The following is a 41,686-nucleotide window of genomic DNA, read 5'->3' as shown; positions in this document are numbered from 1 at the left end:
TCGTCCGAGAGCAGCGCGACCACCTCGGCCGCACGTCGGGCGCCGACGAGCCGCGACCCGTCCAGCAGCGCCCGCGCCAGCCGCGGGTCGGCGGGGACGGCGGACACCGCCCGACCCCGGGCGGTCGGACGGCCGTCCGGTCCGACCGCGCCGAGATCCGCGAGGATCGTGTGCGCCGCGGCCATGGCCGCCTCGGGCGGAGCGTCCAGCAGCGCCAGCCCGGCGCCGTCAGGGCTCCCCCAGCACGCCAGCTCGAGCGCGAACGCGGTGAGGTCCGCCGTGAGGATCTCCGGCTGCGGGTGCGCCGGCAGCCGGGCGTCGTCGGCCGCGGACCAGCAGCGATACACCGCCCCCGGCCCCTCCCGGCCCGCGCGCCCGGCCCGCTGCTCCGCCGCCGCCCGGCTCACGCTCACGGTCACCAGGCCGGCGAGGCCGCGACGGTGGTCGGTTCGGGGCTCGCGGGAGAAGCCGGCGTCGACCACGACCCGGACACCGGGCACCGTCAGCGACGACTCCGCGACCGCCGTCGAGACGACCACCCGGCGTCGCGCACCGGGCGTCAGCGCGAGGTCCTGCTCGCGGGCCGGCAGCCGCCCGTGCAGCGGCCGCACGTCCACGTCGAGGCCCCCGAGCCGTCGGGCGACGCCGTCGACCTCGCCGGCGCCGGGCACGAAGACGAGGACGTCGCCCGGGCGCTCCGTCAGGGCTCGGCGCACGGTGGAGGCGACGTGGTCGAGGAACCCCGGGGTCACGCCGCGCTCGTCGGTCCGGGCCACGCGGGACGGCGGCGGGCTCTGGACGACGTCGACCGGGAAGAGCGCACCGGCGACGCTCACCACCGGCGCGCCGCCGAGCAGGGCGGCCGTGCGCTCCGCCTCGACGGTCGCGGACATCGCCACCACCGCGAGGTCGTCGCGCAGGTTCGCGCGCACGTCGACGAGGAGGGCGAGCGCGAGGTCGTCGACCAGGTGCCGCTCGTGGACCTCGTCGAGGATCACCGCGCCGACGCCCGGCAGCTCCGGGTCCCGCTGCAGGCGGCGGACCAGCACGCCCGTCGTCACCACCTCGATGCGCGTCGCGGCGCTCAGGACGTGCTCGCCGCGCACCGAGAAGCCGACCGTGGCGCCCAGCGGCTCGCCCAGCAGGTGGGCCAGCCGACGCGCGGCCGCCCGCGCGGCGATGCGTCGGGGCTGCGTGAGGATCACCCGACCGGTCACCGCCGACGCGACGGCCGGGGGGACGAGCGTCGTCTTGCCGGTGCCGGGCGGCGCCTGCACGACCGCGGCACCGCCGGCCCGCAAGGCCGCGACCACGTCGGCAAGCCCGTGCCGCACCGGCAGGTCGGGCGGGTCGGCCAGCAGCCGGCCGATCGGGTCGTCGTCCACGGGGTGGAGTCTGCCGTGAGCAACCAGGATGTCCACATGACGACGCTGCCCCTCACCCCCGACGAGCTCCTGACCACGACACGGTCCGTTCGCAAGCGCCTGGACCTGACGCGCGAGGTGCCGCTCGAGCTGGTCCGCGAGTGCATCGAGATCGCGCTGCAGGCACCCTCGGGCTCCAACCGGCAGGGCTGGCACTGGGTCGTCGTCACCGACCCGGACCTGCGGGCCGCCGTCGGCGACGTGTACCGGCGGGCCGTCGACGCCTACGTCGCCGCACCGGGGTACGCCGGACGGCTGTTCCAGGACGATCCCGAGCGCGCGGGGGTGCAGCGGCGGATCGGCGACAGCGTGGAGTACCTCGGGCAGCACATGGGCGACGCGCCGGTGCTCGTCCTGCCGTGCCTGACCGCGCCGCGGCTGTCCGGCGGGAGCCAGGCCGGGCTCTGGGGCTCCCTGCTGCCCGCGGCCTGGAGCTACATGCTCGCCGCGCGCGCCCGGGGGCTCGGGACGGCGTGGACCACGCTTCACCTGGCGCACGAGCGGGAGGTCGCGGACCTCCTGGGGATCCCTGCCGACGTCCGCCAGGGCGCGCTCATCCCGACCGCGTACTACACCGGGGACACGTTCCGGCCGGCCCCGCGCCAGCCTCTCGACGAGGTCTGGCACCTCGACGGGTGGTGAGTCAGGACCGGTCCTTGGCCGACTCCACGGGGAGCAGCAGCGCGCCGAGCAGGAAGCACACGGCGCCGAGGAACGTGCCGAGGTTCACCAGCGCGAGGTTGGCCAGCTCTCCGGTGGAGCGCAGGTAGCGTGCGGCGATCGCGGACACGCCGAACGCGATGGACCCGACCATGTTCAGCGCGGAGATCCGCCAGCCGACCGACCGGTCCGAGCGCGGCAGGATCCCGCGGTTGACCTCGGAGTAGGCCAGCCAGCTGGCGACGAGGAAGCAGATCGAGCCGAAGACGTCCGGCGCCCAGACCAGCCGCTTGGCCTGCTCGGTGGTCAGGTCGCTCTGGATGGCCGCGAAGGTGCTGATGTTGAAGAACACGGTGCCGACCAGCTGCACGAGCACGGCCCAGAAGTCGATCCGCCGCGGCTTCCACCCGATCAGGGACGCCAGCGGCCGCGGGCGCGTCGACTCCACCAGGACCCCGCCGGGCGCCCGCAGCACCTCGTGGAACTGCAGGTAACCGGCGCTGGTGAAGAAGATCGAGCCGACGAAGAAGGTGCCCGCGACGATCCCCGGGTCGATGTTGTCGAAGTACGCCGGCACCGACCCGAGGGCGAAACAGACCGAACCGATCGCGAACAGCGAGCCGATCCACCAGCTCATCGCGCTGGCCCGGCCGCCCTCCGCCCGGACGCCGGCCAGCCTCAGACCGAGCCCCTTGCGGTGCCGTCGCGACGTCCACTCGACCTCGGTGCCGTCGGGGCGCGCGAGGACCGCGTGCGTGACGAAGCCGGCCGGCCCGCGGGTGCGCAGGACGCGCCAGCCCGCGGGCAGGTCCGGGACCGTCGAGGTCACTGCCCCAGGCCGGTGCGCGCCTTGCTCTTCGCGGCGGCGTGCGCGGGTGACGTCCACACGTCGGGCTTGGCGGCCGGCCGCTGCACCGGCTGCTCGGCCACCAGCGCGTCCCAGGCGGCGAACAGGTCGCGCAGGAGCAGCTCGATCATCATCCGGCTGAGGTCCAACCGGACCACGACGCGCAGGAGGTGCACCTCGTCGGCGTCCGGCGGCAGGCTGTACGCGGGCACGATCCACCCGTCCTCCCGCAGGCGGGCGGAGAGGTGGTAGACGTCGAAGCCGGGGTCGCCCTTGATGGAGAAGGTGACCACCGGCTCGGCCAGGCCCGGGTTCAGGATCGTGAACTTCCCGCTGGCCTCGAGGCTCTCGTTGAGGAACCGGGCGTTGGCCAGCATCGTCTCGACGATCGACGTGTAGCCGCTGCGCCCGAGCCGCAGGAAGTTGTACATCTGGGCCTGGATCATGGCGGAGCCGCGAGAGAAGTTGAACGTGTAGGTCGGCTGCGCGCCGCCGAGGTAGTTCACGCTGAACACCAGGTCCTCGGGCAGCCTCGAGGCGTCGCGGAAGATCAGCCAGCCGACGCCCGGGTAGACCAGCCCGTACTTGTGCCCGGAGACGTTGATCGACGCCACCTGCTCGAGCCGGAAGTCCCAGCGCAGGTCGGGCTCGGAGAACGGGGCGATGAAGGCGCCGCTCGCCCCGTCGACGTGCAGGGGGATGTCCCAGCCCTTCTCGGCCTTGACCCGCACCAGCAGGTCGTTGATCTCCTCGATCGGGTCCGCCTCGCCGATGTGGGTGGTGCCCAGCACGGCCCCCACCGCGATCGTGTTCTCGTCGATGTGCGCCTCGACGTCCCCGGCACCGAGCACGAACCGGTCCCGCTTCATCGGGATCTTGCGCATCTCCACGTCGAAGTAGTTGGCGAACTTGTCCCACACGACGTGGGTCTCCGCGCCGAAGACCACGTTCGGCCGGTCGGTGGGTAACCCCGCGGCCCGCCGGCGGTCGCGCCACGCCCGCTTGTGGGCGAGCAGGCCGAGCATGATCGCCTCCGACGAGCCGATTGTCGCGACGCCGACGACCTGGGTCGAGTCCGGCGCGTTGAACAGGTCGCCCAGCATGTGCACGCAGGCTTCCTCGATCAGCGACGCCGCCGGGTACTCCTCGTGGTCGATGTGGTTCTTGCGGAGCGTGTCGTGGATCAGCTTCTCCGCCTGCGGCTCCATCCAGGTGGTCACGAACGACGCGAGGTTCAGCGTCTCGCGCCCGTCGAGCATGAGCCCGGTGTGCAGCAGCTCGTAGGCCTCGTCGGGCTCGAGCCCGTGCTCCGGGAACGTGCCGCGATCGATGTGCTCCCGGAAGCTGGGGCGCCCGTGGATCGGGCCGTAGGGGTCGGGCGTCTCGCTCACGTGTGCTCCTCCAGTTCATCCGTCCGGAGCTCTGGCTGACTGCCGTCCCCGGTCGGCACCTGCGAGATCGAACCTATCCTCGCGCGGGCCGATCTGTCCGGTTTGTCTGCCCACCCATCCGCGGCGGCCCACGCTCCGAACCTCACCGGTCAGGCCGCCCCCGCACCGGGACGGCCACGAGACCCAGGAGGACCGCCTCATGAAGGCACGCACTCGCATCGCACTGGTCGCACCCGCAGTCGGGTTGGCGACGATGATCGCCCTGGCCGGGCCGTCCTCGGCCGCCGACGGATCGTCGCAGGGCACGCTCGCCCCGGTCGCGCTCAACGGAGTCCAGGGCGGCGGCACGGCGATGGCCACCGTCAGCGGCACGACGCTCACCGTCGACCTCGCCGCCTACGGCCTGCTCCCCGACAACCCGCACGCGGCGCACATCCACTTCGGCGCCGAGGCGCGGCACGAGTGCCCCGCCGCGACCGACGACAAGAACGGCGACGTCGGCCACCTCAACACGACCGACGGCGGCCCGGCTTACGGCGACATCGTCGTCTCGCTGACCAAGACCGGCGACACCTCCCCCGCGTCCGGCCTCGCGGTCGACCGGTTCGACACCGCGCCGGGCGGCAAGCTCAACTACGAGCGCGGCTCCATCCAGATCGCCCCGGAGGTCGCCGACGCGATCGTCTCCGGCAAGTCGGTCGTCGTGATCCACGGCGTCGACTACAACAACGACGGCACGTACGACGGCGACACGAAGTCCGACCTGGACCCGTCGCTGCCCACCGAGGCCACCGACCCCGCGCTGTGCGCGGTGCTCGCGTCCTCGCAGATGTCGACCATGCCGGCCGGCGGCGCACAGACCGGCAGCGGCTCGACGGCCGGCGTCCAGGACGCCGGGCTCCTCGCGGCAGGCGGCGTCGCGCTGCTGGCCGGGACCGGCCTGCTGGTCCGCCGTCGCACCGCGACCGCGGCGGCGACGCGCTGATGGACGACGACGCCCGGTCGCACGGCCCCGGGCCGGCGATCGGGCGTCGTCGGGCGCTCGTCGCCGGGGCGGTCCTGGTCCTCGGCGGCGGCGCGGCGCTCGCCGTGGGTCTGCACGCGCAGCAGCCGGCGCCTCCCGAGCCGGTCCCCGTCGCCGTCCCGGCTCCGGTCCCGGTCCGACCGGCGCCGAGCGAGACGACGGCGGCGCCGGCGCCTCCCGAGCAGCCGCTCCCCGTGCAGGTGAGCATCCCGTCGCTCGGGATCTCGTCCGACCTGCTCACGGTCGGCGTGCAGCCCGACGGAACGCTCGAGGTGCCACAACCCGGCCCGGACTACGACAAGGCGGCCTGGTTCGACGGCTCGCCGCGCCCGGGCGCGGTCGGGCCTGCGGTGATCGAGGGCCACGTCGACGGCGTCGACGGCCCGTCCGTCTTCCACGAGCTCGGCCGGCTCACCGCGGGAGCGCAGGTGGTGGTCGCGCGGGCCGACGGCACGACCGCGACCTTCGTCGTCGACGCCGTGCGCTCGGTCCCGAAGGACGACTTCCCCACGCTCGAGGTCTACGGCAACACGACAGGTCCCGAGCTGCGGCTCCTGACCTGCGGCGGTCGGTTCGACCGGAGCACCGGGCACTACACCGACAACACCGTGGTCTTCGCGCACCTGAGCGGCTGAGGCTCGCCCCGGTACGGTCGTCGGGTGGACTGGTACGACCAGACGTTCGTGCAGACCGGACGCTCGCCGGCACTCTGGGCATTGGTCGGGTTCCTGGTGACGTTCGCGCTGGTGCGGACGATCACCCGTCGGATCCACGCCCGGAAAGCGGCGGAGGCCGACGCGCCGGGACCGGTCCAGGACGTCTACATCGGCGGCGTGCACGTGCACCACCAGGTCTGGGGCATCCTGCTCGTCCTGGTGAGCGGCCTGCTCGTCTTCCGGTTCACGCCCGCCTCGCCGTGGATCGACCTCCTGGCCCTCGGTTTCGGCGCCGGCGCAGCCCTGACTCTGGACGAGTTCGCGCTCTGGTTCCACCTCGACGACGTGTACTGGTCGACGGAGGGCCGCAAGTCGATCGACGCGATCCTCGTCGGCGCCGCGCTGGGCGGCGCGATCCTGCTCGGGGTCTCGCCCATCGGCCAGACCCCCGTCGAGGGCACCCCGGCATGGGTCTTCACCGGCGTGGTGCTGACCCACATGGTCTGCGCGCTCGTCTGCATCCTCAAGGGCAAGCTCTCCACCGGGATCCTGGGCGTCGTCGTGCCGGTGATCGCCTGGGTCGGCGCGATCCGCCTGGCCACACCGGGGTCGTGGTGGGCGCGCCGCCGGTACCGCGGCCGGAAGCTGGAGCGCGCCGAGCGCCGGTTCGACGCCGCCTACGCCGCCCGGCACGACAGGCTGCGGGACCTGCTCGGCGGCACCCCCGTCGAAGGTCCCGCGAGGTCCCCCAGGGCGGACGGGTAGAATCGACCGATCCCCCGCGCGCCCGGCTCTCGTGCTCCCTGCCCGTCGGCCACTCTCTGACGACCAGCTAGGACACCCGCACGATGACTGCCCCCACGCTCACCAGCCCTGAGGCGCTCGACGGCGTCGACCCCGCCGAGCTCGAGGTCTTCCTCCGCGTCGCCGAGCAGATCAGCGCCCTGCCGTCGGACCACCCGCACCTCGCGCTGGCCCGCCGGGCGACGTCCGCGCTGTTCAAGGCCGCGAAGAAGCAGCGGCGCGCGGAGAAGCGGGACGCCATCAGCGCCGCGGACCGCGCCGTCATCCACGCGACCGCGACCGGCAGCCCGGGCCGCATCGACGACGAGACGCAGGGCATCCCGCTGGTGTCCAGCGTCCGGGGCGCCAGCGCCGGGACGCTGCTCAAGGCGCGGCCCTGCTACATCTGCAAGGAGTCGTACGTCGACGTCGACGCGTTCTACCACCAGCTGTGCCCGGCCTGCGCGGCCCTCAACCACGCCAAGCGGGACGCCCGCACCGACCTCACCGGCAAGCGCGCGCTGCTCACGGGCGGCCGCGCCAAGATCGGGATGTACATCGCGCTGCGCCTGCTGCGGGACGGCGCGACGACGACCATCACCACCCGGTTCCCCCGCGATGCCGCCCGCCGGTTCGCCGCGATGCCCGACAGCGCCGACTGGCTGGACCGGTTGAGCATCGTCGGCATCGACCTGCGCGACCCGGCCCAGGTGGTCGCGCTCGCCGACTCGGTCGCCGCGCAGGGACCTCTCGACATCGTCATCAACAACGCGGCGCAGACCGTCCGCCGCTCCCCCGGCGCGTACACCCACCTCGCGGACGCCGAGCTCGAGCCGCTGCCCGACCGCCCGCTGCCGCAGATCACCACGTTCGGCCGCACCAGCAGCGCGCACCCGGTCGCGCTGGCCGGGTCGGTCACCGAGCTGACGAGCATCGCGGCCGGGCCGGGCGTCGACGCGCTCGCGCTGAACGCCGAGCACGCCTCGCTCGAGCGGCTCGTCGCCGGCACCGCCATCGACGCCGGAGGGCTCGTGCCGGACACGGCCGAGACCAACAGCTGGGTGCACACGGTCGACCAGGTGGACCCGATGGAGCTGCTCGAGGTGCAGCTGTGCAACCAGACGGCGCCGTTCATCCTGGTCAGCCGCCTGCGCGGCGCGATGCGCGCGGCTGCTTCTGGCGGCGGAGCGCGTCGCGCCTACGTCGTCAACGTGTCCGCGATGGAGGGCGTCTTCTCCCGCGGCTACAAGGGCCCTGGCCACCCGCACACCAACATGGCGAAGGCCGCGCTCAACATGCTCACGCGGACCAGCGCGACCGAGCTGGCCACCGACGGCATCCTCATGACGAGCGTCGACACCGGCTGGATCACCGACGAGCGGCCGCACCCCACCAAGGTGCGGCTCGCGGAGGAGGGCTTCCACGCCCCGCTCGACCTGGTCGACGGCGCCGCGCGCGTGTACGACCCGATCGTGCGCGGCGAGGCCGGCGAGGACCTGTACGGCTGCTTCCTCAAGGACTACGTGCGCTCCGCCTGGTGACGAGAATTGTCATCCTTGTCAGGGATTGATCCCCGCGAGCATCATCAGTGACGGGGGCCGGCGTCGACACGACGCCGCCCCCCACCAAGGGCACTCGAGAGGCGCACGCGGCGCGCGTCGACCACGATGAGCGCGTGCATCGCGACCTCACCGCCCACCTGTCCCTCGACGTCACCTCCCCCGCCACGCTGGCCTTCGAGCTCGCCGTCTCGACCCAGGTCGCCGCGCGGGAGTCCCTCCGGATCACGCTCGACGGGCGACCGGTCGAGGCCAAGGAGGTCCCCGACCACCACGGGACGCGGCTCCACGTGGTCCAGGCGGAGGTCGGCCGCCTGGTTCTGGACTACTCGGCGTCCATCGACGGGCGCGCAACGCCGGTGACCTCCGACGAGGCCGACCTGCTGCGCTACCTGCGGCCCAGCCGGTACTGCGAGTCGGACACGCTGGGTCCCACCGCGTACGCGGAGTTCGCCGGGCTGCACGGCTACGATCTGCTCGCCGCCATCAGCTCCTGGGTGGGGTCTCGGCTGTCGTACGTGCCTGGATCGAGCCTGCCCACCGACGGCGCGGTGCAGACGCTCCTGGCGCGCCAGGGCGTCTGCCGGGACTACGCCCACCTGGTCATCGCCCTCCTGCGCGCGCTCGACGTGCCGGCCCGCCTGGTCTCCGTGTACGCGCCCGGCCTGTCCCCCATGGACTTCCACGCGGTCGCCGAGGCCAACATCGACGGCCAGTGGTACGTCGTCGACGCGACGACGCTGGCGCCGCGCACGAGCCTCGTCCGGATCGCGACCGGGCGCGACGCGTCCGACACCGCGTTCCTCAACGTGCACCACGGCTACGCCGACCTCGACGAGCTCGAGGTGACCGCGGTGGTCGACGTGCTGCCCAACGACGACGTGCGGGACCTGGTCACGATCGGCTGAGGACGCCGCTGCTAGCCTCCGGGGCGTGACAGAACCGCTCGACGCGACGCCGGCGAAGACGCACCGCCGGTCGTTCCTCGCCCGGCGGACAGGCACCGACGACTTCGGCATCGTGCTCAGCCTGCTGGTGACCGTGTACGTCCTGTACGCCCTGAGCTCCGCGCTGTGGGTCGAGATCCTCGTCCTCGTGCTCTACCTCTTCACGCTCGGGCTGGCCGTGCGGACGTCCCGGCCGATGCCGCACCAGAAGCGCTTCGTCCGCATCGTCCTCGTCGTCTCCGCCGTCGTCGCGCTCGTCGCGCTCGTCGCGCTGCCCCGCGACATCGCCGAGGGCGTCCTCGACGGGGTGGTCTGCGTGATCCTCATGACGGCGCTCGTCGTGATCCTCGACCGAATCCTGCGGCGGACCGCCGTCACCGTGCAGTCGCTCGCCGGCGCGCTGAGCGCGTACCTGATCATCGGGATGTTCTTCGCGAGCCTGTTCGGCCTCATGGACGCCTTCACGGCGGGGCAGTTCTTCGCCAACGGCGAGGTGGCGAACGCGCGGTCGTTCCAGTACTTCTCGTACACGACGCTGACCACCCTGGGATACGGCGACTACACGGCCGCCCTGTTCCCCGGCCGCAGCATCGCCACGTTCGAGGCACTCGTCGGTCAGGTGTTCCTCGCCGTCCTGGTGGCCCGCCTCGTCGCCGCGTTCCACGGCCGCTCGGAGGCGATCATCCCGCCGAAGGACGACGACGCACCCGAGCCGGTCCCGGACCAGGCACCGGCCCGCGACTGACGTCAGCCCGCCGACGTGCGGGCGACGGGAGGGTCGACCGCGGTCGGCGCGCGCCGGTCGTCGAGGTGGCGCACGACCCAGGCCGCATCGCGACCGACGCCGGCGATGGTCTCCGACGCGAGCGCGAACTGGAAGTGCAGACCGACGAACGCGAGCCCCGGGACCGTCGTCGACATGCCCCGGTCGTGCAGGACCCGGCCGTCGTCGTCGCACGCCGGCAGGTCGAGCCACCCGAGATCGGTGCGGAAGCCCGTGCACCACACGACGCAGCCGACCTCGGCGACGCGTCCACCGTCGAGCAGCGGGAGGCCGTCGCGCGTCCCGACCACGCGCGGCACGCGCTCGACGCCGGCGGCCGCGAGGTCGCGCGTGCGCGTCCGGATCAGGGGCACGGTGCGGTGCTGCGCGGCTGCGTGGCGCCCCATGGGGGTGCGCAGGGTCAGGACGTGCCGCTGGACCAGCAGGAGGAGCGGGAGCACCATCGCGCTCGTCGCGGTGGTCAGCGGCACGGGGATCTCGTCCGGGTCGGGCCCAGCCAGGAGCACCGGCCGCGTGCGGGCCAGCTCGAGCGCGAGCTCCGCGCCGGAGTTGCCGGTGCCCACCACGAGCACGGGCCCCACCGGGACGCCGTCGGGGTTCCGGTACCTGACCGAGTGCAGCTGGACGATCCGCGGGTCCAGCCCGTCGGCGAGCTCGGGGACCCGCGGCGCGTGGTTCGCCCCGGTCGTCACGACGACGTGGTCGGCCTCGATCTCGTCGCCGTCGAGCGTCACGACGAACGACCCCCCGCTCACGGCGCTCACGCGGGTGACCCGCGCACCCGTGCGGACGGGCAGTGCCCACCGCTCGGCATAGGCCTCGAGGTAGTCGGCGTACTCGTCCTTGGACGGGAAGGCGAGCCGCGGGCCCGGGTAGCGCATGCCGGGCAGGCCCACCGCCCACGCGTTGGTGAACAGGTGCAGGGAGTCCCAGCGCTTGCGCCAGGCGTCGCCGACCCGATCGTTCTCGTCGAGGATCAGGAACGGCCGACCGCGCCGGGCGAGGTGGTAGCCGACGGTCAGGCCGGCCTGACCGCCACCCACGACCACGGTGTCGAACCTCTGCGTGCCCATCTCGGTCTCCGTCCCTGCGTGCCGCTGTCGCGTCTCACGCTAGGAACGCGGCGCACCGCCCCGCATCGGGCGAACGGTGCAGGTGGCGCGCGTCGACATGGGGCGTTCGCCCCACGCACGGCCGTCAGCCGGCGCGGACCACGCCGTGGGTGTGCGCCCACCTTCCCGCGGCCGCGCGGGAGTGCACGTCGAGCTTGAGGAAGATGTTGCTCAGGTGGCGGCCGACCGTCTTCTCGCTGAGCACGAGCTGCTCGGCGATGGCACGGTTGCTGAGCCCCGTCGCGACGAGGGCGAGCACCTCGACCTCGCGGCCAGTCAGCCCGCCGACCGGCGCGACCGACGGGGGCGGCGCGGCGCCCAGGCGTCCGAACGTCCCGGCGGCGGCGTCCCGCTCGCGGCGCGCCGCGTCCTCGTCCCCGAGGGCCTCCAACACGCGTGCGACCTGCAGCTGCGTGCGGGCTCCCTCGTACGGCGCGCCCAGCTGCAGCCAGATCGACCGCGCGCGACGCAGGGCCGGCAGCGCCCGCCCGGGTTCGCCCTCGGCGAGCAGGACCGCGCCGGTCGCGTCCGCGCTCAGGCCGTCGAGCCACGACGTCGCGCGGGCGCCCGCGACCTCGGTCAGCTCCTCGGCAGCCCGGCGGGCCGACCCGACGTCGCCGGCCGCCAGGAGGATCTCGACTGCGGCCGCGAGCACCGACGCGCGGTCCGCCGGGTGCGTCGGGTCGGCCAGCACGCGGGATATCGCCGCCGCTGCCGCCTCCGGGCGACCCTGGGCGAGGAGCAGCAGGGACTGGCTCGGCTGGGGGTCGCGTCCGAGGTCCGCGGCCCGGCGGAACGCCTCGTCGGCGAGGTCGGTCTCCCCGCGCAGGCAGCGCAGCTCGCCGATCTCCACGAACCCCGTCGCCGCCGCGCGGGGGTCGTTCCGCGTGAGCCGCTCGCACGCGTCCGTCGCCTCGGCCAGAGCCTGCGACCAGTCGCCGTGGAGCCTGGAGATGTGCGCGCGATGGACCAGGCACGCCCCCGTGAACGGCACGAGGCCCGGCTGCGACGCCCACCACTGCTCGAGCGCCGCCGTCCACTCCTGGGCGCGGCGGACGTCGAGCGCACGCTGGCAGACGTCGATGACCGTGCAGTACACGACGCCGGTGGTGATGGGCGTCAGCTCACCCGCGGTCACGGACACCATCGCCTCGTCGAGCAGGGCCACGCCCTCGCGCGGGTGCCCGGACGCGATGAGCACGTTCCCGTGGCCGACGCGCGCCATGGCGACCAGGTCCGGCTCGCGGCACCGCTCACCCACCTCCGACGCGCGCGCGAACAGGTCCGCCGCCGCGTCGAACCGGCCCTCGGCCAGCGCCCGCCAGCCCTCGGGCACCATCAGGTAGCCGGCGACCACCCAGTCGCCGTCGCCGTCCGCCAGCAGCCGGTGGGTGCGGGCGAACCAGCCTGAGCCGGGAGCGAGCTCGCCCCGGTTCACCAGGTGCATCCCGAGCCAGAACGCGCACAGTGCCGCGTGCTCGGCGTCACCGGCTGCGAGGAACGCGCGGTGCGCGCGCGCGAAGAGATCGGGCGCGGCCGCGTCGTCGCCGAGCAGCACGGCGACCTGCCCGGCCAGCACGAGGTCCTGTGGGCCCAGCGCGTGCTCGGCGTCGGCGGATCGGAAGCAGTCGCGAGCGAGCGCCCACTCGGCCGACGCGAAGGCCTCCCGGCCCCGGTCCAGCTCCGTCATCGCGCACCTCGTCGCTGCACTCCTGCGACGCTACCCGGATCCGGTCAGGCGGTGATCCCGCTGGTCGACGTGACGACGTCGGCGATCTTGCGGGCCAGCGCCTCGTAGAACATCGAGAGCGGGAACTCGTCGTCCAGCACCGCGTCGGTGAACCCCTTGGGCGGCCCGTCGAGCGGCAGGTCGCCCCGCGCCCACACCGACGCCGGGTGCGGGGTCAGGGTGCCCGACACGAGTGCGTAGGCGGCCAACCAGTGGGCCGTCTTGGGCCGGTCGATGGACCGCCAGTAGAGCTGCTCGATCTGCTCGGCCAGCGCGATCACGGCGTCCGGCACCTGCGGCCAGTCGATGGTCAGCCGCGAGTCCGTCCAGTGCAGGACGTGGTGCTGGTGCAGCCACGCGAACAGCAGCTGGCCGCCCAGACCGTCGTAGTTGCGCACGCGCGAGCCGGTGACGGGGAAGCGGAACAGGCGGTCGAAGAGGATGGCGTACTGCACGTACCGCGCGTGCGGGACGCCCTCTCCCTCCAGCCGCACCGCCGCTCGGAAGGCCGTGAGGTCGCAGCGCAGCTCCTCGAGGGAGTAGAGGAAGTACGGCATCCGCTGCTTGATCATGAACGGGTCGAAGGGCAGGTCACCGCGCATGTGCGTCCGGTCGTGCACGAGGTCCCAGAGGACGAACGTCTCCTCGGCCAGGCGCTGGTCGGCCAGCAGACGCGCGGCGTCCGGTGGCAGCGCCAGGCGCGTGGTGTCGGCAGCGGCGCGCACGACCCGACGGAACCGCGCGGCCTCGCGGTCGGCGAAGATCGCGCCCCACGTGAAGGTGGGCACCTCGCGCACGGCGACCGTCTCGGGGAACAGCACCGCCGAGTTCGTGTCGTAGCCCGGCGTGAAGTCGAGGAACGTCACCGGGACGAACAGCGCGTTGCTGAACTGCTCGGCCTCGAGCCGGGCCACCAGGTCGGGCCACCGCACCTGGAGCAGCACGGCCTCGACCCGGCGGTCCGTGCTGCCGTTCTGCGTGTACATGGGGAACACGACGAGGTGCGGCAGCCCGTCGACCCGCTGCCGCTCCGGGTGGAACGCGACCAGCGAGTCGAGGAAGTCCGGCACCTCGAAGCCGCCGTCGGCCCAGCGGGTCAGGTCCTTGCCGACGGCCGTCAGGTAGTCCTCGTCGTGCGGCAGCGCCGGGGTCAGCTCGTCGAGGGAGAGCCCGAGGGCGTGCACGAGCTCGCGTGCCCGCTCGTGGTGGTCGGCGTCCGGCACCGAGCCGTCGCGGACCTGCAGGGCCTGCAGCTCCGTGACGTCGCGCTTCAGTCGCGTCCACGCGGGATGGGTCGCGAGGTCGGACCGGTTCGTCGCCCCCGCGTCCGCCGGCGTCGGGCGGGCGGCCCAGGTCACGGCGTTGAGCAGCAGGTCCGCCGTCGGTTCCACGCCCAGCGCGAGGACGCCGCCGGACGGCGCGCGGAGCCCCGCCGCGACGACGTGCCCGAGCGCCTGGCTGCCCGTCGCTGTCCGCAGCAGCGGCCCGGCGTCGGCGTCGAGCGTGGCGCGCACCGGAAGGGCGAGGTCCGTCGTCCAGGCGAGGAGGTCGTCGGCGGTGAGGTCGGCGGGCACGAGCGCGACCGTCCCGACCGCCGTCGGACGGGCGACGATGCCGGCCGCGGCGAGCAGCTGCGTGACGGCGGGTTGCTCGTCGCCCGAGGCGAGGACGACCACGCCGGTACCCGCGACGTTCCCAGCCGGCTCGGTGCCGGCGAGCACCAGGACCACGTCCGGATCGTCCTGCGGCCCCACGAAGGTCAGCCCGTGTCCCTCGAGGTGCGCGCGGTGCGTGGCCGGGAGGTCGCCGGTCGCGTGGACGGTCGGGAAGAGCCTCATGTGTCATCTCACCATTCGGACGGCAGCGTTACTGCACGGTACGGTCCGCACGCCGCCCGGTCAACGACTCGGGAACGCAGCGGAGGGTGAGGGAACTGGACGCCGTGGGAGCGAGCGGCTCAGCTCGGGTCGGTCAGCCGTGCGACGAGCAGGTGGTGCGGGTGCACGCGCCGCGCGTCCAGCCGCCGCTGGTCGACGACCAGACCGAGCTCCGTCAACCAGTCGGCCATCGTGCTCGGGTCGACGAAGTCGAACGACGATCCCTCGGTGATCCGGAGGACCTTGACCGAGACCGTCTCCTGCAGCGTGTTCCAGCGGAACTTCCATGCCGGCCTGATGCCCATCTCCTTGATCACGACACGGCCGCCGGGGGCCAGCACCCGCACGGCCTCGGTGAGCAACGACCGCTGGTTCTCGGCGCTCAGCAGATAGAGGACGTCGACGAACACGACGGCGTCCCAGGGGCCCGCCGGGACGGCGCCGTCGGGTGCCCGGCGGAACTCGAGGCGGTCGACGCCCCCTGCAGCGGCCACGGCGACGGCGATCTTGTCGGCGTCGATGTCGACGCCCAGTACCTGTCGGCCGGGGGCACCAAGCGCGGCGTAGGCGCTGAACAGGCCGTGCCCGCAGCCGATCTCGAGCACCCGCCCCGCGGACGGCAGGGCTTCCGCGATCTGCGGGAACGGCGCGGTGAACCACCGCACGAGCACGTGGGCTCGGTCGCCGACGGAAGCGGACCGGTACAGGCGCAGCGCGCGGCGACCGGGATCGTCCGGACGGCGACGAACGGCTCGGGTCATGCGGCACCGTCCTGGAGCAGCGCGGTGAAGCCGCCGAGCGAGTAGCCCGAGGCTCGGATCGCGTCGCGCACCCGCGGGTCCACGAGCATCGCGAGCTCGTCGGCCCACCGATAGTCCCAGGTGAAGCGGTGCAGGTCGGCGTCGCCCTCGACCGCGGGATGGCAGTTGACCTCGAGCGTCGCCGCCCCCCGGCTCTGCGCCGCGGCCAAGGTGCTCCGGAAGCGCGCGGCGTCGAGGCGGCCTGCCTCGTCGAGACCCGCGTAGTCGAGGGTGGTCGCGCGTCCGGCGGCGCGCAGCGTGGAACGTGTCCGGCGCGACAGGGTCCGCACCCCCAGCCCGAGAGGCCCGTGCGCGTGGCTGGTCGGGAGCCGTACGGCGGAGATGCCGGCCGCCCTCGCAAGGTCGGCGACCACTCTCGCCACGGTCGGCCAGAGATGGGTGTGCTGGTGGGTGTCGACGTGCGTGACGGGCACACCGACCCCGAGGACGCGCTGCAGCTGCGCGCCGAGCTCACGCCGGACGTCGTCCGGGTCGATGCGACCGGTCAGCCCGCGACCCACGAGCGTGCGGTAGCTCAGCGGGAAGGCGCCGCGGCTGTCGACCAGGCTCGGGATCTCCCGCGCGGACAGCAACGGGCGGTCCTCGCCCACCAGCGCGAGGTGCGCGCCGAGCTCCAGCGTCGGAAGGTCACGCAGCATCGCCGCGGCATCGTCGAACGCCCGCCCGACGGCGAGCAGGGAGGTCGCGGTGACGACGCCGTCCTCGTGCGCTCGCCGGACGGCGGCGTTCACGCCCCGGGTCAGACCCAGGTCGTCGGCCGTCACGATGAGCAGCTTGCTCACGATCCCAGGCCCCCAGCCGGTCCCAGGTGCTTGAGCTCCCCTCGCAGCTGCAGCATCTCGCGGACCATCGCCCGGATCACCCCGAACGAGGACAGCGTCGACACCCCGCGCGTCCGGGGGAAGTAGTCCACGCCGATCTGCAGCACCTGGAACCCCGCACGCTGTGCGCGGATGACCAGCTCGGCGTCGATGAACGAGCTCTCGCTCTTCAGCGTCACGTGGTCGAGCACCCGCCGCCGGCAGAGCTTGAAGGCGAAGTTGATGTCGCGTACGCGCGTGCCGAACAGCAGCTGGACGAGCCCGTTGTAGAGGAACGAGTAGACCGCCCGGCGAGGCCCCTCGCCCGTGCGGTCCAGGCGGTATGCGCTGACCATGTCGACCTCGTAGGTGTGCAGCACGCGCAGGGCGCGGACCAGCTCGGTCATCTCGAACGGCAGGTCGGCGTCCGTGTACAGCACGACGTCGCCGGTCGCGGCGGCGAACCCGCTCTTCAGGGAGCCGCCGAGCTTGCGGTTCTGAGGGTGGTGCACGACGAGCACGTGGCGGTCGTCGGCGGCCATCGCGTCGGCGATCTCGGGGGTCGCGTCGGTCGACGCGTCGTCGACGACGATCAGCTCGTAGTCGAGGATCTGGGCCGCCGCCACCAGCTCCCCGCACACCTCACGAGCCGCGTGGATGGCGCGGGCGATGTACCGCTCCTCGTTCCACATCGGGAAGAAGATCGAGAGCTTCTCGAACGGGTCGGGGATCTGGGGAGCGACGGTCACGAGACCTCCACCGTTCGGCCGTAGAGGTAGGTGAGGACGAGAAGAAGCGCACCACACAACCCGAGCACCGCGACGCTGATCCAGCGGTGCCGCAGTCCGGCGAGGTAGTCGCCCGCCGCCGCGATCACGGGGAACGCCACGAGCACGTAGCGGCCCGTGCCCATGAAGTCCTTGGTACCCAGCAGCGGGATGAGGAGCACGACCACGGTGAACGCGGTGTACCCCCAGCCGAAGCGGAGCCAGACTCGCCGCACGAGCAGGACCGCGGCCAGGCACGCGAGGGCTTGGAGCGCGAGCAGTGCCGCGATGTCCCAGGGGCCGCGCAGCAGCGTGCCGGCGAACGTGAGCTTGAACCAGGTACGCGGACCCACGCCCTGGTTCCACCCCGGCGACGACTCCGTCTCGATCCAGGCGAGCGGGTGGCCGAACGTCAGACCGAGGTACACGCACCAGGCGACGATCCCGAGGACCGAGACGAGGACGCCGAGCTGCCGCGCGCGGACGTCCCGCACGGCGCCGACGACCTCACGCCATCCCGCCCGAGACACCGTGGCCGGCGCGCCCCGGCGCGCCGGTCGGTCGTCCGCGAGCAGCTCGAGAGTGCGGACGACGAGACCCACCGCGACCGCGACCCCCACCGGCCGGCCGGCCGTCGCGAGCGCACCGACGAGGCCGGCGGCGAGGTACCAGCGCCGCTCGAGCAGGAGGAATGCCCCGATCGCGCACAGGAGGAACAGCGAGTCCGCGTACATCGCCCCGTAGAGGAAGAACGAGTACGGGTAGAGCATGAGGACCGCGATCGCCAGCGCCGCAGACCTGCGCGGCAGTCGCGCCCATACCCAGCCGGAGAAGAGCAGTACTGCGGCGAGGCCTGCCAGAAGGCCGAGCAGAGACCCTGCCAGCTGCACGTCGCCGAGCAGGTCGCCCAGCCCGCGCACGCCGAGGGGATATACCGGGAAGAACGCGATCGAGGACTGGCTGCCGGGTGTGAAGAAGTAGCCGTTGGTGACGATCTGGTAGTACCAGCCGGAGTCGCCTTGGAACCAGCCGTCGAGCCACGCCGGGCCCTGGAGCAGGGGCTGCGAGCGGGGCGTGGAGGTCAGCCCGAGCAGGGTCGAGAGGAGGACCGCGATAGCGACGAAAGCTCCGGCGACGACGCCCCAGCGCCATCGTCCGGGATCGATGGCGGGCGCGACGACCTCGCGGCCGGACACCTCCCCGTGTGCGCCCTGCACCCTTGCCCCCTGCGCGGCTCTCCCCTGGCGGTTCGCGTGGAGCATAGGGTGCCTCCGGCGCGCGCGACGCCACTGACACGCGTCACGAGATGACAGGGGGCTGCCGGTGGGGCTCGCACTGCTCTGTGTCGCCGCAGCCGCCGTGTGCTCGGGTACCGCCGTGGTTCTCCAGGCGGCCGCCGCGCGGCACCTGCCTGCCAACGTGCGCCTCGGCGCCTCGCTGGTCGGCGGACTTGCCCGCAGCCCCCTTTACCTCGTCGCGCTGGTGCTCGTGGCGCTCGGCGCGGGGTTCGCGTTCGTGGCGCTGCGGACACTCCCGCTGTTCGCAGTCCAGGCCGGCCGCGCGTCGAGCCTCGCCGTCTCGGCCGTGCTTGCGGTTGCATTCCTCGGCGCCCGGCTGCGATGGAGCGACTGGCTCGGGCTGGCCGGGCTCGGCGTGGGTCTGGTCGTCCTCGCGCTCGCCGTGGCGCCGGAGTCGGCCCACCCGGCGGCCGCGGGCACGACGTGGTTGGTCGTCGGTGCGACGGTCGTCATCGGCGCCCTGGCCGCCGTCACCGCGGCGGGCCGACCGACACCCTGGCGAGGGCTCGTGCTGGCCGGGCTGTCCGGGCTCGCCTTCGGGATCACCGCGCTCGGGGCGCACGTCGTCGACATCACGAGCGTCGCCGACGTGCTCACCGACCCGATCGCCTGGAGCGCCGGGTTGTGCAGCCTCCTCGGGCTGGCGATCGCCGCGCTGGCGCTGCGGCGTGCCGCGGTCGTCCCCGTGACCGCGCTCATGGTGAGCATCGAGACCGTGGCCGGCGCCGCGCTGGGCATCGCCCTCGCGGGCGACCGACCCGCCGAAGGCGCGGGCACGGCGTCCGCGGTCGCGTTCGTGCTCGTGCTCGTCGGCGCAGTCGTCGTCGCGCGCTTCGGTTCTCCGGAGTCCGCTGACGCCGAGGTCGCGGCGGCGGCGGCGATTCGCGGCGACTAGCGGGCCCGCCAGGCCTCCCACGCGCTGGAGACGACCGCGTCGGTCCCCAGCTCCGCCACCCACCCGAGGTCGTCCCTGATGTTGTGCACGGCCGCGACCACGCTCGAGGCGTCACCGGCCCTCCTTGGCGAGGAGAGCGGCCTGGCGTCCAGGCCCGTCACCTCACCCAGCCGCGCCAGGATCTCGAGCACGGTCGACCCCCGGCCGGTCCCCACGTTGTACTCGTTCCGCGGCAGCACTCCGGCCTCCAGGGCGTCGAGGGCGCGGGTGTGCGCTCGCGCCAGGTCGAGCACGTGCAGGTAGTCGCGGACGCAGCTGCCGTCACGGGTCGGCCAGTCGGTGCCGAAGACCTCGGGGCGCTCGCCCCGGGTCAGTCGTGCGAGCGCGTGCGTGACGAGGTTCAGCTCGCCCGTGTCACCCAGCTCGGGCCAGCCAGCGCCCGCGACGTTGAAGTAGCGCAGGGAGACGGCGCGCAGCGAGCTCGACCGGGCGACGGCGCGCACCAGGTGCTCGCCGGCCAGCTTGGTCCGGCCGTACGGGCTCAGTGGCCTCGGCTCCTCGTCCTCGTCCACCAGCGGCCCCGCGGGGCAGCCGTAGACCGCTGCCGACGACGAGAAGATGAAGCGGTCGACGCCCGCCGAGCGGGTGCCCCGGAGCACGTGCACGAGCCCGTCGACGTTCTGCGCCGAGTACCACAGTGGTCGGGCGACCGACTCGTCCACGCGCTTGCGGCCGGCAAGGTGGATCACGGAGGTGACACCGTGCTGCAGGCAGGCCTCCGCGAGCGGCTGGACGCACGACGGGTCCGCGAGGTCGAGTCTGACGAGCGGCGCGCCGGGCACCCGCGCCGCGGACCCCGTACTCAGATCGTCGACGACGAGCACGTCGCGGCCGTCGCCCTGCAGCAGCCCTACGACGTGTGCGCCGATGTACCCGGCTCCCCCGGTCACGAGCACAGTCACGGCGTGGACATTAGCGGTACACAGCGCACTGACAGGTGGATATGGCATCCCGCGCGCACAGATCCCCCGTCCCCCACACTGTTCCGATGCGAACCCTGGGCGTCGAGGAGGAGTTCCTGCTGGTCACCCCCGAGGGCCGGCCGACGTCGGTCGCCGTCACGGTGCTCCGGCACGCCGCCGCGGACGGGTCCAGCACCGACGAACCCGGCGGGGACGTCGAGAAGGAGTTCAAGCAGGAGCAGATCGAGACGTCGACGCCACCGCGTGCCGACCTCGGCGAGCTCGCCGCCGAGATCCGCGCGGGCCGCGCCCGCACCGACGCGCTGGCACGCCTCGCGGGTGCGCGCATCGCCGCGCTGGCGTCGGCACCGCAGGTCGTGGAGTCCACCGTCCTGCCCGACAAGCGCGCGTACGCCATCCGGTCGGAGTTCGCGCAGACCGCGCGCGACCAGCTCACCTGCGGCTGCCACGTCCATGTGGGGATCGCCGACGAGGACGAGGGCGTCCGGATCCTCGACCACCTGCGCCCGTGGAACTCGGTGCTGCTCGCGCTGAGCGGCAACAGCCCGTCCTGGCAGGGCAGCAGCACGGGGTACGCGTCCTACCGCTCGCAGGTGTGGGGTCGGTGGCCGACGGCGGGTCCGACGGCACCGTTCGGCGACGCCGCCGGCTACCACGTGGTCATCGACGACCTCCTGGGCTCGGGCGCGATCCTCGACGAGGGGATGGTCTACTTCGACGCCCGCCTGTCGTCGCGGTACCCGACGGTCGAGGTGCGGGTGGCCGACGTGTGCCTCGACGCGGACGACGCCGCGCTCCAGGCCGCCCTGGTGCGGGGGCTCGCCGAGACCGCGCTCACGCAGCCCGACGGGCCGGCGATGCAGCCCCGCACCGAGCTTCTGCGGGCGGCCACCTGGCGCGCGGCGCGCTCCGGCATCACGGGCGAGCTGGTCAGCCCGCTGTCGGGCAAGCCGCTGCCGGCCGCCGAGGTGATCGCTCAGCTGGTGGACCACGTCCGGCCCGCGCTGGCCGAGGCCGGCGATCTCGAGTGGGTCGAACGCCAGGTCGCCGCGGTGCTCCGGCGCGGCAACGGCGCCGTCCAGCAGCTCGGCTGGCGCGCTCAGGGTGCCGACGACGACGACGTGGTCCGCCGGGCCGCCGCGCGCACGCTGGCCTAGAGAAGGTCCGCGAGCGGCACGTCGGGATCGGCCAGCCGGTCGTGGTCGATGACGGCTCGGGACCGGATGAGGGCCTGCACGTCGTCAACGACGTCCCACACGTTCACGTTCATCCCGGCCAGGACGCGCCCGTCCCGGCGCCAGAACGCGATGAGCTCCCGGCTCTGGAGGTCGCCGCGGACGACCACCTCGTCGTACCCGTGCGCGCCCACGTACCCCACGTACTCCATGCCGAGGTCGAACTGGTCCGTGAAGAAGTACGGCAGCTTGTCGAACGGCTCGTCGGCCCCGACGATCGTCGCCGCCGCGGTCGCGGGCTGGTTGAGGGCGTTCGCCCAGTGCTCGACCCGCACGTGCGTGCCGTAGAAGGGGTGGTGCGCGCGGGCGATGTCGCCGACGGCCAGCACGTGGGCGTTCGACGAGCGCAGGTGGGCGTCGACGACGACGCCGTCCTCGACGTGCAGGCCGATCGACCTCGCGAGGTCGAGGCGCGGCGCCGCGCCGATCCCGACGACGACGAGATCGGCGTCGACGAGGGTGCCGTCCGCGAGCTCCACCGCGCCGACGTGCGTGCCGTCACCCGCCGCGACGATCTCCGAGACCTCGGTGCGCGTGCGCAGGTCGACGCCGTTCTCCCGGTGCAGGTCGGCGAACATCGCCGCCAGCTCGGGGCCGAGGACGCCGAGCAGCGGCAGGGGGTCGCGCACCAGGACGCTGACGGTGCACCCGGCGGCCCTGGCCGCGGCGGCGACCTCGAGCCCGATCCAGCCGCCGCCGACCACCACGACGTGCTTGCCGGCGGCCAGCAGGGCGCGCAGACGGTCGCTGTCGTCGAGGGTCCGCAGGTGCACGACGCCGTCCAGGTGCGCGCCGGGGACGTCGAGCCGCCGCGGCTCGGAGCCGGTCGCCAGCACCAGGTGGTCCCACCGCGTGCGGGTGCCGGAGCCGTCGACGACGTCGCGCGCCGCGAGGTCGACCGAGGCGACGGTCGTGCCGAGACGGAGGTCCACGTCGTGCGCCGCGTACCAGTCGGCGGCGTGCACGAACGCGCCGTCGCGCTCGTCGCTGCCCTGCAGGTAGCCCTTGGACAGGGGTGGCCGCTCGTACGGCCGCTCGGTCTCGGAGCCGAGCAGGACGAGCCGGCCGTCGTACCCCCGCTCCCGCAGCCCCTCGACGGTCTTCGCACCGGCCAAGCCCGCTCCCACGACCACGACCTGACCGCTCACGGCTGTCCTCCATCTCGTCGGACCACCGGATGTCGGGTCCGCGGGCTCGGTGTCGAAGGCCAGCGCACCAGGTCGCAGGCCCGGACGCAACGGCTGGGCGTGTGGCGAAGTCCACCCCGACCAACTGGTCGCCCCACGCGCCAGATGGACGGCTGACTGGCACGCTGGCATGCATGCTGATGTGGCCGGGCCGCCCCTACCCCCTGGGCGCCACCTACGACGGGACCGGGACGAACTTCGCCCTGTTCTCGGAGGTGGCCGAACGAGTCGAGCTGTGCCTCTTCGACGAGGGCGGCAACGAGTCCAGGGTCGACCTGCCCGAGGTGGACGCGTTCGTCTGGCACGGCTACCTGCCGGCGATCTCCCCCGGCCAGCGGTACGGCTACCGCGTGCACGGGCCCGACGACCCTGCGCAGGGCGACCGCTGCAACCCGAACAAGCTGCTGCTGGACCCGTACGCGAAGGCGATCGACGGGCAGATCGACGGCCACGCGTCCCTGTACTCGTACAAGTTCGACGCCCCCGACGAGCGCAACGACGACGACTCCAGCGCCCACACCATGAAGGCACTGGTCATCAACCCGTACTTCGACTGGGGCCACGACCGCCCGCCGCAGCACGAGTACCACGAGTCGGTCATCTACGAGGCGCACGTGCGCGGCCTGACGATGCAGCACCCGGCGGTGCCTGACGAGCTGCGCGGCACGTACCTCGGCCTCGCGCACCCCGCGGTCATCGAGCACCTGACCTCGCTCGGCGTGACCGCGGTCGAGCTCATGCCGGTCCACCAGTTCGTCAACGACCCGTCGCTGGTCGAGCGGGGCCTGTCCAACTACTGGGGCTACAACACGATCGGCTTCTTCGCGCCGCACAACGGCTACTCGGCGTTCGCCTCGTCCGGGCAGCAGGTGCAGGAGTTCAAGGCCATGGTGCGCGCGCTGCACGAGGCGGACATCGAGGTCATCCTCGACGTGGTCTACAACCACACCGCGGAGGGCAACCACATGGGCCCGACGCTGAGCTTCCGGGGCATCGACAACGCGAACTACTACCGGCTGGTCGACGACGACCAGGCGCACTACTTCGACACCACGGGCACGGGGAACTCGCTGCTCATGCGCTCCCCCCACGTGCTGCAGCTGATCATGGACTCGCTGCGCTACTGGGTCACCGAGATGCACGTCGACGGGTTCCGGTTCGACCTGGCGGCCACGCTCGCCCGGCAGTTCCACGAGGTCGACCGCCTCTCGGCGTTCTTCGACCTCGTGCACCAGGACCCGGTGGTCTCGCAGGTCAAGCTCATCGCCGAACCGTGGGACGTCGGTGACGGCGGCTACCAGGTGGGCGGCTTCCCTCCCCTGTGGTCGGAGTGGAACGGCAAGTACCGCGACACCGTCCGCGACTTCTGGCGCGGCGAGCCGTCCACCCTGGGCGAGTTCGCCAGCCGGCTGTCCGGCTCGTCGGACCTGTACGAGCACACCGGCCGACGCCCCATCGCCAGCGTCAACTTCGTCACCGCGCACGACGGCTTCACGCTCAACGACCTCGTGTCGTACAACGAGAAGCACAACTCGGCCAACGGCGAGGGCAACAACGACGGCGAGAGCCACAACCGCTCCTGGAACTGCGGTGCCGAGGGTCCGACCGACGACCCCGCGATCCTCGCGCTGCGTGCGCGCCAGCGCCGGAACTTCCTCACGACGCTCCTGCTGTCGCAGGGCGTTCCCATGCTCGCGCACGGCGACGAGCTGGGCCGCAGCCAGCGGGGCAACAACAACGTCTACTGCCAGGACGGCCCGATCTCCTGGATCGACTGGGACCTCGACGAGGACAAGAACGCGCTCCTCGAGTTCACGCGGCGCATCGTCCGCCTCCGCCAGGACCACCCCGTGTTCCGGCGTCGCCGCTTCTTCGCCGGCGCACCCGAGCACGGCGGCGAGTCGGACCTGCTCGACATCGCGTGGCTCTCGCCCACCGGCGAGCACATGCAGGACGACGCGTGGGGCGCCGACCAGGCGCGCGCCGTCACCGTCTTCCTCAACGGCGACGCCATCCCGGAGCCGGACCGGCGTGGCGAGGAGATCGTCGACGACAGCTTCCTCATCCTGTTCAACGGGCAGCCGGACCCGGCGACGTTCACGATGCCGGAGGTCGACTTCGGCGAGGTCTGGACCGCCGTGGTCGACACCGACTCGCAGATCGAGGCCGGCAGCACGGTCGACGCCGGAGCGGAGCTGACGCTCCGCGAGAAGTCGATCATCGTGTTCACCCGTCCGCCCATCGCCGCGTCGGCCACCGCCTCGGGCATCGGTGCGGTCGCGACGGCCTCCCGCGAGGCGGCGAAGCAGGCGAAGAAGCGTCGGGCGTCGGCGACGGCGACCGAGGAGAAGCCGAAGCGACGCACGACTCGGCCGCGCCCGACCGCATGAGCGATCAGCGCCCGACGCCCACCCGCCGGCTGCCGACGGCGGGCAAGCCCGTGCCGGTCTCGACCTACCGCGTGCAGCTGGGTGCCGACCTCACGCTCGACGACGTCGCGGCGCGGGTGCCGTACCTCGCGTCGCTCGGGGTCACGCACGTCTACCTGTCGCCGATCCTGCGCGCCGCGCCGGGCTCGACGCACGGCTACGACGTCGTCGACCACGACGAGATCGCCCCGTCGCTGGGCGGCCTGCCGGCGCTGCGCCGCCTGGCGACGACCGCGCACGAGGCCGGCCTCGGCCTCGTGCTCGACATCGTGCCCAACCACATGGCGGTGCCGACGCCCGTCTGGCACAACCGTGCCCTGTGGTCGGTGCTCGCCGAGGGCCCCGACTCCCCCTACGCCGACTGGTTCGACGTGGACTGGTCCGCGGGCGACGGCGCGGTGCTCATGCCCGTGCTGGGCGACCGCATCGGGGCCGTCCTCGGGCGCGACGAGCTCCAGCTGGAGGAGGTGGAGATCCCGGGCGAAGGGACGCGCACCGTCCTGCGCTACTACGACCACGTGTTCCCGATCCGCCCGGGCACGGAGTCGCTGTCGCTGGCGGAGCTGGTCGAGCGGCAGCACTACCGCCTCGCGTACTGGCGGGTGGCCGACGAGGAGCTGAACTACCGCCGGTTCTTCGACGTCGGCACGCTGCTCGCCGTCCGCGTCGAGGACCCTGCCGTGTTCGACGCCACGCACGCGCTCGTGCTCTCGCTGCTCGCCGACGGCACGATCGACGGCCTGCGGATCGACCACCCCGACGGGCTCGCCGACCCCGGCGGCTACCTCGCCCGGCTGCGCGAGACCAGCGGCGGGGCGTGGGTCGTCGTCGAGAAGATCCTCGAGGGCCTCGAGACGCTCCCGGCAGACTGGGCGACCACCGGGAGCACCGGGTACGAGGCGCTGTGGCGCATCCAGCAGGCCTTCGTCGACCCGGGCGGCGCGGCGGTGCTCGGCGCGGTCATGCACCGGCTCACGGGCGACACGTCGGACGCGTTCCCGGCGATCGCCGAGCAGGCCAAGCGCGAGATCGTCGACGGCCCGCTCTACGCCGAGGTGCACCGGCTCACGTCTCTCGCGGCCGACATCTGCCGGGACGACCTGCGCCTGCGGGACCACACGTGGCGCGCGCTCGAGGACTGCCTGATCGAGCTGCTCGTCGCGTTCGACCGCTACCGCGCGTACGTCGTGCCCGGCGAGCCCGTGCACCCCGAGTCGCTCGAGGTCATGCTGGCCGCCGCGGCGCACGCGCGCACCCGCCTGTCGCCTGAGCGCAGCGAGACGATGGACGTCGTCGTCGACCTGCTGCTCGGCCGCGAGGTGGGCAGCGCCGGGCGAACCCGCGGTGCCCGGCGCGACGAGCTGGTCGTGCGGTTCCAGCAGACCTGCGGCGCCGTCATGGCCAAGGGCGTGGAGGACACGGCGTTCTACCGCTGGACCCACCTCACGGGTCTGTGCGAGGTAGGGGGCGCCCCGGAGCAGTTCGCGCTGACACCCACCGACCTGTCGGCGTGGGCGGCCGAGCAGCAACGCTCGGCGCCGCTGGGCATGACCACGCTCTCGACGCACGACACCAAGCGCGGCGAGGACACCCGCGCGCGCCTCGGTGTGCTCAGCGAGCTGCCACGGGAGTGGTCCGTCCTGGTCGACGACCTGCGCGCGACGTCCGCCCCGTACCGCAGCGCGCTGCTCGACGGGCGCACCGAGTACCTCCTGTGGCAGACGCTCGCCGGCACGTGGACCGACGGCGGCCCGATCGCCGAGGACCGCCTGGTCGAGTACCTCACCAAGGCGATCCGCGAGGCCAAGAGCCGGACCACCTGGACGGCCCCCGACGAGGCCTACGAGCGAGCCGTGCTCGATGCCGCGCGGCACGCGCTGGCCGATCCCGGCGTCGCCGCGCTGCTGGACGGGTGGGAGGTCCTCACGCGGCCCGCGGTCCGCGCCGCCACGCTGGGCACCAAGCTGGTCCAGCTGACGCTGCCGGGGATCGCCGACGTCTACCAGGGCACCGAGGTGCCGAACCCCGTGCTGGTGGACCCCGACAACCGGCGGCCCGTCCCCCTGGAGCCCCTGGCCGCCCGCCTCGCGCGGCTCGACGACGGCGCCGGCCCGCGCGACCTCGCCGACGAGAAGCTGCTGGTCACCTCGCGGGCGCTGCGCCTGCGCCGCTCGCTGCCGGAGGCGTTCGTCGGACCCGACAGCGGGTTCCTGCCGCTGGCCCACTCGTCGGGGCACTCGCTCACCTACGCCCGGACCGTCGCGGGCGACCCGCGGGTGGCCGTCGTCGCCACCCGGCTCGCCGCGGCCGTCGACCGGCTGGGCGGCTGGTCGCACCACACCGTGGCGCTGCCCGAGGGCGACTGGCACGACGTGCTCACCGACCGGCCCGTCGTCGGCGGCGTCGTCGACGTCGGCCCGCTGCTCGACCGGCTGCCCGTGGCGCTGCTGGTGCGGGCGGAGGGCTGAGCCGGTGCTCCCCCGCGTGTGGGCGCCGTCCGCGGCGCGCGTCGACCTCGTGCTGGGTTCCGCGCGCGTCCCGATGTCCGTCGAGGACGGCTGGTGGTCCGGCGACCGGGACCTGCCGCACGGCACCGACTACGCGTTCGCCGTCGACGGCGGCGACCCTCGGCCGGACCCGCGCAGCGCGTGGCAGCCCTCCGGGGTGCACGGTCCGAGCCGCGTGTACGACACCGCATCCTTCCCGTGGACGGACGACGGCTGGGCGGGAGTGGACGCCCGTGGTCACGTGACGTACGAGCTGCACGTCGGCACGTTCACCCGCGGCGGCACCCTCACCTCGGCGATCGACCACCTCGACGACCTGGTCTCGCTCGGCGTCGACCTGGTCGAGCTCCTGCCGATCGCGCCGTTCAACGGCGTGCACGGCTGGGGCTACGACGGCGTCGGAACCTTCGCGGTGCACGAACCCTACGGCGGTCCGGCCGCGCTGCAGGCGTTCGTCGACGCCGCGCACGCCCGCGGCCTGGGCGTCTGCCTCGACGTCGTGCACAACCACATGGGCCCGTCGGGCAACTACCTCGGGGTGTTCGGCCCGTACTTCACCGACACCCACCAGACGCCGTGGGGCTCCGCGATCAACCTGGACGGCGAGGGGTCCGACGAGGTCCGGCGGTGGGTCTGCGACAGCGCGCTGCGCTGGTTCCGCGACTTCCACGTGGACGCCCTGCGCCTGGACGCCGTGCACGCGCTCATCGACTTCTCGGACCAGCATCTGCTCGCGCAGCTGTCCGACGAGGTCGCGGCTCTCTCCACCGAGCTCGGGCGGCCGCTGTCCCTGGTCGCCGAGTCCGACCTCAACGATCCGGTGTCGATCACGCCGACCACCGACGGCGGCCGGGGCATGACCGCGCAGTGGGACGACGACGTGCACCACGCCATCCACGCCCTGGTGACCGGCGAGCGGCACGGCTACTACGTCGACTTCGGCTCCCCCGACGTCCTGCACAAGGCGCTGACCAGCGTCTTCGTGCACGACGGCGGCTTCTCGACGTTCCGCGGCTGCGACTGGGGACGCCCGGTGCCGCCCGGGACGGACGGCCACCGGTTCGTCGTCGCGGCCTCGACGCACGACCAGGTGGGCAACCGCGCGCTCGGCGACCGCCCGTCGGCCCGCCTGGACCCGGGCCGGCTCGCCGTCGAGGCCGCGCTGGTCCTGCTGTCCCCGTTCAGCCCGATGCTCTTCATGGGCGAGGAGTGGGGCACGCGCACACCGTGGCAGTTCTTCACCGACCACCCCGAGCCCGACCTGGCCGCCGCCGTGCGCGACGGCCGGCGCCGCGAGTTCGGGGGCTTCGGCTGGAGCGAGCTCGATGGCGGCGGCGACCTGGCGATACCGGACCCGCAGGACCCCGCGACGTTCCGCCGTTCGGTCCTCACGCGCGAGGAGCTCGACGACCCGGCCCACCCCGAGCACCGCCGGCTGCTCGACTGGTACCGCACGCTCATCGCCCTTCGCCGGACCGTGCCGGACCTGCGCTCCGGCGAGCTCGCCGCGACCGACCTCGTGTGGGGCGGCGCCGCCGAGCACGACCGCCCGGACGTGCCGTGGGACGGCTGGATGGTGCTGCACCGCGGGGGCGCGCGCGTCGTCATGAACCTGTCCGGCGGCGAGGTCGCGGTGCCCGTGCGCACCGACGACCCGCTTGACGTCGTCGCCGCATGGGACCCGGTCGCGGTCGTCCCGACGCCCGGTGGCGCGGTCGTGCACACCCCGACTGGGTCGGTCGTGGTGCTTGCCTGACGGAGGTCAGGCGACGAGCGCGGCGCCGTCCGCGGCGAGCGAGCCGAGGCGCGACAGCGCGCGGTAGTACTTCTTGCGGTAGCCGCCGGCGAGCATCTCGGGCGAGAACAGGTCCCGCTCGCCCGCGCCGCCGAGCAGCACGGGGACGTCCCGGTCGTAGAGCCGGTCCACCAGCACGACGAGCCGCAGGGCGACGTCCTGGGTGGGCACGGGCTGCACGCCGGTCAGCGCGACGAGCCCGACGCCGTCGAGCAGGGCGCCGTACCGGCTCGGGTGCACGGTGGCCAGGTGGGCGAGCAGGTCGCCGAAGTCGTCGAGCGTGGCGTCGGTGCGCGCGGCGGCGGCATCGCGCACTGCCCGCTCCGAGAGCCCGTCCGCATCCGTCACCACGGACCGGTGGCGGTAGTCGTCGCCGTCCACCCGGAGCACCTCGAACCGCGCCGCGAGCGCCTGGATCTCGCGCAGGAAGTCCTCGGCGGCGAACCGGCCCTCGCCCAACGAGCCGGGCAGCGTGTTCGACGTGGCCGCGAGCGCGACCCCACGGTCGGCGAGCTCACGCAGCAGGCGGGACATGAGGACGGTGTCGCCGGGATCGTCCAGCTCGAACTCGTCGATGCAGACCAGCCGGCGGGTGGCGAGCGCCTCGATCGTCGGCAGGAAGCCGAGGGCGCCGACCAGGTTCGTGTACTCGACGAAGGTGCCGTAGGCGGCGTCGGCAACCCCGACCGCGTGCGCGAGCGAGGTGAGCAGGTGGGTCTTGCCGACGCCGAACCCGCCGTCGAGGTAGATCGCGACCGGCGTCGATCTCCCGCGCTTCAGCCACGTGCGCGACGGTCCCCGCCGGATCTGCTCGGCCGCGTCGGACAGCCGGGCGACGGCCGCCGCCTGCGACGGGTGCGCAGGGTCAGGGCGGTACGTCGCGAAGGACTCGTCGGCGAAGTGGCGGGGCGGGACGAGCTCGGCCAGCAGGCGGTCCGGCGGGACGACCGGTCGGCGCTCGGTCAGGCTGGGGGCGCCGCTCGAGGCGTCCGGGGAGGTCACGATCGAGCAGCCTACGTCGAGCTCGCGACGGCTCCGAATCACGACCGGATCGGTCCACTTATCGCGTTCTGGACGCGCGTCCCACATTTCGACCAGAACATCTCATGATCCGGACGCCCTCTCCCGCGTCACGCCCTCCCGTGACAACCTCGTCGGGTGATCGCCCCCGGGTTCCGCCTCTCGTGTCGGTGCATGTGCACCGTCGTCGCGGACCCGTGCGTGTGCTGCTGTCCGCGGAGCAACTGACCCCGCCCCTCGTCCCCTCGGGCGCGCGGTCTGCGTCCAGAGAACCGCTCCCCCAGCGGTGGGTGCAGGCGCACGTCCACGTTCTTCCGGAGATAACGCCCCTATGGCGCACACCAGGATCGCCCCGCCCGCTGCTCGTGCCGAGGGCCAGTGGGCCTTCGGCCAGCGTGAACCCCTCAACGGGAACGAGCAGTTCAAGCAGGACGACGACGGCCTGAACGTCCGCGAGCGCATCGAGACCGTCTACTCCCGCGAGGGCTTCGCCAGCATCGCGCCCGAGGACCTGCGCGGACGGATGCGCTGGTGGGGGCTGTACACGCAGCGCAAGCCCGGCATCGACGGCGGCAAGACGGCCACGCTCGAGCCGCACGAGCTGGACGACGAGTTCTTCATGCTCCGCGTGCGCTGCGACGGCGGCGCGCTGAGCCTCGAGCAGCTGCGGGTCATCTCGCAGATCTCGGTCGAGTTCGGCCGGGGCACGGCGGACATCACCGACCGGCAGAACATCCAGCTGCACTGGATCCGCATCGAGGACGTGCCGGAGATCTGGCGCCGGCTCGAGGCGACCGGCCTGAGCACGCAGGAAGCCTGCGGCGACACGCCTCGCGTGATCCTCGGCTCCCCCGTGGCAGGCGTGGCCGCGGACGAGATCATCGACGGCACGCCGGCCATCCGCGCGATCGCGGACAACTACATCGGGGACCCACGGTTCTCCAACCTGCCGCGCAAGTTCAAGACCGCGATCAGCGGCTCCCCTCACCACGACGTCGCCCACGAGATCAACGACGTGGCGTTCGTCGGCGTCGTGCACCCCGAGCTCGGCCCGGGCTTCGACGTCTGGGTCGGCGGCGCGCTGTCCACCAACCCCAAGCTCGGGGTCCGGCTCGGCGCGTTCGTCACGCTGGACCAGGTCCCGGAGGTCTGGACCGGCGTCGTCGGGATCTTCCGCGACTACGGCTACCGCCGGCTGCGCACGCGCGCCCGCCTGAAGTTCCTCGTCGCCGACTGGGGCGCCGAGCTCTTCCGCCAGGTGCTGGAGGCGGAGTACCTGGGCTGGACGATGACGGACGGCCCCGCGCCGCCCCCGCCGCCCACCGGCCGCCGCGACCACGTCGGCGTGCACCCGCAGAAGGACGGCAACTTCTACGTCGGCGTCGCGCCGACCGTCGGGCGCATCTCCGGCGAGCTGCTCGGCACCGTCGCCGACCTGGTCGAGGCCGCCGGCTCCGGCCGCGTGCGCCTCACCGTCGAGCAGAAGCTGGTCATCCTCGACGTCGCGCCCGGCAAGGTCGACGCGCTGGTCGACGGCCTCGAGGCCGCCGGGCTGCACGTCCGGACCGCCAGCACGTTCCGCCGCGGCACGATGGCGTGCACCGGCATCGAGTTCTGCAAGCTCGCGATCGTCGAGACCAAGGCCCGCGCGACGCACCTGATCGGCGAGCTGGAGAGCCGCCTGCCGACGTTCGACCAGCCGATCACCATCAACCTCAACGGCTGCCCCAACTCGTGCGCCCGGATCCAGACGGCCGACATCGGTCTCAAGGGCGCGCTGGCGAACGGCGAGGACGGGTACCAGGTGCACCTCGGCGGCGGCCTCGGGCTGACCAGCGGGCTCGGGAAGACGCTGCGCGGCCTGCGTGTCCCGGCCGAGGAGCTCCCCGACTACATCGAGCGCGTCACGCGCAAGTTCGACGAGCAGCGCACCGAGGGCGAGCTCTTCGCCCAGTGGGCGCACCGGGCAGACGAGGAGGACCTGCGATGAGCGCGACGTCAGGTGAGCGGGCCGTCCCCTACTACTGCCCGTTCTGCGCCAGCGAGGACCTCTGGCCGGCCGGCGAGACCCACGGCCAGTGGGAGTGCCGCTCGTGCACCCGCGCGTTCGCGCTGAAGTTCGTCGGGCTGGTGGCGCGCTCATGATCACCACCGACCTCCAGGAGCTCGCCGAGCAGGCGGGCCGCGACCTCGAGGGCGCCCACCCCGCGGAGATCCTCCGCTGGGCCGCCGAGACGTTCGGCACGGACCTGGTCCTGGCGTCGTCGATGGGCGACGAGGTGCTGGTGCACATCGCCGCCGAGGCTGTGCCGGGGATCGACGTGATCTTCCTCGACACCGGCTACCACTTCGCCGAGACGCTGGGCACGCGCGACTACTACGCCGACTTCACGAACATCTCGCTGCGCACGATCCTGCCGCTGCGCACCGTCGCCGAGCAGGACGCCGACCACGGCGAGAAGCTCCACGACCGGGACCCGAACCTGTGCTGCGCCCTGCGCAAGGTCGAGCCGCTCGAGCGCGGCCTGGAGCCGTACACCGCCTGGGTCACCGGCATGCGCCGCGAGGACGCCCCGACGCGCACCGACATCACGGTCGTCGGCTGGGATGCCAAGCGCGGCAAGGTCAAGCTCAACCCCCTCGCGGCGTGGACGCAGGCCGACGTGGACGCCTACGTCGACGAGCACCACGTGGTGCTCAACCCGCTGCGCCAGGCCGGCTACGCCTCCATCGGCTGCGCCCCGTGCACGCGTGCCGTCGCCCCCGGCGAGGACCCGCGCGCGGGCCGCTGGTCCGGTACCTCCAAGATCGAATGCGGGTTGCACACATGACGGGCTCGACGACGACGCTCACGCAGCTGGACGCCCTGGAGTCCGAGGGAATCCACGTCATGCGCGAGGTGGCGGGCGAGTTCGAGCGGCCGGTGCTGCTGTTCAGCGGCGGCAAGGACTCGATCGTCATGCTGCACCTGGCCCGCAAGGCGTTCTGGCCCGCCCCGGTGCCGTTCGCGCTCATGCACGTCGACACGGGGCACAACTTCCCCGAGGTCATCGAGTACCGCGACCGGGTGGTGGCCGAGCACGGGCTGCGGCTCGTCGTCGCGAGCGTGCAGGACGCCATCGACGACGGCCGCGTGGTCGAGCGCGCCGACGGCTCGCGCAACCCGCTGCAGACCGTCCCGCTGCTGGACGGCATCGCCGCGCACAAGTTCGACGCGGTGTTCGGCGGCGGCCGCCGCGATGAGGAGAAGGCCCGCGCCAAGGAGCGCATGTTCTCCCTGCGAGACGAGTTCGGCCAGTGGGACCCCCGACGCCAGCGGCCCGAGCTGTGGGACCTCTACAACGGCCGCCACAAGCTGGGCGAGCACGTGCGCGTCTTCCCGCTGTCCAACTGGACCGAGCTGGACGTATGGCGCTACATCGAGCGCGAGCAGATCGAGCTGCCGTCGATCTACTACTCGCACCAGCGCGAGGTGTTCCTGCGCGACGGCATGTGGCTGGCGCCCGGAGACTGGGGCGGCCCGCGCCTGACCGAGACGCTGCAGGTCCGCACCGTCCGGTACCGGACGGTCGGGGACATGAGCTGCACCGGTGCGGTCGAGTCCGAGGCGTCGACGATCCCCGAGGTCATCGCCGAGGTGGGTGCCAGCCGCCTCACCGAGCGCGGTGCCACGCGTGCCGACGACCGCGCGTCCGAGGCCGCCATGGAGGACCGCAAGCGCGAGGGCTACTTCTGATGGGCGCCCCGACCAGCCAGCTGACCCCGACCGAGGAGACCCCGCACGTGACCGAGCACGCGACGCGGGACCTCCTGCGCCTGGCCACGGCGGGATCCGTCGACGACGGCAAGAGCACCCTGATCGGCCGCCTGCTGTACGACACGAAGTCGGTGCTGGCCGACCAGCTGAGCGCCGTGGAGGCGGCCACCCTCGCGCGCGGCGGCGGCGACGTCGACCTCGCGCTGCTCACCGACGGCCTGCGGGCCGAGCGTGAGCAGGGCATCACCATCGACGTGGCGTACCGCTACTTCTCGACGGCCACGCGCGCCTTCGTGCTCGCCGACACCCCGGGCCACGTGCAGTACACCCGGAACATGGTCACCGGCGCCTCGACCGCCGAGCTCGCGATCGTGCTGGTGGACGCCCGCAAGGGCGTGCTCGAGCAGACCCGCCGGCACGCGACGATCACCGCCCTGCTGCGCGTGCCGCACGTCGTGCTCGCCGTGAACAAGATGGACCTGGTCGACTTCGACGAGGCGACGTTCCGCGCGATCGCCGACGAGTTCACGGCCTACGCGCTCAGCCTCGGCATCGAGGACGTCACCGCCGTCCCGCTGTCGGCGCTCGCCGGCGACAACGTGGTGGACCGCTCGACGCGCACGCCCTGGTACGACGGCCCGACGCTGCTCGAGCACCTCGAATCGGTGCCGGTGGGCCGCGACGCCCTGTCCGAGCCGTTCCGGTTCCCGGTGCAGGTGGTCATCCGGCCGCGCACGGCGGAGCACCCCGACTACCGCGGGTACGCGGGCCGGGTCGCGTCCGGGGTCGTGTCGGTCGGCGACGAGATCACCGTCCTGCCGTCCGGCAAGCGCAGCACGGTCGTCGGGATCGACACGTTCGACGGGCCGCTGACCGAGGCGCACGCACCCCAGTCGGTGACGCTGCGGCTCGCCGACGACGTCGACGTGGCCCGCGGCGACGTCCTCGTGCCGAGCGCGGCCGCGGTCGAGGTCGGCACCGAGCTCGTCGGCACCGTCTGCTGGCTCGCGGAGAAGCGCAGCGTCCTGGGCGCCCGCCTGCTGGTCCGCGTCGGCACCCGCACGGTCCGCGCGCTCCTGCGGGAGGTCAACGCGCGGCTCGACGTCGACACCCTGACGGTCGACGCCTGGGACGGAGTGGACACGCTGCACCTGGTCGACGCCACCGACACGTCCTCCGACATCCCGCCGCGCGCGCTCACGCTCAACGCGATCGGGCGCGTCAAGATCCGGCTGGCGGAGCCGATCGTCCTCGACGAGTACGCCACCCACCGGCGCACGGGCGGCTTCCTGCTGGTCGACCCGGCAGACGGCACCACGCTCGCCGCGGGCATGATCGGCGCCACCCTGCTGGACCGGCTCACCCCCGCGCCGCCGGCGCAGGACGACGACGACTGGTTCGCCGGGTCCGGGATATGAGCACCCCGCAGCACGCGCTGCTGCTCGACGTGACCGGCCGGCGCGTCGTCGTCGTCGGCGGCGGCCCGGTCGCAGCCCGACGGGCCGCGCGCCTGCTCGAGGACGGCGCCGACGTCCTGGTCGTGGCGCCCGCGCTCTGCGAGGACCTCGCCGAGCTCGCCGTCGCGAACCGCGTGACCTGGCGCGCCCGCGACTACCTCGCCACCGACCTCGACGGCGCCTGGCTGGTCCACACCGCCTCGGGCGAGCGCGCGGTCGACGACGCCGTCGCGGCCGATGCCGAGGCCGCGCGCCTGTGGTGCGTGCGGGCCGACGACGCGAGCGCGTCGACCGCATGGACGCCCGCGGTCGCGCGGTCGGGCGACGTCACGGTGGCCGTGGGCGCGGGCGGCGACCCGCGCCGGGCCGCCGCGCTGCGGTCCGCCATCGCGCTCCTGCTCGACACGGGCGTGCTGCCCCTGCGCCACCACCGACCGTCGACGGGCCGCGTGACCCTCGTCGGCGGCGGGCCCGGCGACCCCGGGCTCATCACCACCCGCGGGCGCCGCGCCCTGGCCGAGGCCGACGTCGTCGTCGTCGACCGCCTGGCCCCCCGTGCGCTGCTGGCCGAGCTCGATCCCGCGGTCGAGATCATCGAGGCGGGCAAGTCCCCGCACGCGCACACCCTCACGCAGACCGAGATCAACGCCGTCCTCGTCGAGCGGGCCCGGGCCGGCCACCGGGTGGTCCGGCTCAAGGGCGGCGACCCGTTCGTGCTCGGCCGCGGCGGCGAGGAGGTGCTCGCCTGCCTCGAGGCCGGGGTGCAGGTCGACGTCGTGCCCGGCGTGACCAGCGCGCTCGCGGTCCCCGCGGCCGCGGGCATCCCGGTGACGCACCGCGGCCTGGCCCGGCAGCTCACCATCCTCTCGGCGCACGACACGGCCCCCGACTGGTCGACGCTCGCGCGGCTCGAGGGCACCCTCGTGCTCCTTATGGGCGTGGCGCAGCTGGCGTCGCACACGCGCCAGCTGCTCGCGCACGGCAAGGACCCGGGCACGCCTGCGGCGGTCATCGAGAACGGCACCCTGCCCGGGCAGCGGACCACCGTCGGCACGCTGGCCGACATCGCGGACCGCGCGCGCGAGCGCGGCGTCGGCAACCCGGCGGTCGTGGTCATCGGGGACGTCGCGGCACTGGCGGACGTCCTGGCCTAGGTTGGCGGTCGTGCCCGCCCTCCCCGCGCTCGACGTCCTGCTCCCCCTCGACGCGAGCGCCCGGCGCCTCGAGCCGCGACCCGACGAGGCCGAGCTGTTCGCGCTGTTCGCCGACGGACCGGCCGCCGGCGTGCACGTCCGCGCCAACATGGTGACCACGCTCGACGGGGCGGCCACGGGCGCGAACCACGTGAGCGGCTCGATCAACGGCCCGGCCGACTTCCGGGTGTTCCGCGTGCTGCGCGCGCTCGCGGACGTCGTGCTCATCGGCGCCGGCACGGCCCGGGGCGAGCGCTACACGGCGCTGGGGGTCCCCGTCGAGCTGCGGGCGGCGCGAACCGCCCTCGGCCTGCCGGAGGCGCTCGAGCTCGCGGTGGTCACGGCCTCGGGAGAGCTCCCCGCCGAGCTGCTCGACGCCGAGCGCCCGCCGATCGTGCTCACCACCGGCGCGTGCCCGTCCCTGGACGCGCTGCGGGAGCGGATCGGCGCCGACCACGTCGTCGTGGCGGACGGCGGGGTCCCCGGCGCCGTCGATCCCCGCGCGGTCGTCGCGGCACTGGCCGACCGCGGGCTCGTCCGCGTCCTGGCCGAGGGCGGCCCGACCCTGCTGGCCCAGCTGCTCGACGCGGACCTGCTCGACGAGCTCTGCCTGACGTGGAGCCCGCAGCTGGTCGGCGGACCCGTGGGGCGCATCACGCACCTGCCCACCTGGTTCGAGCCGCCCCGCGCGCTGGCGCCGCTGCACCTGCTCCACGCGGACGGCGTGCTGCTGGGACGGTGGCGGGTGGCTAGGCTCGGCGCGTGACCGACACGATCATCGTCCTCACGGAGGACACCCTCGCCAGCGCCGACGTCGAGAAGCTGCTCGCCCTGCACGAGGGCGAGACGTACGCGTACCGCGTCCTCGTCCCGGCGGACACGGACCGACCGCTCGTCTCCACGATCATCGACAACCTCAGCCTCGGCGAGCTCAAGGAGGCGTGGAACCGCGCCCTGGGCAAGGAGCCGTCGACCCACGAGGCGAAGGCCACGGCGGACGAGCAGCTGGCCGGCAGCGTCGCCGCGTTCGTCGCCGCGGGCCGCGAGGCCACCGGCTCCGTCGTCGACGACGACCCGCTGCCCGCGCTCAAGTCCGCGGTCGCCGACGGCGACGTCCTCGAGGTCGCCGTGGTCACCTACCCGCACGCGGTCGAGGACACGTTCCACCGCGACTGGGCCTCCCGCGCACGCGAGGAGCTGCAGGTTCCCGTGCTGCACCTGTACTCGGGCACCAGCGAGATCGGCTGACCTACGGCGTCGGGCGGCACCCACGGGGTGCCGCCCTCGTCGTGTCCGGACTCATACCGTGCGCAGCGCCTCGGTCGGCGGCACCCGCGCCGCCCGCATCGCCGGGTAGAGACCGACGAGGGAGCCGATGGCGAGCGCGCACGCGAGCCCTGCCGCCACGGGGCCCCACGGGACGATGACAGCCCACCCCTGGCCGGCGGCGAACACCCAGGTCACGACGACGCCGAGCACGACGCCGGCCACCCCGCCGAGCGCGGACAGCAGCGCCGACTCGACGAGGAACTGCCCGCCGATCGAGCTGCGCGTGGCGCCGAGCGTCCGCCGCACGCCGATCTCGCGGCGCCGCTCGAGCACCGAGACCACCATGACGTTCGCGATGCCCACGCCGCCGACCAGCAGGGCGACGGCGCCGAGCCCGAGCGCGAGGAGCGTGAACGACCGGTCGGCGACGACCCCGGCGGCGAGCGCGTCGGAGGGGCGGGACACCTGCACCTCGTCGGGCGCGGCCGGGTTGGCGGTCCGCCCGAGCACGGCGCGGGTGTCGACCAGCTGAACGGGGTCGACGCGCACGTACACGGCGGACGGCGGCAGGTCGTCGTCGACGAGGGTCTGCGCGACGGGGAGCCCGACGAGCGCCGCCTCGTCGAGCTCGGGCGCGAGGACCACCGGGTCGAGGATCCCCACGACGGTGAACGGCCGGCCGGCGATCGACACGTCGATGCCGGCGCCGAGCGGACCGATCGCCAGCCGCCGCGCGGCCGTCGCGCCGAGCACGACCGCCGGATACCGCTGCGTCGCCCCGTCGAGCCAGCGACCCTCGCGGACCGTCGCGGCGACCGCGGTGGGCAGGTCGAGGTCGGCCGCCACAAGGGAGATCCCGCTCGTCTGGCTCTCGGGGACCCGGTCGGAGCGGCGCACGGTGGCGTCGACGGCCCGGACGGCCGCTGCCGCCGTCACGGTCGGCACGCGGTCGATCATCTCGACCGACTCGTCGGGCAACGTCGCGTCGTCGCCCAGCAGCCCTTGCCCGGGCGCGACCGTGAGCAGGTTCGTGCCGAGCGCGTCGAGCTGGGCGCGCAGCTCGGCGCGCGACGACTCCGAGAGCCCGAGCACCCCGACGAGCGCCGTGATCCCGATCGCGATGCCGAGCGCTGACAGCGCGGTGCGGCCCGGGCGGACCGTGAGCCCGCGAGCGCCCAGCCGCAGCCGGTCGACGAGAGCCATGCGGCGCACGGCCGTGTCGATCCGCGTCATCGCGCCACCCCCGGGCACGTGTCGTGCTCCACGCGACCGTCGCGCATCGAGACCACGCGGGGAAGCCGCCCGGCGATCCGTTCGTCGTGCGTGACGACCACGATCGTCGCGCCGTCGGCGTGCAACGAGTCGAACAGCTCCAGCACCGCCGCGCCCGACGCCTGGTCCAGGTTGCCGGTCGGCTCGTCGGCCAGCAGGATCTGCGGCCCGTGCACGAGGGCGCGGGCCACGGCCACGCGCTGGCACTCGCCGCCCGACAGCTCCGTGGGCGTGTGCCGCACCCGGTCGCCCAGGCCGACCCGGTCCAGCGCCTCGCGCGCGCGCCGCAGCCTCTCGGGACGGCGGACGCCCTGGTAGAGGAGCCCGTCGGCCACGTTCTCGAGCGCCGACCGGCCGTCCAGCAGGAAGAACTGCTGGAACACGAACCCGAGCCGGACCGCCCGGACCCTCGACAGCGCGGCGTCGGACAGGGCCGTCACGTCGTCGCCGCCGAACCGGACCCGGCCCGTGGTCGGACGGTCGAGGGCACCCATGACGTGCAGCAACGTCGACTTGCCCGAGCCGGACGGCCCGACGACGGCCATGTGGTCGCCCTCCTCGATGACGAGGTCGACGTCGTGCAGCACCGTCAGTGCCGCCACGCCGGTGCCGTACGTCTTCGTGACGCCGCGCAGGTCCAGGACGCTCACGGGGTCACCACCAGCACGTCGCCCTCGGCGACGTCGTCGCCGGAGATCTCGACGGACGTGCCCGCGAACGCGCCGGTGGACACCGGGACGTACTGCGTACCGCCGTCGTCCAGCACCTTCTGCACGCCGTACCCCCCGTCGGCGAGCGCCACCAGTGCGGTGACCGGGACCACCAGCACGTCGGTCGCCACGGTCTGGTCGAGCCCGACGTCCACGGGGGTGCCCTCGGCGAGGCCGTCGAGCGTCGTGTCGGCGGGCGCGATCGTCACCGACAGCTGCTGCTTCTCGTCCACGGTGACGACCTCCGCGGCGGTGATCGTCCCGACCGTCGTCGTGCCGTCGGGCAGCGTGAGTCGGGCCGTGCCACCGACCGGGGCCAGCGCGGCCTGGCTGGTGCGCAGCGCGGCCGTGACGACCTGCCGGGTCGCACCGACGCCCAGCACGGGCGCACCGGGCTCGACCAGGGCGCCGAGGTCGGCCAGGTGGTCGACGACGCGCACGTCGTCGGGCGTGAACACGGCGTCGCCGACGCCCACGGTGCCGGTCTGCGCGACGCCGAGCGCCTTCTGCCACCGCGTCACCGCCGTCGTCGTGACCGCCGTCCAGTCGTCGTCGACGGTCAGATCGAGGCCGGCCATGTACCCGAGGTCGCTGAGCGCCTGCTCGAGCTGGCGGACGTCGGTGCCGTCCGCGACGGACGGGCCGAGGTCGCGCCACGCCGGGACGGCACCCGTGAGCCGGACGACCGGCCGGGTGTCGACCGCGTACAGCGTCTGTCCGTCCGCGACCGTCGACCCGACGGGCGCGACCCAGGTCAGGGTGCCGGCCGTGCGCCCGGCCAGCTCGGTGGTGGTGCCGTGCCCGAGCTCACCGCCGGCGGCGGTGGTGGACGTGAGGTCCGATCGGGTCACCGTCTCGGTACTCCACGTGGGCGAGGCCGACGGGTCCGCGGCGGGCGCGCTCGGGGTCCCGCAGCCGGCCATCACGCCGCCGAGCAGCAGCACGAGCACGGCGGGGGCGGTCCGTCGGTGTGGGGCGCGCATGATCACTGCCCGTCCCGCTGCGTGACGGCCTCGTCCGGCAGCTCCATGCCCGCCTCGTCGGCGCACTCCTGCAGGTCCTTCTCGAACCTCGGGTCACCCGGCGCGGGATCGCCCGGGCCCTCCTCGGATCCGCGCTTGAACTGCTGCTCGACCCGTCCACCCTCGAACGTCGGGTCGGACACGTTCCAGCCTCGGTCCCGCATGCACTGCGCCTGGTCGAGGAACGCCTGCTTCTGCTCGGCGGTCAGCGGCGTGCCGCCGTCCTGCGGTTCCGCCATCTGCTGCCACTTCTCGCAGGCCTGCTCCGCGTCGTCCAGCTGTTCCGGCGACACCCCGCTCCCGTCGACGGTCACGCGTCCGTGGTCGGGGTCGGGCACGTCGACGCCGTGGTCGCGCATGCAGCGGGCGAACTGCAGCATCGCCTCGTCCGGGTCCAGCGACGACGCGGAGGGCGACGCCGTGGGTTCGGCGCTCGCCGCGCCGGTGGCCCGGGGCAGTGCCGACTCGGACGTCGG

37 protein-coding genes (1 of these 37 only partly in view) are annotated in these 41,686 nt (G+C 73.5%); 20 read left to right on the top strand and 17 right to left on the bottom strand.

Going from position 1 to position 41,686, the window contains the following annotated elements:
* Positions 1–1,385, bottom strand: a 1,385-nt coding sequence (locus tag ACXJKA_RS06380) for a helicase-related protein (RefSeq protein WP_456824340.1), incomplete at its 3' end; no start/stop codon positions are given.
* Between the two features lie 36 nt (positions 1,386–1,421).
* Between ACXJKA_RS06380 and ACXJKA_RS06375 the strand changes: the two genes are divergently transcribed.
* The gene (locus ACXJKA_RS06375; protein WP_456824339.1) at positions 1,422–2,066 is read left to right on the top strand and encodes a nitroreductase family protein; all 645 of its coding nucleotides are present in this window, start codon (positions 1,422–1,424) and stop codon (positions 2,064–2,066) included.
* A gap of 1 nt (position 2,067) precedes the next feature.
* On the opposite strand, the gene ACXJKA_RS06370 is transcribed toward ACXJKA_RS06375, so the two are convergent.
* Complete coding sequence (locus ACXJKA_RS06370; RefSeq protein WP_456824338.1) at positions 2,068–2,913, bottom strand: hypothetical protein; 846 nt, start codon at positions 2,911–2,913, stop codon at positions 2,068–2,070.
* Positions 2,910–4,322 (bottom strand): glutamate decarboxylase, encoded by a 1,413-nt coding sequence (locus ACXJKA_RS06365; protein ID WP_456824337.1) that lies wholly within the window; start codon positions 4,320–4,322, stop codon positions 2,910–2,912. Before ACXJKA_RS06365 ends, ACXJKA_RS06370 begins: the two co-directional genes overlap by 4 nt.
* 199 nt (positions 4,323–4,521) lie before the next feature.
* Between ACXJKA_RS06365 and ACXJKA_RS06360 the strand changes: the two genes are divergently transcribed.
* The 6 genes from ACXJKA_RS06360 to ACXJKA_RS06335 all read left to right on the top strand — a co-directional run bounded on the left by ACXJKA_RS06360 (position 4,522) and on the right by ACXJKA_RS06335 (position 10,036).
* On the top strand, positions 4,522–5,307 hold the full coding sequence (locus ACXJKA_RS06360; protein WP_456824336.1) for a hypothetical protein: 786 nt from the start codon (positions 4,522–4,524) through the stop codon (positions 5,305–5,307).
* The gene (locus ACXJKA_RS06355; RefSeq protein ID WP_456824335.1) at positions 5,307–5,981 is read left to right on the top strand and encodes a class F sortase; all 675 of its coding nucleotides are present in this window, start codon (positions 5,307–5,309) and stop codon (positions 5,979–5,981) included. Before ACXJKA_RS06360 ends, ACXJKA_RS06355 begins: the two co-directional genes overlap by 1 nt.
* Before the next feature lie 24 nt (positions 5,982–6,005).
* Positions 6,006–6,767, top strand: a complete 762-nt coding sequence (locus tag ACXJKA_RS06350) for a hypothetical protein (protein WP_456824334.1) — start codon at positions 6,006–6,008, stop codon at positions 6,765–6,767.
* An 83-nt stretch (positions 6,768–6,850) separates the two neighbouring features.
* A complete protein-coding gene (locus tag ACXJKA_RS06345; RefSeq protein ID WP_456824333.1) occupies positions 6,851–8,326 on the top strand; it encodes an SDR family NAD(P)-dependent oxidoreductase in 1,476 nt (491 codons plus the stop codon).
* 134 nt (positions 8,327–8,460) lie between these two features.
* A complete protein-coding gene (locus ACXJKA_RS06340) occupies positions 8,461–9,252 on the top strand; it encodes a transglutaminase-like domain-containing protein (protein ID WP_456824332.1) in 792 nt (263 codons plus the stop codon).
* Between the two features lie 25 nt (positions 9,253–9,277).
* The gene (locus ACXJKA_RS06335) at positions 9,278–10,036 is read left to right on the top strand and encodes a potassium channel family protein (protein ID WP_456824331.1); all 759 of its coding nucleotides are present in this window, start codon (positions 9,278–9,280) and stop codon (positions 10,034–10,036) included.
* 2 nt (positions 10,037–10,038) lie between these two features.
* Here ACXJKA_RS06335 and ACXJKA_RS06330 read toward each other — a convergent pair whose 3' ends face one another.
* From ACXJKA_RS06330 to ACXJKA_RS06300, 7 genes are all read right to left on the bottom strand, one after another.
* Positions 10,039–11,148, bottom strand: coding sequence for a flavin-containing monooxygenase (locus ACXJKA_RS06330; protein ID WP_456824330.1), 1,110 nt, complete (start codon positions 11,146–11,148; stop codon positions 10,039–10,041).
* Between the two features lie 124 nt (positions 11,149–11,272).
* Positions 11,273–12,877 carry a LuxR C-terminal-related transcriptional regulator gene (locus ACXJKA_RS06325; RefSeq protein ID WP_456824329.1) on the bottom strand — a complete coding sequence of 535 codons (1,605 nt, stop codon included), beginning with the start codon at positions 12,875–12,877 and terminating at the stop codon, positions 11,273–11,275.
* Positions 12,878–12,921: 44 nt separating this feature from the next.
* Entirely contained in the window at positions 12,922–14,274 is a 1,353-nt protein-coding gene (locus ACXJKA_RS06320) for a DUF6421 family protein (protein ID WP_456824348.1), read from the bottom strand.
* 599 nt (positions 14,275–14,873) lie between these two features.
* Positions 14,874–15,554, bottom strand: a complete 681-nt coding sequence (locus ACXJKA_RS06315) for a class I SAM-dependent methyltransferase (RefSeq protein WP_456824328.1) — start codon at positions 15,552–15,554, stop codon at positions 14,874–14,876.
* Entirely contained in the window at positions 15,551–16,396 is an 846-nt protein-coding gene (locus tag ACXJKA_RS06310; RefSeq protein WP_456824327.1) for a ChbG/HpnK family deacetylase, read from the bottom strand. Before ACXJKA_RS06310 ends, ACXJKA_RS06315 begins: the two co-directional genes overlap by 4 nt.
* Positions 16,393–17,163: a glycosyltransferase family 2 protein gene (locus tag ACXJKA_RS06305; RefSeq protein WP_456824326.1), complete on the bottom strand. Its 771-nt coding sequence runs from the start codon at positions 17,161–17,163 to the stop codon at positions 16,393–16,395. Before ACXJKA_RS06305 ends, ACXJKA_RS06310 begins: the two co-directional genes overlap by 4 nt.
* Complete coding sequence (locus tag ACXJKA_RS06300; protein WP_456824325.1) at positions 17,160–18,398, bottom strand: hypothetical protein; 1,239 nt, start codon at positions 18,396–18,398, stop codon at positions 17,160–17,162. The genes ACXJKA_RS06305 and ACXJKA_RS06300 overlap by 4 nt, the downstream gene beginning before the upstream one ends.
* A 160-nt stretch (positions 18,399–18,558) precedes the next feature.
* On the opposite strand from ACXJKA_RS06300, the gene ACXJKA_RS06295 reads away from it, so the two are divergent.
* A complete protein-coding gene (locus ACXJKA_RS06295; protein WP_456824324.1) occupies positions 18,559–19,374 on the top strand; it encodes a hypothetical protein in 816 nt (271 codons plus the stop codon).
* On the opposite strand, the gene galE is transcribed toward ACXJKA_RS06295, so the two are convergent.
* Entirely contained in the window at positions 19,371–20,336 is a 966-nt protein-coding gene (gene galE / locus ACXJKA_RS06290; RefSeq protein WP_456824323.1) for a UDP-glucose 4-epimerase GalE, read from the bottom strand. The two genes, ACXJKA_RS06295 and galE, sit on opposite strands and share 4 nt — an antisense overlap.
* 86 nt (positions 20,337–20,422) lie before the next feature.
* Here galE and ACXJKA_RS06285 point away from each other — a divergent pair, with 86 nt between their 5' ends.
* Positions 20,423–21,514, top strand: a complete 1,092-nt coding sequence (locus ACXJKA_RS06285) for a carboxylate-amine ligase (protein WP_456824322.1) — start codon at positions 20,423–20,425, stop codon at positions 21,512–21,514.
* Here the strand turns inward: ACXJKA_RS06285 and ACXJKA_RS06280 are convergent.
* Positions 21,511–22,740, bottom strand: a complete 1,230-nt coding sequence (locus ACXJKA_RS06280) for an NAD(P)/FAD-dependent oxidoreductase (RefSeq protein WP_456824321.1) — start codon at positions 22,738–22,740, stop codon at positions 21,511–21,513. The genes ACXJKA_RS06285 and ACXJKA_RS06280 overlap by 4 nt on opposite strands.
* Before the next feature lie 173 nt (positions 22,741–22,913).
* On the opposite strand from ACXJKA_RS06280, the gene glgX reads away from it, so the two are divergent.
* From glgX to treZ, 3 genes are read left to right on the top strand one after another with little or no spacing between them, the layout of a single operon-like run.
* On the top strand, positions 22,914–25,169 hold the full coding sequence (gene glgX, locus ACXJKA_RS06275) for a glycogen debranching protein GlgX (protein WP_456824320.1): 2,256 nt from the start codon (positions 22,914–22,916) through the stop codon (positions 25,167–25,169).
* Complete coding sequence (treY, locus tag ACXJKA_RS06270) at positions 25,166–27,676, top strand: malto-oligosyltrehalose synthase (RefSeq protein WP_456824319.1); 2,511 nt, start codon at positions 25,166–25,168, stop codon at positions 27,674–27,676. Before glgX ends, treY begins: the two co-directional genes overlap by 4 nt.
* 4 nt (positions 27,677–27,680) lie before the next feature.
* Positions 27,681–29,471 (top strand): malto-oligosyltrehalose trehalohydrolase, encoded by a 1,791-nt coding sequence (gene treZ / locus ACXJKA_RS06265; protein ID WP_456824318.1) that lies wholly within the window; start codon positions 27,681–27,683, stop codon positions 29,469–29,471.
* A gap of 6 nt (positions 29,472–29,477) precedes the next feature.
* Here treZ and zapE read toward each other — a convergent pair whose 3' ends face one another.
* A complete protein-coding gene (gene zapE / locus ACXJKA_RS06260; protein ID WP_456824317.1) occupies positions 29,478–30,512 on the bottom strand; it encodes a cell division protein ZapE in 1,035 nt (344 codons plus the stop codon).
* 349 nt (positions 30,513–30,861) lie between these two features.
* Between zapE and ACXJKA_RS06255 the strand changes: the two genes are divergently transcribed.
* Genes ACXJKA_RS06255 through ACXJKA_RS06220 form a run of 8 tightly spaced genes read left to right on the top strand, consistent with a single transcriptional unit; the run spans position 30,862 to position 38,185 of the window.
* Positions 30,862–32,520 carry a nitrite/sulfite reductase gene (locus ACXJKA_RS06255; protein ID WP_456824316.1) on the top strand — a complete coding sequence of 553 codons (1,659 nt, stop codon included), beginning with the start codon at positions 30,862–30,864 and terminating at the stop codon, positions 32,518–32,520.
* Positions 32,517–32,675, top strand: a complete 159-nt coding sequence (locus tag ACXJKA_RS06250; RefSeq protein ID WP_456824315.1) for a hypothetical protein — start codon at positions 32,517–32,519, stop codon at positions 32,673–32,675. Before ACXJKA_RS06255 ends, ACXJKA_RS06250 begins: the two co-directional genes overlap by 4 nt.
* Positions 32,672–33,361, top strand: a complete 690-nt coding sequence (locus ACXJKA_RS06245; protein ID WP_456824314.1) for a phosphoadenylyl-sulfate reductase — start codon at positions 32,672–32,674, stop codon at positions 33,359–33,361. Before ACXJKA_RS06250 ends, ACXJKA_RS06245 begins: the two co-directional genes overlap by 4 nt.
* Entirely contained in the window at positions 33,358–34,266 is a 909-nt protein-coding gene (cysD, locus tag ACXJKA_RS06240; RefSeq protein WP_456824313.1) for a sulfate adenylyltransferase subunit CysD, read from the top strand. The genes ACXJKA_RS06245 and cysD overlap by 4 nt, the downstream gene beginning before the upstream one ends.
* Positions 34,266–35,705, top strand: a complete 1,440-nt coding sequence (locus ACXJKA_RS06235) for a sulfate adenylyltransferase subunit 1 (RefSeq protein ID WP_456824312.1) — start codon at positions 34,266–34,268, stop codon at positions 35,703–35,705. The genes cysD and ACXJKA_RS06235 overlap by 1 nt, the downstream gene beginning before the upstream one ends.
* Complete coding sequence (cobA, locus tag ACXJKA_RS06230; RefSeq protein ID WP_456824311.1) at positions 35,702–36,898, top strand: uroporphyrinogen-III C-methyltransferase; 1,197 nt, start codon at positions 35,702–35,704, stop codon at positions 36,896–36,898. Before ACXJKA_RS06235 ends, cobA begins: the two co-directional genes overlap by 4 nt.
* A gap of 10 nt (positions 36,899–36,908) precedes the next feature.
* Complete coding sequence (locus ACXJKA_RS06225; RefSeq protein WP_456824310.1) at positions 36,909–37,703, top strand: dihydrofolate reductase family protein; 795 nt, start codon at positions 36,909–36,911, stop codon at positions 37,701–37,703.
* Positions 37,700–38,185, top strand: coding sequence for a hypothetical protein (locus ACXJKA_RS06220; RefSeq protein WP_456824309.1), 486 nt, complete (start codon positions 37,700–37,702; stop codon positions 38,183–38,185). Before ACXJKA_RS06225 ends, ACXJKA_RS06220 begins: the two co-directional genes overlap by 4 nt.
* 51 nt (positions 38,186–38,236) lie before the next feature.
* Here the strand turns inward: ACXJKA_RS06220 and ACXJKA_RS06215 are convergent, their stop codons facing one another.
* The 4 genes in view from ACXJKA_RS06215 to ACXJKA_RS06200 are tightly spaced (at most 2 nt apart) and all read right to left on the bottom strand, a layout consistent with a single transcriptional unit that may run on beyond the window.
* Positions 38,237–39,439 carry an ABC transporter permease gene (locus ACXJKA_RS06215; RefSeq protein ID WP_456824308.1) on the bottom strand — a complete coding sequence of 401 codons (1,203 nt, stop codon included), beginning with the start codon at positions 39,437–39,439 and terminating at the stop codon, positions 38,237–38,239.
* The gene (locus tag ACXJKA_RS06210) at positions 39,436–40,128 is read right to left on the bottom strand and encodes an ABC transporter ATP-binding protein (protein ID WP_456824307.1); all 693 of its coding nucleotides are present in this window, start codon (positions 40,126–40,128) and stop codon (positions 39,436–39,438) included. The genes ACXJKA_RS06215 and ACXJKA_RS06210 overlap by 4 nt, the downstream gene beginning before the upstream one ends.
* Positions 40,125–41,171: a peptidoglycan-binding protein gene (locus ACXJKA_RS06205; RefSeq protein WP_456824306.1), complete on the bottom strand. Its 1,047-nt coding sequence runs from the start codon at positions 41,169–41,171 to the stop codon at positions 40,125–40,127. The genes ACXJKA_RS06210 and ACXJKA_RS06205 overlap by 4 nt, the downstream gene beginning before the upstream one ends.
* A gap of 2 nt (positions 41,172–41,173) precedes the next feature.
* Positions 41,174–41,686 carry the 3' portion of a hypothetical protein gene (locus ACXJKA_RS06200; protein WP_456824305.1) on the bottom strand. Its footprint extends 90 nt past the window's final position, so only the last 513 of its 603 coding nucleotides appear in the window; the start codon falls outside the window, past its right edge — the gene reads right to left on this strand; its stop codon occupies positions 41,174–41,176.

The organism is Cellulomonas sp. P5_E12 (genome assembly GCF_054049315.1).
This window is presented reverse-complemented; position numbering and strand designations above follow the sequence as displayed.

Excerpts from the sequence above, each read along its gene's own strand:
- ACXJKA_RS06250 (WP_456824315.1), top strand. The coding sequence starts at position 32,517 with ATGAGCGCGACGTCAGGTGAGCGGGCCGTCCCCTACTACTGCCCGTTC.
- glgX (WP_456824320.1), top strand. The coding sequence starts at position 22,914 with ATGCTGATGTGGCCGGGCCGCCCCTACCCCCTGGGCGCCACCTACGAC.
- ACXJKA_RS06375 (WP_456824339.1), top strand. The coding sequence starts at position 1,422 with ATGACGACGCTGCCCCTCACCCCCGACGAGCTCCTGACCACGACACGG.
- ACXJKA_RS06330 (WP_456824330.1), bottom strand. The coding sequence starts at position 11,148 with ATGGGCACGCAGAGGTTCGACACCGTGGTCGTGGGTGGCGGTCAGGCC.
- ACXJKA_RS06285 (WP_456824322.1), top strand. The coding sequence starts at position 20,423 with ATGCGAACCCTGGGCGTCGAGGAGGAGTTCCTGCTGGTCACCCCCGAG.
- ACXJKA_RS06360 (WP_456824336.1), top strand. The coding sequence starts at position 4,522 with ATGAAGGCACGCACTCGCATCGCACTGGTCGCACCCGCAGTCGGGTTG.
- ACXJKA_RS06345 (WP_456824333.1), top strand. The coding sequence starts at position 6,851 with ATGACTGCCCCCACGCTCACCAGCCCTGAGGCGCTCGACGGCGTCGAC.
- ACXJKA_RS06325 (WP_456824329.1), bottom strand. The coding sequence starts at position 12,877 with ATGACGGAGCTGGACCGGGGCCGGGAGGCCTTCGCGTCGGCCGAGTGG.
- treY (WP_456824319.1), top strand. The coding sequence starts at position 25,166 with ATGAGCGATCAGCGCCCGACGCCCACCCGCCGGCTGCCGACGGCGGGC.
- ACXJKA_RS06255 (WP_456824316.1), top strand. The coding sequence starts at position 30,862 with ATGGCGCACACCAGGATCGCCCCGCCCGCTGCTCGTGCCGAGGGCCAG.
- cobA (WP_456824311.1), top strand. The coding sequence starts at position 35,702 with ATGAGCACCCCGCAGCACGCGCTGCTGCTCGACGTGACCGGCCGGCGC.
- ACXJKA_RS06205 (WP_456824306.1), bottom strand. The coding sequence starts at position 41,171 with ATGCGCGCCCCACACCGACGGACCGCCCCCGCCGTGCTCGTGCTGCTG.
- ACXJKA_RS06245 (WP_456824314.1), top strand. The coding sequence starts at position 32,672 with ATGATCACCACCGACCTCCAGGAGCTCGCCGAGCAGGCGGGCCGCGAC.
- ACXJKA_RS06315 (WP_456824328.1), bottom strand. The coding sequence starts at position 15,554 with ATGACCCGAGCCGTTCGTCGCCGTCCGGACGATCCCGGTCGCCGCGCG.
- ACXJKA_RS06355 (WP_456824335.1), top strand. The coding sequence starts at position 5,307 with ATGGACGACGACGCCCGGTCGCACGGCCCCGGGCCGGCGATCGGGCGT.
- ACXJKA_RS06215 (WP_456824308.1), bottom strand. The coding sequence starts at position 39,439 with ATGACGCGGATCGACACGGCCGTGCGCCGCATGGCTCTCGTCGACCGG.
- cysD (WP_456824313.1), top strand. The coding sequence starts at position 33,358 with ATGACGGGCTCGACGACGACGCTCACGCAGCTGGACGCCCTGGAGTCC.
- ACXJKA_RS06235 (WP_456824312.1), top strand. The coding sequence starts at position 34,266 with ATGGGCGCCCCGACCAGCCAGCTGACCCCGACCGAGGAGACCCCGCAC.